Here is a 57,671-nt window from a genome sequence, read left to right as displayed (position 1 = left end):
TATTTGGCTCATTAATGAATGCAACATCGATACTTTGTTTTGCTAACCATTTTTGCATTGCCGTTAGTTGTTTGTTCATCATCATCCCATCTTTCGTTGAAAGTAATAAAGTAATTGTATCACTAAATGAATGAAATTTCTTAAGCTAGACTAAAATAGATAAAAGCTCTACATTATAAAATGAAAGAAATTATGAAATTTTCATGAAAACGTAATTGAAACGCTTGCATTACGTTCAAAATTTTGCTAAATTGGTACTATGAAATAAGTAAACGAATCTATCTACTCGAAGGAGATTAATTATGGAAAAGCAAACTATTACTATTTATGATGTTGCAAGAGAAGCGAACGTTTCTATGGCAACTGTCTCCCGTGTTGTAAACGGCAATCCAAATGTAAAACCAACTACTCGTAAAAAAGTTCTGGAAGTCATTGACCGTTTGGATTACCGCCCTAATGCTGTTGCGCGTGGATTGGCAAGTAAAAAAACAACAACTGTAGGAGTTATTATTCCTGATGTTACAAATTTATATTTTTCATCTTTAGCTAGAGGTATTGATGATATTGCAACAATGTATAAATACAATATTATTTTAGCAAACTCTGATCAAAATGATCAAAAAGAAGTTCAAGTGTTGAATACACTTTTAGCAAAACAAGTAGATGGAATTATCTACATGGGACACAAAATATCAGATGAATTAAGAGCAGAGTTTTCTCGTTCAAAAACCCCTGTTGTTTTGGCAGGAACAGTTGATCCTGATGAACAAATGGGTAGTGTAAATATTGATTATGAAGCTGCTACGGAACAAACGATTGCACAATTGATTTCAAATGGACATGAACGTATCGCTTTTGTCTCAGGTTCAATTTCACAAGAGCCAATTAACGGTATTTATCGTTTGAAAGGGTATAAAACAGCTTTACAAAATGCAGGGATCGAATACGATGAAAGTTTAGTTTTTGAAACAGCTTATTCATTTACTGCTGGAGAAGAAGTATACTCTAAATTAGCTGAAGCTGGAGCGACTGCTGTATTTGCTGGAGATGATGAAATTGCTGTAGGTATCATGAACGGAGCTTTAGATCATTTTGTTAAAATACCAGAAGAATTTGAAGTAGTTACAGCAAATAATTCAAAATTATCTGAAATGGTTAGACCAAAATTAAGTACGATCACTCAACCATTGTATGATATTGGTGCTGTAGCTATGCGTTTGTTAACTAAGTTAATGAATAAAGAAGATGTAGACGAAAAAACAATCATTTTACCTCATAATATTGCTAATAGAGGAACAACTAAAGAAGTTTAAAAGAAAAAAGGCATCGATTTCGATGCCTTTTTTTTTATGATTGTTTTCCTTTAATATCTAAAGTAATTCTATAGTATGAGATTGTGACAAGTGAAACTCTCTTCTTGAAAATAGTTTGTAACTTTATTCCAACGGAGATTTTTGTCTATCTCTATTTTATTCGTTTATACAAAAATAGTGCTGGTGATTTTTACTCACCAACACTAAATAGTATAAACTCTTTTTATTCAGCTTTTTTATCTGCTTCGGCTTTCTTTTTCGCCTCATCTGCTTTTTTCTGAGCCTCTTCTTGTGCTTTTTTGTCTTTTTCTGCTTTGTCTTTAGCAGCTTTATCTTTAGCTTCCTCAGCTTTTTTAGTTTCGTCCTTTTTCTTATCAGTTTCAGCTTTCGCTTTTTTTGCAGCTTCATCACTTGCAGTTTTAGAAGTCTTCTCCCAATAATCTGCTAATTCTTTATCAGAAGCAGAAAAACCAAAATTATAAGTGGTCGTTTTAGGAAGGAATTTTTTATTGAAAAGCTCAGTTTTTGTAGCACCAGATGCCGTAACTTCTTTTCCATTAGCTAATTTTACTTTTCCAGGTTGCATACCGGTAGCGGCTAGAACTTTTGCTTCAACTATGCCGTCTGGTTGCTGGAAGGCTTGATCAGTGCCTAAGATAGTTGGATTTGCATTGTAAATAGCATTCATTAAACGAGCCCAATGTCTTTTGTTTCTTAAACTTGGACTTTCAGATCCTGAGTTAGATAAATCATTAACAGAAGTAGTAACAGCATTGTCATATCCAATCCAAGAGCTTAAGGTTACTTGAGGTGTATAGCCAATAAACCAAATATCTTTTTGACCGTCAGATGTTCCTGTCTTGCCTGCAATATCTGCTGTGAAGTTTAATTGCCCTTTTACATCCTTAGCAGTACCTGAGTCTAAGACATCACGTAAAATATCAGTTGTTAGATAAGCAGTTTCGGGAGTGAATACCTCAACCGGTTTAACTTCATGTTGATAGATGACCTCTCCATTATGATCCTCGATTTTTTCAATGATATAACCTTCAGTATAGTTTCCTTTATTGGCTAAAGTAGAAAAGCCGTCAGTTTGGTCTAAAACAGTCGTTCCTTTAGTTATACCACCGATAGGAAGGGCATAATAAACTCCTTGATATTCTTCTGTCGTAATGATATCAGATCCAAATCCCATCTTATGCATATAGGATTCAAGTTTTTCTTCCATATTATAGGTATCTTTCATTTGTTGATAAATTTTTGATGTAACGATATTACTTGATTGTGTTAGACCAGTCCGAACATCAGTCCATTTATTTGGAATCACGTTTCCAGCATTGGTTATTTCATGAACACCCAAAGAACCATTTTCCCAACTTGGTACTTTAGCAGAACTTTCAAAAAGCATCGTCGCTGGTGTAATAATTCCTTCTTCCAATGCCGGAGCAAAGGCTAGTAAAGGTTTAATAGTTGACCCAGGCGAACGAGGAGATTGATAAGCATGGTTGACTTGAGTCAATTCATAATCTACACCACCTATAAAAGAAATGATTCGTCCAGTGGCATTGTCTCTTAAAACTGCTCCATTTTGGACCGGTTCAACGAGTGTTTTTGTTTCGTTTGTTTCTTCATCAATATAATCAGCAACTTTTACATTTCCCAGATAACTTGTATTGTTTATGATTGGATTATTATTTTCATCATAAGAGATCTCTGGATTTGCATATTGTTCAACTACGTCATTCATAGCTTCATAAACGCCTTTATCAATGGTTGAATAGACAGTATAACCGTTCATTCTTAAGTCTTGGTCTGCTTGATTATAATACATATCACTCAGTTCTTGATCATTAGAAAGATCTTCAGCTGAATAACCATCAGCTGTATACAACTGTTCCATAATAATTTGTCGAGCTTGCTGCTCTACAAAGTTGTAAACATAATCAGTACTGTCTTTAACATCTGTTTCTTGAGGCAAAAAGTCTTGTGTCAAATCGTAAGCTACAGCAGTATCGTATTCTTCTTTAGTGATATAATTTTCGCGATACATCCTAAATAAAACTTCATCTTTACGGCTCATACCAGCAGCTAAATCTTCTTTAAGAGTACCTGTTTGGGTATAAGGGCTATAAACAATTGGATTTTGAGGCAATCCGGCTAGAAACGCCGCTTGTGGTAAAGTTAATTCATTAGCTTTTACGCCGAATATACCTATTGAAGCTTCATTCAAACCAGCAATATTTTGTCCTTTATTATTTCTTCCAAAAGGAGAGACGTTTAAATAATTTTCTAAAATTTCTTCTTTTGTAAAGTAATTTTCAACACGGAAAGCTAATAAAATCTCATTTGCTTTCCGTTTAAAGGAAACTTCGTTGGTTAAGATTTGTTGCTTAACCAATTGTTGGGTAAGTGTTGACCCTCCAGAAGTTGTACTTGCACCAGTGACTTCTTGAACTAATGCTCGAGCAACAGCTTTTGGAACAACTCCAGAATGTTTATAGAAGTACTCATCCTCAGTAGCAATAATAGCTTCTTGAACTAAAGGAGACATTTCACTTAAAGGAATTTCAGATCGTTTTAGATCAGTCTTTAAATCACTAATTTTTTCTCCAGTTGCATAGTACATAGCAGAAGTTGTTGAAACATTTTCAATGTCTGCTTTCATTTCTTCATAAGTTGGAATTTCTTCGCCAGATACTAGATAAGCAAAATATCCTATGCCTAATCCTCCTGCTAAAGCTGCCCCAATTAGCCCAATCACGACTATAGTAAGAATCAAATTTTTAATCACGCTGTAGCCAACATTAAAGCCAAAAAGAACTTTATCTAGTGCAGGTTTTTGTACGTTCTTACTTTGTGTTCTCTTTTGATCGTTATCTGATTGAGAATCAGATGTTGAGTTGATTTGAGATTGATCTTTACGTGAAAGTGATTCTTTTAAGATCACTGATTGCTTTAAGATTATTGTTTTGAAAGAAATCCATTTATTCTTTATGAACGGCAGCACTTTTTTTAACGACACTTTTAATTTTTTAAAAAAAGTGGGTTCATTATTGTTTTGTGGACTATTCAAAGTTAGTTCACCTCATAAATTATATTTTATTCCTCTAATTACTTGGCCTATTATAACAAAAAGAAAGGAGAAAGAGCAATTTTTGATGAAATATTGTAGAAAGTTATCATTTTGTGTGAAAAATAACGATAGTGAGATCGATATATATTCTTTATAAGTTTATGGTAATAAAAAAATGAGCTTATAGTGATAAGAATCTAATTTTATGGTTGACATTTATCATTTGTTTTTTTATACTAGTAAGAACAAATCGAAATTGTGAGGGATTAGTATGACAAACCATTTAATCAACCAACCACAATTAAATACTTATTACTTTAGCTATTTTAGAAGCTGTTTGTAGTCATAATTCATTATGGATACAAACAGGAAACAGAAATGTTTGTATCTATGATGGCTAAAGCAATTTGATTTGCTGATGATTTGCCACATAGAAATTATCTAGGTGGTAGATTAATAAAGCTTGTCGTTTATTTTGATATAAAATAAACACCCACTTAGATGATGTTTTCTCTAAGTGGGTGTTTTTGTTTTACCAGAAAAGTAAGATCAAAATAGGGGGATGAAGAGATGAGAACAAATGGAATGAAGAAAAAAATGCTTTTAGGATTGGCTACAGTTGCAACCGGATTGGTATTAGGAGCATGTGGCAATACAGAAGAAACAGGAACTACTGAAACAATAAATGTAGGTATATTGCAGTATATGGAACATGATTCTTTGTCTCAAGCACGCAAAGGATTTATTAGCGAGCTAGAGGACGCAGGGTATCTTGAGGGTGATAATTTAACCTTGAATTATCAAAATGCACAAGGAGATCAAGCAAATTTACAAAGTATGAGTGAAAGTTTAGTGGGAGAAAATGATGTGATTTTATCTATTGCAACACCAGCTGCTCAATCATTAGCAACTGTCACACAAGAAGACCCAATTTTATTTACAGCTGTTACAGATCCAGTAGATGCCGGATTAGTTACGGATAATGAAGTTCCAGGCGGAAACGTAACAGGAACAAGCGATATGGTTCCGATTGAAGAACAAATTGCTTTGCTGTTGTCTCTGGCAAAAGATGCTAAAACCATTGGTATAATTTACAATTCCAGTGAACCTAATTCAAAAATCCAAGCAGATCTAGCACAAGAAGCCATTGAAGCTGAAGGCTTGGAAGTAAAATCGTTGACTGTTACAACTACGAATGATGTACAACAAGTAATGACTACGTTGGCTCAAGAAGTTGATGCTGTATATATTCCAACAGATAATACATTAGCAAGCACAATGCCGACAGTTGGTGAAATTGCTGAAAAATATCAATTGCCAGTAGTTCCAGGTTCTGCAGAAATGGTTGAAGCAGGAGGGCTAGCAACTTATGGTATTAACTATGAAGAACTAGGACGTCAAACAGCACAAATGGCCCTTCAAATCATTGAAGAAGGCGCAGATCCAGCAGAAATGCCAGTTGAAACATCTAACAAATTAGAACTAGTCATTAATGAAGAAGTGGCAAAATCATTAGGTATAGACCCTGAAAGTATTGTATTACCCGACTAACCGTAACGGATAAAGGAGAATTTAAAATGGATATTATTTTATCAAGTATTTCACAAGGCTTATTATGGTCTATCATGGCTATCGGCGTCTATCTTACCTTTAGAATTTTAGATATTGCAGATTTAACTGCTGAAGGAAGTTTCCCATTAGGGGCAGCGATATGTTCTGTTGCCATCGTGTCTGGAATATCTCCTTTGGTAGCGAGTTTAATGGCATTGGGTGGAGGAATGATTGCTGGAGTCGTTTCAGGTTTATTACACACCAAGCTTAAAATTCCTGCTCTATTAACAGGGATTTTAACCATGACGGCCTTATATTCTATCAATCTCAGAATCTTGGGAAAAGCAAACGTCACTCTTTTAGGACAAGATACATTGATGCGGACTCTGCAGTCATACGGTTTAGAAAATCGTTTAGCCGTATTGATTGTTGGCGGGGTAGCAGTTGCACTGGTTATTCTAGTGTTGTATTTATTCTTTAGTACAGAAATAGGATTGGCCATACGTTCTACTGGAGATAATGAAGCGATGAGTGAAGCCAATGGTATTCATACAAATACTATGAAAATTCTAGGATACATGTTGTCTAATGGTTTGATCTCTTTGTCCGGTGCACTTATTGCCCAAAATAATGGATATGCGGATATTAGCATGGGTATTGGAACAATTGTAATTGGGTTAGCTTCAGTCATTATTGGAGAAGTTATTTTCCATCGCTTATCTTTTGCAAAACGCTTATTAACAATTGCTATTGGGTCAGTTGTTTACCGTTTAATCATTGATTTAGTACTACAGTTAAACGTAGAACCTCAAGATATCAAGTTATTCTCAGCTATCATATTAGCCATAGCTCTTTCTACTCCATTAATTAAAAAGAAATCAAAAAGAGTTAGCACGAAAGGAGCAAAAGTACGATGACAGCTATCCTAGAATTGAAAAATATTCATAAAAGTTTTGAAGTAGGAACGGTTAATGAAAATCATGTATTAAAAGGAATAGATTTGACGATAAAAAAAGAAGAATTTATTACAATTATCGGAGGAAATGGAGCTGGAAAATCAACTTTATTAAATAGTGTAGCTGGAACGTATATGGTAGATGAAGGTGCGGTCATTATAAATGGTAAGGATTCTACTTATAAGAGGACTAATGAAAGAGCAAAAGATATTGGACGAGTATTTCAAGATACTAAGATGGGAACTGCAACACGTCTGACGATTGAAGAAAATTTAGCAGTCGCAGTCAATCGAGGAAAAAAAAGAGGGCTAACGTTAGGTGTAAAAGAGAAACAACGGGAATTGTTCAAAGAACAATTAAAATTCTTGGAATTAGGGTTAGAGAACCGGTTGAAAATGGAGGTGGGATTACTGTCGGGAGGACAAAGGCAAGCTTTAACATTGCTGATGGCGACCATAGTCCCACCAAAATTACTTTTATTAGATGAACATACAGCAGCGTTAGATCCAAAAACTAGTCAAATGGTATTAAAGTTAACGGATAAAATTGTTCGTGAAAAAAGATTAACTGCAATGATGATTACGCATAATATGGAAGATGCAATTGCTCATGGAACGAGACTAGTCATGCTTCATAATGGAAAGATAGTAGTAGATGTTTCTGGGGAAGAGAAGAAGAGTCTAACTGTACCAGATTTACTAGCTTTGTTTCAAAAGAACAGTGGCGACACTGTTACAGAAGATGCATTGATACTAGGGTGATTTTATTACAATTTTTTATTTGATAGTACTAAAAATGATTGGTTTTACTTAAATAAAAAAAAAAAAACATCAAAAGATGTTTTTTTTTATTTGCTGAGGCAATTAGTTTAGAGGACTTGAAATATATTAATTTGTGTTCCATTAAAGTTAAAGAAATCTGTCATTTTTTCAAAACAGCAATAAATATATCAGTCATCTTTTCTTTTAACCTAGCATTAATTTTTAAACTGATGCTGGAAGTTTTTCTCCAATTACAGCTAAACGTTCGGCAACATCTTCTTCGCTTAAGCTGTTACGTTTTACGTATAAGTTTGCTGGCGCTACGCGGCATTCATGACAGCATCCACGCATATATTTATGTTCATTTTCTTCTGAAGATAAGATTTGACGGTTACAAGCTGGATTTGCACAGTTTACATAGCGTTCGCAAGGGGTGCCATCGAACCAGTCACGACCAACAATCACATGTTCTTTATGGTTGACAGGAACACTGATGCGTTCATCAAATACGTACATTTGACCATCCCATAAATCGCCTTGAACTTCTGGATCTTTTCCATAAGTAGCTATTCCTCCATGTAATTGCCCAACGTCTTTAAAGCCTTCTTTAACTAACCAACCAGAAAATTTCTCGCAACGAATTCCACCTGTACAGTAAGTTACGACTCTTTTATCCATAAATTGTTCTTTATTATCACGGATCCATTGAGGCAGTTCTCTAAAGGTTCTGATTTCTGGACGAACAGCTCCTCTGAAGTGACCCAAATCGTATTCATAGTCATTGCGGGCATCGATGACTATTGTATTTTCATCTAAGATAGCTTCACGGAATTTCTTAGGGTCTAGGTACTCACCCGTTACTTCATTAGGATCAATGTCATCTTCTAAGTTTAGAGATACAAGTTCAGGACGTAAGCGCACAAACATTTTTTTGAAAGGAGCACGTTCTTCTTCATCTACTTTGAATACTAGATCTGAAAAACGAGGATCGGCATGCATTTCATCCATGTATTGTTGAGTGATTTCATAAGTACCTGCAATAGTACCATTTATACCTTCTTCAGCAACTAGGATTCTTCCTTTTAAACCAACTTCTTTACAGAAGGCCAAATGTTTTGCAGTATATTCTTCTGGATTTTCGATATGAACATATTTATAGTAGAGTAAAACACGGTAATCTTTAGACATAGTAAATCCTCCTAATTTGTTTCATAACACTAGGTAGGTGAACTACCTTAAGTTAATCTATACTAACAATACATTATACACTAAAAAAATAAAAGAAAGCAAGGTCTCAAAAATAAAAGGAAGTTAAATAAAAAATAAGGGATGTGCAACTATGGAAAGATGTACTTGGGCAACCACAGAGTTAATGAAGAAATACCACGATGAAGAATGGGGCAAACCCTTACACGATGATCAATCTTTATTTGAATTGTTGATTCTTGAAACGATGCAAGCAGGATTAAGTTGGGCTACGATTTTAGCTAAAAGAGAAAATTATCGCAAAGCATTGGATGGTTTCAATCCTGCTAAAATTGTTCTCTACAATCAAGAAAAATTAGAAGAGTTAAATTCAAATCCTGGCATCATCCGAAATAAATTAAAAAATGCATCTATTATAAAAAACGCAAAAGCCTTTTTTAAAGTCAAACAAGAGTATGAGACATTTGATCGGTATATTTGGTCATTTGTAGATGGACAACCGATTATCAATCATTTTAACAGTATGGAATCATTACCAGCAAAAACAGAATTATCCCTAAAGATGTCTAAAGATATGAAGAAAAGAGGGTTTTCATTTGTCGGACCAGTAACATGTTATGCGTTCATGGAAGCTGCTGGATTGGTAAATGACCATATTGAGGGATGTAAGTTTAAATAAATTTGTGTTTCAATTGAAATATAGTTGTAATATAAAAGATACGAGTTTATCACATACTCTATGCTATACTAAAGACCGCTAAGAGATCTAGGAAAGAACTAGATTTTTGAAACAAATTGTAACATGGAGGGGTAAAACACGTGAATAAAAAATTATTAACTATTGCGATCCTAGGAACCTTGTCATTTAGTTCTCTTATTTTACCAACTGCCGCTAGCGCTGAAACTTATGAAGATAAAGTGAATAAATCTGAACAACAAGTAAATCAAACTCAAGAAGACATTGATGCTGCTCAACAAAAAGTTGATGGATTAAAAGCTCAATCAAGTCAAACTGAAACTGAATTAGCAACTATCACAAATACAATCAATGCAAATAAAGATAAAACAACCTCATTATTAGCTGAAATTGAAGCTTCTCAAAAAGAAAAAGAGACATTAGAATCTGAAATCAAATCTCTTGAAGAAAAAATTGCACAACGCAGTGAACAACTTGAAGACCAAGCTCGTACAGTGCAAGTAAACGGAGATACAAAAAACTACATAGAATTTATCGTTGAAGCTGAATCTATGTCTGATGTTCTTGGACGCGTTGATGTCGTTACTGATTTAGTAAAAGCTAACAAAGATCTTGTTCAAGCTCAAGCAGATGATAAAGAAGCTGTTGTTGGAAAGAAAGAACAAACTGAACAATCAATCGTACAACAAAATGCTCTTGCAGCTCAACTGGAAAATGCAAAAGCTGAAATGGAAAAACAATTATTAGAAAAAGAAGTAGTGGTTTCTCAATTAGCTATCGAAACATCTAGTGCTGAAACAGACAAAGAAAAATATATAGCTCAAAAAGCTGAAGCTGAAAGTCAAGTTGCCGAGTATACAGCAGCACAAGAAGCAGCTGAAATGGCAGTTTTAGCAAGTTTTGAAGAAGAAACTGAAGAAGCTGTTGTAGTAGAATCTTCAGAAACAACTGAAGTTGTAGAAGAAACACAAGAATCTCAAAAATCAGTTGAAGAAACTAAAGTTGTAGCTTCTACACCAACAGAAACTACTAAGAAAACTGAAAAAGCAACTAATTCTACTTCAACAAAAACGCCAGTTAAAACAGAAACACCAGCTAAAACAGAAACAAAGACACCTGAAACTCCAAAACCTACAACGCCGGCACCATCTACAACAGGTGGTACGTCTTGGTCAGCATTACAATCACATGCAACTAGCGTGATGGGTACACCTTATTTATATGGTGGAACAACTACAAATGGTTTTGATTGTTCTGGTTTTACTTCTTATGTCTTTGCAAAAGTAGGTATCTCTTTACCACGTACAGCGGCAGGACAATATGCATCTTCTACTAAAGTTACAAATCCACAACCAGGTGATTTAGTATTCTTTAAGGATGGCGGTTCAATTACTCACGTTGGGATCTATGTTGGAAATGGCCAATTTATTGGATCACAAAGTAGTACAGGTGTGGCATATACTTCAGTTAACTCATCTTATTGGGGACCAAAACTTGTTGGATATGGACGTTACTAAAATTTATGAAAAAGGTCATCATTGCTTAGCAATGATGACCTTTTTTTGTCTATTCATACTCATTCAATGAGTTGTTTTCTAAAAACAACGGCACCAAATGGAGCTAACTGTAAATGCGTACCTTTTAAATGATTTCCTTGATTTTCAAGAATAACAGCCCATTCTTTTTGTAAATCTTCACTCACTTCTAGATTTTCAGCTTTATTAGAAAAATTACAGTAGATGAGTGCTTTTTCTGCTCCTAAAGTTCTTTCATAAATATATAAAGTTTCTTTAGTTGGTTTTAATTCAAAAGTCCCTTCTACAAATAAAAAATCTTTTTTAAGAGAAAGTAACTTTCGGTAATAATTTAAGATGCTACCGGGATCTGAATCTTGAGATTGAACATTATATTTTTCTTCTGTATTCCATTCGATCCATGGTTTAACCGTAGAAAAACCTGCAAATTCTGTATCATCCCATTGCATAACTCCTCGGCTGATATTTTTTGCACGGGCTTTGAGCTGTCTTTTGATTGTATTTACTGAATAGCCTTTTTGTTTAGCTTCCTCAACAACTTTCTCTTTTCCGGGGACTTCAAAGCCTGAAAGATCATCGATTGGACTATTTTTCATTCCAATTTCTTCTCCATAATAAATGATTGGAACACCTTTTTGAAGATACATTAAGGTAGCTAATAGTTTACTGCTGTTGTCTCTATAATCCTCTGTATCACCAAATCTAGAAACGGCTCTAGGCATATCATGATTATTCCAATACAGAATAGGACCGCCACGATCTGCCATTTTAATTTGCCAAGCATTCATTTCATTTTTAAATTTTCCTTTATCTAAGGGACCAATTTGGATATCATAAGGGAGTTCTGAATCTTTGTCATCGTCTATCTCGGGAAAATAAGTAAATGAAATAACATTATCTATCATATCATTTTCAGATCCTATATAGTCTAAAGCTAAATCAGCCCCAGCAGTGGGAGCTTCACCGATGACTAAAAGATCTTCATTGTATTTTCTTAATTCTTCGTTGAACTCTTCAAGGTATTTTCTAATATTTGGTCCATGTTCGTTCACTAATTTACCAGAACCTTCTCCGTCTTCAGGTGCATCGGGATCATCAGGTAATCCCTCTTTTTTATCTATATATAGAACAGCATCTAAACGAAAACCGTCAATCCCATTTTGAATCCAGAATTTTCCAATATCTAGCAGTTCTTTTCGTACACTAGGATTAGCCCAATTTAAATCAGCCATACTATCTTTGTAAAGATGCAGATAGAATTGATTTCCATTCGGCTCTTTTGTCCAAGATGGTTCTTTATCATCAGAATACCAATTATTTGGATAGTCTCTGCCAACAGGAGCGTCTGCCCATATATAATAATCACGATAAGGGTTATCTGGACCTTTAATGGCCTCTTTAAACCAATAATGCTCAGTAGAAGTATGATTTAAGGGGAAGTCATAAATAAGCTTCATTCCACGATCATGGACTTCTTTAACGAATTTTTCAGATTGCTCTTTTGTACCGAACAAAGGATCAATCGCATAGTAGTCTGATACATCATAACCATTATCTTCTTGAGGAGACAGCATATTCGGATTTACCCATAGCGTATTTACTCCTAAGGATTGGATATAATCAAGATGTTTTAAAGCTCCTTTTATGTCGCCAATCCCATCTCCATTAGAATCTTGGAAACTTCTTGGGTAAATTTGGTAGATAATTGCTTTTTGCCACCATTTCATTTTAGTCATGCATACGTCCTCCAATAGTGAACAGGGTTAAATTTAATAAGATAATTTAATTTTAGCGAAAGAACATGGAATAATCTATTAACATGCTTGTGAAGAGAAAAAAGCTGTAAATAATAAAATGAGTGCATTATATTCGATTAGAAGATAAATTATTGTTAAACTAAATATGGATAAAATTTTATTAAGGATGGTGAGCGTCAATGACTGAAAGAGAAAAAGATATCATCGAAACTCAAGCTCCAAAAGAAGATTATCGACAAGAAGATGCAAATAAAGAAATGAGTCCGGTTCCAAAAAATGAGTCGCCAGATTACAAACCTGCTGGTAAATTGGAAGGAAAAGTAGCTATTGTAACAGGAGCAGACAGCGGGATTGGAGCAGCTGTTGCCATTGCATTTGCCAAAGAAGGGGCAGATGTTGTTGTAACCGATTACGAAAATAAAGAAGATGCTGAAAATTTAAGAAAACGAATTGAAGACATCCGTGGTAAAGTTCTTTGGTTCACCGGTGATGTTGGGGATGAATCATTTGCACAAGAAGTAATTGAAAAAACGGTAGCGGAATATGGTAGTGTAGATATTTTAGTGAATAATGCTGCCGAACAACATACGCGTAAATCGATTACTGAAATTACTGCTGCACAATTGGACCGTACTTTCCGAACGAATATTTTTTCAATGTTTTATTTTGTGAAAGCAGCATTGCCTCATATGAATGAAAATGGAAAAATCATTAATACGACTTCTGTAACGGCTTATCAAGGTTCACCTGGTTTATTAGATTATTCATCTACTAAAGGAGCTATAGTAGCCTTTACTCGTTCGCTTTCACAAAATCAAGAAATCATTGATAAGAAAGTTCGTGTCAACGCAGTAGCTCCAGGGCCGATTTGGACTCCTTTAATTCCCGCAACTACATCAAATGATGATAAAGAAGAATTTGGTGCATCTGTTCCAATGAAACGAGCAGGAGAAGCTTATGAACTAGCACCGGCTTATGTTTATTTAGCCAGTGAAGATTCTAGTTATGTTAGTGGACAAGTTCTTCACGTAAACGGCGGAACCGTAATTAATGGGTAATGCTGATAGAAGCATTACTAATGAATTAAATAATGAATTAAATAAAGAATAAGTAAACAAATAAGCAGCAGTAAAGTAAGGTATTAAAGGACCTTGCTTTACTGCTTATTTTTTTGCCGAATTGCTTATTTGTAGATATAATACGGCGATTAAGTTAAACTAAAATTAATAAAAACAACAGGTTTTAATGACATTAGAAAGGCTGATGACCAATGACAAAAGCTGTATTGATCGTAAATCCTTCCTCTGGAGGAGAAAAAGGAAAAGAATATACTGTCCTTGCTCAAGAGACGTTAGAATCGATGTATGATAGTGTTAGTGTGAAGGAAACAACAAAAGGCGGAGATGCTGAGCAATTCGCCAAAGCAGCCGCTAGAGAAAGAGTAGAAGCCGTTTTTGTTATGGGCGGGGACGGAACAGTTAATGAGGGTATCTGCGGACTGGCAGAAGAGGAATATCGTCCTAAATTTGGCATTATCCCGTTAGGTACAGTCAATGATGTTGGACGCGCCTTAGGGATCCCTTTGAATCCTGAAGCAGCTATTCGTATGTTGCCAAAAGCTATTACAAAAGAATTAGATATTGGAAAAGTAAATGATAGTTATTTCATTGATGTGATTGCTATAGGGAAAATTCCAGAAGCAGTTAAAAATGTAGGAATCGAGCAAAAAACACGCTTAGGAGCGTTAGCTTATTTTATTGAAGGTGCCAAAGCATTTAATGTTAGTCAGAGCTATCCATTTAAATTAACGTTAGATGATGAGGTCATTGAACAGGAATCTATTTTACTGCTCATTGCATTAACGAATTCTGTAGGTGGCTTTGAAAATATGCTCCCACAGGCAAAAATAGATGATGGGTATTTGCACTTAATTGTTTTAAAAGGGAGTACTTTAATGAACAAAGTTAAATTGATTCCTAAAGTGATTCAAGGAAATACGGCGGAAGCAAATGAGACACTTTATCGGAAATTCAAATCCGGAAAAATAACCGTTACAGATGAAGACATAGAAGTTACAAGCAATATTGATGGAGATGAAGGAGACAAGTTGCCACTTGCACTTCAGATTTTGCCTCGTCATATTACTATTTTTGTTCCAGAAAGCAAATCATCAGTAAAGTAAGGTATAAAAAAAGTAAGGTGATTTTCAATACGAAAAATCACCTTACTTTTTGCTTGTTAGTTAATAAATTCTTGAGTCAATTCCATAAAAGTATCCACATCGTTTTTCATGATCGCAATACCATCTTCCCAAAAGTCGGGTTTAGTTAAGTCAACATTTAAGTGTTTCATCGCTAGATCTTCTGTAGACATAGAGGCAGTATCTCTCAGCAAAGCAATGTAGTCATCTTCAAAGCTAGAACCTTCCTCCAATGAACGAGCATAGATACCTAGACTAAACAAGTACCCAAAAGTATATGGGAAATTGTAAAAAGGAACATCAGCAATAAAGAAATGAAGTTTACTTGCCCAAAAATGAGGATGGTAGTTGCTTAATGAGTCTTGATAAGCTTCTTTTTGAGCTTCTTCCATCAACTCACCAAGACGTTCATCTGTTACAATACCATTTTGACGTTCAGCATAAAAGCGAGTTTCAAATAAGAAACGAGCATGGATATTTAAAAACATAGCTAAAGCATTTTGGATTTTCGTATCTAATAAAGTGATTTTTTCTTCTTTTGAAGCAGCTTCTTTAACTGTTGCATCAGCTATAATAAGTTCCGCAAAAGTACTGGCTGTTTCAGCAACATTCATAGCATATTGTTGATTAAGCGTTGGAAGATCCGTCATGACATGACTATGAAAAGCATGACCTAATTCGTGAGCTAATGTCGATACTTCGCTTGGAGATTGGGCATAAGTCATGAAAATCCGTGATTCTTTACTTTCTGGCAATTCTGAACAATAACCGCCAGGCCTTTTTCCACCGCGATCTTCGGCTTCAATCCAACTGTGATCAAAAGCATATTGAGCAAAATCAGCCATTTTCTCACTGAATTTACGGAAATTTTCTACAATGAAATCAGCACCTTCATCATAAGGATACACTTTAGCTTCAGCATCTCCAATCATTACAGGTGCTTCAGTATCTTGCCAAGATAATTTGTCTTTTCCAAGCAATTGAGCTTTGCGCTTTAAGTAATCCACAAATGGTTGTTTATGGTCACTAACGGCTTTCCACATAGCATCTAGTGTTTCTTGTTTCATCCGGTTGTATTCTAATGGACGTTTCAAGTAATCTTTCACACCATGAGCTTTATAATCAGCCAAACGGAAACCTGCTAAATGATTTAGCGTATCACTGAATAAAGGAGCCATGTTGCCCCAAGTTTCTTCCCATTTTTCGAATAATTGTTCACGGACTTTTGCGTCTGGATCAGTATTCATTTTGTTGTAGGCTTGTCCAGCAGATAGACGTTGAATATGTCCTTCACTGTCTTCAAAAGGAATCTCGATAGTAGCTACAAGTGAATCGTAGTGATCGCTCCATCCTTGGAAACCATCAATAGAAAGTGCGTTGATCAGAGCTTCTTCTGCTTCACTTAACAATTCCTTTCCTTGTGTGCGAGTTTCATTTAAACTGAACTCAATTTCTTTAAAAGCAGGAAGTTCAATTATTTTATTCCAAATGTCATCTGGTATGGCAACCATTTTTTTAGTAAGAATTGTTTGAAGAGTACTAAAAGCGCTGCTTAATTCAAATACTTGACCAAAAACTGCTCCAGCTTGTTTATCTGCAACATCTGCAGATTGAACAGCTTCTACAAAGGTAAAGACTTGAGAAAGGCCTTTCGTCAATTTTTCTTGAACGAGTAAAATAGACTCAAGATTTTTAAATGCTGGACTGTCTTTTTCTGTGTCCCACTTTTTAATGAGTGCAGACAACTCATCTAGTTGTTCACGAATAAGTGCTAATTTTTCTTTTAATTGGGGCGAACTGCTTCCACCAGGGAAAACGGAATCAAGATCCCATTTCATACTGTATTTCATATAATAACTTCCTTTCTAGGTTTGAATAAATTCATTATACTCTAGTTTGCCGCAGTTTTAAAACGTGTTATTAAACAAATAATAATAAACCGTAAGTAGGAGTTGAAAATAAATACCAAAAGTAATTTAAGATAGGTTAAAATAGAACCAATCGATCTAGCTAAGCATTGAGTAAAGTTAGATAAAATAGTCGTGAAAGAAGGAAAGTACAGATGCGCTCAACAGTAAAAGACAATTTATTTATTGCACTTGCTATTGTAATTATGATGGTGTTATTTTATAGTTCTTCACAACCTTACACCGACCAATCATTGACAGGTGTATTAGATGAAATTCTAGCTAAGGAACCTTTGAAAAATGTATTAAGTCTGATCCACTTTAATTATGCCGGCAGTGAAGTAAGTATTGCAGCACAAGGGTATAGTTCTTTTGTGGAATTTTTCATTCGAAAATTAGCTCATTTTGGAACTTATTTTTTATTAGGGCTGTGTTGGTTTTTAGGATTGAAAAATAAAATGACGAGTATGGGGCTAGCCGCTTTTGTCTCTTGGTTGCTAGCATCTGGATATGCTGCTTTTGATGAGTTTCATCAAAGTATTACGCCAGATCGGACTCCATTAATGGAAGATGTGATCTTAGATGCAACAGGGGCTTTAACAAGCATTCTGTTAGCTTTGATTTTTTTCCTATTCTTTTATAAAAAGAAGAAAATCAACCCTTCATTTAAAAGGGTAACACGGTAACTAATACTGGCGAATAGTTGCTCTATATCAGGTTTTTTGATAAAATAAGTAGGGCTATTTATTCTAGCTAATTACACTTATACTATGAAATGGGGAGTTTGGAGTGTCAGGACATTCAAAATGGAGCAATATTCAAGGGCGTAAAAATGCACAAGATGCAAAACGCGGAAAAGTATTCCAAAAAATATCAAGAGAAATCTACATGGCTGTGAAAAGTGGTGGACCTGATCCGAGCATAAATCCTTCGTTGCGTATGGTTATGGACAAAGCTAAATCGAATAATATGCCAAATGATAATGTTGAACGTGCTATAAAAAAAGGCAGTGCAACTGGTGAAAATGAAAATTATGATGAAGTGATCTATGAAGGTTATGGTCCAAAAGGAACGGCTGTTTTGGTGCACACTTTGACTGACAACTTAAATCGTACAGGAACGAATGTCCGTGTCGCTTTTAATAAAAATGGTGGTTCATTAGGTGAAAAAGGTTCTGTTAGCTACATGTTTGACCGTAAAGGCTACATTGCCATTGAACGTGAAGGTTTAGATGTAGATGAAGACACGATGTTGATGAGTGTTTTAGAAGCTGGCGGAGATGAAATGGAAACATCAGATGAAGTATTTGAAATTTATACTGATCCTTCTGATTTACCAGATGTGCGTGATGCTTTAGAAAAAGAAGGCTATACACTAGCACAAGCAGAGGTAACCATGATTCCACAAACAACCGTTGAATTACCAGAAGATAAAAAAGCTTTATTCAATCAAATGATTGATAAACTTGAAGAAGACGATGATGTGTCAGAAGTCTTCCACAACGCTGAATTATAAACGTTAAAATCTTATTATAAACTGAAAAGACAGCAGTGCCATATCCAATTGGATAGCACTGCTGTCTTTTTAATTTTTGAAAAAATAATTATCCTTTTGAGGAAGAATGCAATAGAAACTAGCAATGATTCATTTTGAAAAAACATTACAAAGTTCAATAGAGTAAAAAGATAAAAGAATAACGAAATACAGGGTTAATTGCACATAGTTTAAATAAGAACACTAACAAGAGCTATCTGGGAAGGAGAAGAAAATTGGAAATTGAAGAATTTACACAATATGTCATCTCAAAAGCCCAAGAAGTAGGAACTAGCGATATACATATTTTGCCTGAAGAGAAGCAATACCATTTTTATTTTCGAATTGGAGGGAAATTGTGTTTTTGGAATGCAATACCAGATGAAGAAGGCAGACGATTTATATCTTATTTTAAATATTTATCAAATATGGACGTTGGAGAGAGGAGAAAGCCGCAAAGTGGAGCAGCACAATTAATGGTTCAAGGAAAAAAATATAGCACTTCGTTTTTCAACTATAACCAATTTTAGAACGCAAGAATCTATGGTCATAAGAATATTAAATCAAACCGTAAACTTATCTTTATCAAAGACAGCTTATTTTAAAAAAGAAGTCAAGTTAATAGAGAGCTTGGCTCAGTTTAATAGTGGGCTGCTTATTTTTTCAGGACCTGTAGGATCAGGGAAAACTACAACCATGTATCAGCTTGTTCGTGAAAGTTATCATAAAAACAAACAACAAGTAATTACCGTTGAAGATCCTGTGGAAATTGATGAACCAATGTTTTTACAGACGCAAGTAAATGAAAAAGCGGGAATTACGTATGAAACATTATTAAAATCTAGTTTAAGACATCATCCAGATACAATTATTATTGGTGAAATTAGAGATGATGAGACGGCAAAAATGGTGATAAGAGGAGCTTTGACCGGTCATTTAATTATTGCTAGTGTACATGCAAAGAATACTGTAGGGGTCATTTCTCGCTTATTGGAATTGGGAGTAACACAAGAACAATTAAAACAAACATTACTTGGAGTAATATTTCAAAAGTTGATTCCAAGGTATTGCTCTTTTTGTAACGGTGATTGTGTTCCCTCATGTGGACACATGCGTATATACGAAAAGAGAGCCGTTTTATATGAGGTTTTTTCGCGAAAAGAACTGAAACAATATCTCGCTCAGATAAAAACGGAAGAAGAAATTCAAAGAAAACAAACTAGGTCTTTTAATTTGTTGTTAAGAAAGGCGTATGCATATGGCTACATTACTGAACAAAACTTTATTCACTTTCAGATTCCGTAAAAAAAAATCATCAGCTGTTCAAGCATCTTTTTTAATAAAATTATCTTCCTTGATGGCAGAAGGCTTTTCGTTAAGAGAGTCTTTACTATTTTTACAAATGATCTTACCAAAAGAAAAACACTGGATTCAGGCTGTTTTAGAAGAATTGGAAGAAGGGGAACGTTTCGATAGTAGCATAAAAAAGCAAGGTTTTCCTGATCGAGTTTCTGCTCAAATTTATTTATCTTTTATTCATGGCAATTTGACAGAAGCTCTAGCGGCAAGTGGAAGCTACTTGGAAGAAAAAGCAAAGCAACAAGGTCAGTTAACAAAATTATTGCAGTACCCGTTATTTTTATTGGTTTTTATGATTGGTATTTTAATGGCTATTCGAGTTATGATATTGCCTAACTTTGAACAAATGAATGCAACAAATGGATCTAGTATCAATAATATTGCGATTGGTTTTATCTATCACTTCCCTACATTATTAGGAATAATTTCTCTAGTAGTGTGTTTAAGCACTCTGATTATCAAAAATCAATTAGGAAAACGTACTGCCATTCAACGTACTGCTTTTTTTATGAAGATTCCTCTTCTTTCTGCAATGCTAAGACTGTATTATACAAATTTATTTAGTTATGAATGGAGCCAGTTGTTAAAAAGTGGACTACAAATGAATAAAATTATTGAATTAATGCAAACAAAAGAAACCACTCAGCTTATGCAAGAGGTTGCGAATGAAATTGAAAAAGAATTGAGAAAAGGACTTAATTTTAAAGAATCAATGAGCAAGTTCACCTTTTTTAATAGTGAACTTGGATTTATTATTATGCATGGTGAAGCAACTAGTCGTTTAGGAATAGAATTAGCAGTATATGCAAAAGATTGTCAATTAAGATTAATGGATAAGATACAGAAAATCTTTAGTTGGATTCAACCGATTATTTTTTTAGTGATTGCTTTTTTTATTATGTGTGTTTATTTAGCGTTATTATTACCGACGTTTACGATGATGGAGGAGATTCTATGAGATGTAAAGAGAAATTGAATCAAAAAGGTTTTACACTAATTGAAATGGTTATGGTTCTTTTTATCATTTCAGTATTGATGCTGCTTATTGTTCCAAACGTAGTAAAACAAAAAAATCAAATTGACACTCAAGGTACAGAAGCCTTAGTGACAGTCATTCAAACTCAAGTTGAACTATATGAATTGGACGGTCATACAGAAGCCGCTACCTTTTCTGCTTTGGAAAGTCAGGGTTATTTATCTGCTAAACAAGTTAAACAAGCAACAGCTAAATCGATTAGTATCACAAATGGTATTGTGAGTTCGAGTAAATAATAATGAGAGAGTTAGATGAAAAAGGGATGTTGCTGGTTGAGTTGGTCCTTGTTCTATTCATTGCAGCTGCATTACTATTCATTCCAACAATATATACTAAGCAAACTAAAATTCATTTAGAAAATCAATTATTTGTTGAAGAATTACAAAGCCAACTAACAGCTATTCAAAACTATGCTGTTTTGTCTGGAGAAGTAACCGCAATGATTGTGTCATCTCAACACAAGTCGATTCAATTTAGAGTTATTGATGATGAACAGAATGAACTGAATGGAGTGATTTACTTACCTGAGACAGTCACCACTCCTACATATAAAGTTTATCATTTTAATGCGTATAGTGGGAATTTACGTAATTTTGATACATTAGTTTTTTTTATAAATAATGAAAGACACACTATGACATTTCAGTTAGGAAGTGGCCGTTATAAATGGCAATAAAAAAAATAAACCAAAAAGGATATTTGTTGATTGAAAGTTTAGTAGCATTTTCTATTTTAAGTATATGCATTGTTATTTATCTTCCATTTGTAGTAGGTATGTTAAAAAAAGTTGATGCTGAAAAAACAGCTGTTGAAATGTACCGTATCCAGTATGAACAACTACAAAAAATCGAACAGCAACAACCGATTGATAAAATATGGGAGACCGGAGGAAAAGTATTTACGATTGAACAAGCAACCACTACTACTCAAAAGGGAGTAAGGATAAAATATGGAGAAGAAGAAATTTTTACTGAAATCCTTTCTTTTCAAAAATCCAATCCTTAATCAAAAAGGTTTTACGCTATTAGAAGCTTTAGCAGCTTTATTTATTTTAATGCTATGTATTTCTCTTTTAAGCTTTGTAACGACACAATACCATTCCATACGCAAGCAAACTTTTGAAGATCGACAGCTTGAGTGGCATATGTTTTTGAATCAACTGGACTATAGTTTTGAAGGTTTAATTTTTGTGAAAGCAAAATCTAATGAGCTTCAGTTTAAAGTGCTAGATGAAAAAGGAGAACTCAAAGAAACGATTTATTATGAACGGTACTATGAAATGGTCAGACGTCGAACTGGATCTGGGGGGTACCATCCTATGTTGATGAAAGTCAAATCCATTGATTTTAGCCAAAACGATTCATTTGTAGAAATAACCGTAACCTTTTTGAACCAAGAAACCTATCATGCACAAATATCTATCGAGAATAACTTAGAAGGTGTTCAAAATGAATGAAAAAGGAGCTGTACTGCCGTCAGTAATGATTTTTGTATTGCTTATGAGTGTTGCCCTTTTAGGAACTAATCAAATTTTCAAGAATCAAATGAACCAATTAAGAATGACAAAACACTATTATGAAGTTGAGAGTATGCTGATCCTTTCAAAAATGGAACTCAATAGCCAACTTGATTTAAATAAAAATTTAGAAAAAGGGACCGTATTATTTACTGATGGAACGGTAACTATTCAAAAAAAAGGAGATAATACATTCAATTTGGAAGGGAAACTTAAAAATATTTTTTCAAAACAGCTAACAGTTCAACTGGAAAAAAAGTCTACTGAAAGTATAGAAAATACAGATGAATAGATGGAAATATACTGGATTGCCCACATCTGTAATCTATTTAGTAAAATAAATAAGGAATAACTTCACGGCGTCTTAAGTGGGGTTATTTCTTTTTATGGTTCTATTTGATATAATAATTGAAACAGTAGCAGCTAAATAACTAGTGCGCAGGTACATATAAGAGAAGGGGCGAAGAATAGTGACTAAACTAAGTAAGTTACGCGAAGGCATGAAAAAAAGAGGGATAGATGCATTATTAGTGACTAGCCCTTATAATTTACGTTATATATCCAATTTTACGGGAACAACTGGTTTGAGTGTGATTACGCTAGATAAAGCATACTTTGTAACGGATTTTAGATACACTGAACAAGTGGCAACTCAAGCAGTAGGATTTGAAATTGTTACAAATGCAGGACCTATTTTCGATGAAGTAGCTAAAATAGTAGATGGAAATAGTATTGAAGCATTAGGTTTTGAACAAGATTTTGTAACTTTTAGTACTTATGAATTATTGGAACAAATTATTTCTAGTGAATTGATTCCAATAAGAGGACTGATGGAAGAGCTTAGAGAAGTTAAAACGGAAGCAGAAATCAAAATAATCAAAAAAGCTTGTTCTATTTCTGATGCAGCATTCAATTTTATCTTAGGTGAAATAAAACCTGGAATGACAGAAATCGAAGTAGCTAACTTATTAGATTTTCATATGCGTGGCTTAGGAGCAACCGGTGTTTCTTTTGAAACAATTGTAGCTAGTGGAGTCCGTTCAGCAATGCCTCATGGAGTTGCTAGTCCTAAAAAAATTGAAACTGGAGACTTTGTAACGATTGATTTCGGTTGCTATTATGAAGGCTATGTTTCTGATATGACTAGAACAATTGCTGTAGGGGAACCAAGTGAAAAGTTGAAAGAAATCTATGCTATTACACTTGAAGCACAATTAAAAGTGATTGACGCAGCTAAACCAGGAATGTCAGGTGTTCAATTAGATGCTATTGCACGGGATCATATTGCAAGTTATGGTTATGGAGAAGCTTTTGGACATTCAACTGGTCACGGAATTGGATTAGAAATCCATGAAGGACCAAATGTTTCTAGACTAGCAGAAAAATTATTTGTGCCAGGGAATGTGATTACGAATGAACCAGGAATTTACCTTCCAGGATTTGGTGGAGTAAGAATCGAAGACGATTTGATTATCACTGAAACAGGGAACGAAGTGATTACTCATTCTCCAAAAGAACTTATCATTTTATAACAGTATTTAAATCTATAATTTATTAGGCAGAATCATGAAAAAATGATACACTTATACAGAAAATAGGAACGGACTCATAGGAGGAAATGAAATGATTTCAGTAAATGATTTTAAAACAGGATTAACAATCGAATTTGACGGCTCAATTTGGCGTGTTGTGGACTTTCAACATGTAAAACCAGGTAAAGGTGCTGCCTTTGTGCGTTCAAAACTTAAAAACTTGCGTTCTGGTGCAGTACAAGAAAAAACTTTCCGTGCAGGCGAAAAAGTAGCTAAGGCTCAAATCAATAATAATAAAATGCAATATTTATATGAAAGTGCCGGTTCTTATGTATTCATGGATAATGAAACGTATGAACAAATTGAATTACCAGGAGATTCAATTGTTGAAGAATTGAAATATTTAAAAGAAAATATGGAAGTTCATATTTTAATGTATGATACAGAAGTATTAGGTGTTGAATTACCAAATACAGTTAAATTACGTGTTGCTGAAACTGAACCAGGTATTCGCGGAGATACTTCTTCAGGCGGAACAAAACCAGCAACCTTAGAAACTGGAGCAACCGTTAACGTTCCTTTCTTTGTAAATGTAGATGATGAATTGATCATCAATACTCAAGATGGATCATATGTATCACGTGCATAATCATTTGATTTCTTTTAGTTAAATGAAATTTAGTTAATAGAGGAGGTTTGCCTTATGGCTGAAGAATCAACAGTTGCAATTAATGAGACTAAAGGTACACTTGGAGAAATTGAAGTAGCTCCTGAGGTAATTGAAGTTATTTCCGGTATTGCTGCGAATAAAGTAGAAGGCGTCTACGCAATGCAAGGAAAACTTTCTTCTGGTGTTTCAGAGTTGTTTGGACGTGTAGACCACAAAAAAGGTGTGCATTTAACAGCTGATGAAGATGGTTTAAAAGTAGACATTTATTGTTACTTTATTTACGGCGTTTCAGTACCAAAAGTTGCTTTAGAGATCCAAGAGAAAGTAAGAGAACAATTACTTCAAATGACAGATATAACATTAGCTGAAGTAAATGTTCATATTGTTGGAATTGTTCCAGAAAAAACAGAATTACAAGAATTATTAGATCTTGATGATGAAGAAGATGGTGACGAATAGTGAGTTTAACACGACGCGATATTAGAGAAAAAGCTTTACAGTCTCTTTTCCAACTTTCAGCTAATGATGAATTGTCTAAGGAAGATGCAATGCAACAAGCCTTAACCAGTGAAGATGAATTAGTTGATGAAGTGGAAACCGTTCAAGTACCAAGCTATTTGGACCTGCTTGTAACAGGTGTACTGGAAAAACAAGATGAAATAGATGAAAAAATCAAAGCTCATTTAGAGAATTGGTCATTAAATCGACTTGCTAAAACTGATTTAATTATCATTCGAGTAGCAATCTTTGAAATGATGTACGTTTCAGATGTACCGGACAGAGTTGCACTAAATGAAGCTCTCGAAATTACTAAAAAGTATAGTGATGAAAAATCTAGAAAATTTGTTAATGGTGTTTTAGCGAACATTGTAAACGAAAACAGTAAAAATGAAGCTGAATAAGCTTTGTTTTTACTGTTTTTTTGTAATTAAGACGAGCTTTACTAAAAACAAAAGTGATCAAGATTTGAGGGTATATCTGTTGGTTTTCTTATGATAAGATAGATAAGGTAAAATCAACTAGCCTTAATTGAGAAGAAAAGGACGGGATTCTTTATGAGCGCAATAATCATGAGTGGCAAAACATTAGCCGATGAAATGACGATTCAGATGCAAGAGGACGTCAACAAACTAAAAGAACAAGGGCTAACTCCAGGTTTAGTTGTACTATTAGTTGGTGAAGATCCTGCAAGTCAAACTTATGTAAGAAATAAAGAAAAGCGTGCAAAAGCGTTGGGCTTTCATTCGCTTATTAAACGTTATCCATCAACTATAACAGAAGAAGAATTGTTAAATGAAGTTCAACGGTATAATGAAGATGCTTCGTTTCATGGAATACTGGTTCAATTGCCCTTACCAAAACAAATTGATTCAGATAAAATAGTAAATGCGATTGACTCAATGAAAGATGTCGATGGTTTTCATCCAATAAATATGGGCAAATTACTGATAGGACAACCAGATAAAATACCATGTACACCTTATGGAATCATAAAAATGCTAGATCGTTATCAAGTTGAGATTGAAGGAAAAAGAGCAGTAGTTATAGGACGTAGCAATATCGTTGGAAAACCCATGGCGCAGCTTTTAATGATGAGAAATGCAACAGTGACGATTGCTCATTCTAGAACGAAAGATTTGCCTGAATTAGCTCGTACAGCTGATATTTTAGTCGTAGCCATGGGTAAAGGACACTTTGTTACGAAAGACTTTATTAAACCAGGTGCTGCCGTTATTGATGTAGGAATGAATCGTGATAAAAATGGAAAGCTGATTGGCGATGTAAAAAGCGATGAAGTAGCTGAAGTTGCTGGCTACTTAACACCAGTGCCAAAAGGTGTAGGTCCTATGACCATTACGATGCTATTGTATCAAACGATTGAAAGTGCAAAAAAGTTCGCTGCATTGTCAACAGAGAAACTGTAGAATAAAGGAAAAGAGAACTGGTATAGTAAAAGACATTAATAAAGATGCAATGTTGCTAAGAGGAGTGAATAAAGTGTCAAATGATTACTTGACGGTCACCGCATTGACTAGATACATTAAACGAAAATTTGAACGTGATCCATATTTGGAAAGAATCTATTTGACAGGAGAAATTTCTAACTTTAGAAATAGACCAAATGCACATCAATATTTTAGTTTAAAAGATGATCATGCAAAAATTTCTGCTATCATGTTTAAGCCTGCTTTTCAAAAATTAAAGTTTACTCCTGAAGAAGGAATGAAAGTACTAGTCATTGGACGAATTTCGTTATACGAAGCAAGTGGGAATTATCAAATAACGATTGAACATATGGAGCCTGATGGAGTTGGTGCTCTGTATCAAGCTTTAGAAGAAATGAAGAAAAAGTTAAAAGCTGAAGGTCTTTTCGATACTCCAAAGCAATTGATTCCAACTTTTCCTAAAAGAATTGCAGTTGTAACGAGTCCAAGTGGTGCTGTTGTAAGAGATATTATGACTACAATTAAAAGACGCTTTCCTATTGTACAATTGGTGGTATATCCAACCCTTGTTCAAGGAAATAAAGCTGCAGATGCAATTGTATCGAGTATCCGGATGGTGGAAGAAAAAGGAGACTTTGATACTGTAATTATTGCGCGTGGTGGAGGTTCGATTGAAGACCTGTGGCCATTCAACGAGGAAAAAGTTGCACGAGCTATATTCGAAGCTCAAACACCGATCATTTCTTCTGTGGGCCATGAAACGGATACAACTATTGCTGACTTAGTAGCAGATGTGCGTGCAGCAACTCCTACTGCAGCAGCTGAACTTTCTGTACCATTATTGTCCGATGAGTTGATAAAAATTGATCAATTAAAGTTGCGACTTGTTCAAAGTTATGCTCGAAAAGTCGAAATATTGAATCAACGTTTAAGTAGCCAATTAAATTCTTATATATTCAATCAGCCACAAAGACTGTATGAAGGATATGCCCAAAAATTGGATCTTTTAACTGAAAGACTCGTTCGAGCAATGGAAGAAAAAAATCAGCAATTAAAAAATGATCTTAACGTACACATGCTGCAGTTAAATGCACAAAACCCAACACAACTGGTCAAACAAAAATACAACGACTTAAATGGATTGAGCCGACAATTAACGACACAAATGGAATGGTATATGGAAAATCAAAACAAACGATTTCACTACGCTGTCCAGTCGCTGGATTATTTAAGTCCGTTAAAAATCATGAACCGGGGCTACAGTTATGCAACAAAAGATGGAAAAGTTATCAAAAACAGCAATCAAGTTGTAGTAGAAGACAAGATACACATCCACTTACACAAAGGAAATTTTGAAGCAAAAGTGATAAAGAAAGATGAGGAATCCAAATGAGTACAGAGAAAAAATTGAAATTTGAAGAAGCTATGCAACAATTAGAAGAGATCGTAACCAATTTAGAACGTGGAGATGTTCCATTAGAAGAGGCTTTAGATCAATTCCAAAAAGGGGTAAGTTTAAGCAAATTTTGTAAAGAAACTTTACAAAATGCTGAGCAAACACTAACTAAGATCGTAGACGAAAATGGAAATGAAAAATTATTTGAAGAAAATAGTGAGTTGGATTAAGAAAGAAGGTCAATGATGGATTTGCAGTCATTTAGAGAAAAAGAAATCCCTTCATTTGAAAAAGAAATGTTGGATTACATTGGAAAAGATTTAACTAAAAAAGAACAAATACATGAAGCTATGTCTTATTCTTTAGCTGCAGGTGGAAAAAGAATACGGCCGTTGCTTCTTTTAGCTACGATCCATTCACTGGGAGGCAATCAGAAAAAAGGGTATGCTGTTAGTGCTGCCTTAGAGTTCATTCATACGTATTCTTTGATCCATGACGATCTTCCAGCTATGGATGATGATGATTTACGTAGAGGAAAACCAACCAATCATATTGTTTATGGTGAAGATATCGCGATTTTAGCGGGAGATGCTTTGTTAACACAAGCTTTTGAAATTATTGCCGCTTCAGATGATGAACCAGAGAAAAAAGTGAAATTAATTTTAGCTTTAGCCAAATCAGCAGGTCCAGATGGTATGATTTTGGGACAAATGGCAGACATTCAAGGTGAGGAAAAAGAATTAAGTTTAGAAGAACTTCAATTCATTCATAAAAACAAAACGGGTGAATTGTTAAAATTTCCTATTTACGCAGCATGCGTCATTGCTGAAGCATTACCTGAAATAGAAGAACAATTGATGGAGTATGCTGAACATCTAGGATTGGCTTATCAAATTCGTGACGATATTTTAGATGTTGTTGGACATGTAGAAGAATTAGGTAAAAATACTGGTATGGATGAAGAGCATAATAAAAGTACTTACCCTGGTTTATTGACACTTGAAGGAGCTAAAGCTGCTTTAAATCATGAATTGGCAGCTGCAAAAGATAAGTTGAAAAATGTAGAGCAAATCAGCAAAAATTCAGATAAGCCAGTTCAAATTAACTTATTAGTAGAAATGATTGATCTTTTGGTAATCGATTAAGAAGATAGGAGCCGTTACATGAAAAAAGAGCGAGTAGATACTCTCTTAGTCAAACAAGGCCTTGCAGAGTCTGTTGAGAAAGCAAGAAGCATGATTATGGCTGGCCAAGTGTACAACACAAAAGAGGAACGAATTGATACAGCAGGAGAAAAAATAGCATTTGACACGCAATTACAATTAAAAGGAAAACATTCTCGTTATGTAAGTCGTGGAGGATTCAAATTAGAAAAAGCAATGGAAGTTTTTGATGTAGTTATAACAGATAAAATTATGTTAGATATTGGTTCTTCTACTGGCGGATTTACAGATGCAGCATTGCAGCATGGTGCCAAACTAAGTTATGCTTTGGATGTCGGTACGAATCAATTGGCTTGGAAACTTCGCCAAGATCCAAGAGTAGTTGTAATGGAACAGACGAATTTCAGGTATTGCAAACCAGAAGATTTTTCAAAAGGTAGACCTAATTTATCCTCAATTGATGTGTCGTTTATCTCGTTACGAGTGATTCTGCCAGTTTTAAAAAACATTATTGCTTCAGATGGAGATATTTTGGCTTTAATCAAACCTCAGTTTGAAGCACATCGCGATGACGTAGGCGAAAAAGGAATCGTGAGCGATAAGTCGGTTCATGAACAAGTGCTGACCGATATGCTTTCTTTTGCTACAAGTATTGGTTACGATGTTTTGAATTTGACTTTTTCTCCTATAACAGGTGGAGAAGGGAATATCGAGTTCCTAGCCCATTTAAAATGGAACGATAAAACGACTGGTGATTTGTCTAAAGCCGTAGACATACAAATGGTTTTAACCGAAGCTTATGCAACATTAAAAACCGAAAAAAAATAACATCAACGAATGTACCTGTTAAATAGGGTGCATTCGTATTTTTTTAAATTTCTAGTGTTTTTTTTGTTCTAAATTCTTTTACTTTTTTCTTTTCTATCTGAAATAAGTACGCTATGATAAGAGTATTAAATGAATAATAGTGGTTATGAAAATGAGGTGGAAACATGAAAAAGAGAGAACGTCACCATTTACTACAAGAGTTGATTAAAGAAAATGTTATTGAAAAACAAGAAGATTTTGTACGTATATTAGAAGAAAGAGGTATAGAGGTAACCCAAGCAACGATTTCACGGGACATCAAAGAACTTCAATTGGTTAAAGTTCCTTCACAATCAGGAGGCTACCAATATAGTTTGCCCCCTGATATACAGTACGATACATCTAAAAAGTTGGAACGTTTATTTAAAGATGCCTTTGTTTCAATGGACACGCAAGATTGTTTTCTGCTCATTCGAACCATTCCTGGAAATGCTTTTGCACTTGGAAGTTTGATAGACACATCTAATTTTGATAGTGTCTTTGGAGCTATATCAGGAGATGATACAGTGCTTATTATTTGTCGCTCACATGAAGAAGCTCTACAGTTGAAAAATCATTTTATACAATTAATTTAAGGTATGAAGAAAGAAGTATTGGAGGTGAAAAACAGTGCTTCAAGAATTAACCATTAAGGATTTTGCTATCATCCAGGATTTAAATCTTAGTTTTAACCGTGGTATGACTGTTTTAACTGGTGAAACAGGAGCAGGAAAATCGATTATTATTGATGCTGTTGGATTACTTGCTGGAGGAAGAGGATCTAGTGAATTTATCCGCCATGGTGCAACTAAATGTGTATTAGAAGCCTTATTTTCATTAGATGGAAATCCCGGAACATATGAATTGCTAAAAACTTATGGCATCGACAGCGATGAAGATACGGTAATTATCCAACGAGATATCCATCGCAGTGGAAAAAGTGTTTGTCGCATTAATGGTCGTCTAGTAACAATAGCCATTTTGCGTTTGATTGGAGAATCGATTATTGATATTCATGGTCAAAATGAGCACCAAGAATTAATGAATCCAGAACGCCATTTGAGTATGTTAGATCAATTTGGCGATAAAGAACTATTCTTGCTAAAGAAAAGTTATCAGGAAACCTATACGCGCTATAGACAGGTAAAAAAAGCTTATGATAAGTGGCAAAATGGAGAACAAGAATTAGCTCAACGGTTAGATATGCTGCAATATCAAACAAATGAAATTGAAATGGCTGAACTTCTCGATGGAGAAGAAGAAGAATTACTTGAAGAAAAGAACTTGTTATTAAATTACCAAAAAATTATGTCAGCGTTGTCTATCAGTTATGACGTATTGCAAGGTGATGACGTAAATGGAATCGATTTGATTGGAAATGCTATGACTGAAATGAGTTCTTTGGAAGACATAGATGATAAATTTAAAAACTTATCAGAAGCCATATCAAGCAGCTATTTTCAACTTCAAGAAGCAGCTAGCGATATTTTAAGAGAACTCGATCAAATGGCTTATGATGAAGATCGGTTAAATGAAATTGAAAAAAGATTAGAGATCATTAAACAATTGAAACGAAAATATGGTGATTCCATCGGAGAAATTAAAAGTTATTATGAAAAAATCGCGGCAGAACTAGAACAAATCTTGAATCGGGAAAACCATTTGACGAATATGACGGATGAGTTAGCTCGTTTATCGGAAGAATTGGTCAAACGAGGCAGTCAACTCTCTAAAAAGCGTCGAAAAGTAGCTAAAGACATAGAACAATCCATTCATGAACAGCTTAAAGAATTGTATATGGAAAAAGTTGTATTTGAAGTTCAGTTTTTCAAAACAGTAGCAACTTTTTCGAGTGAAGGAGCACATGAATCTGGTTTTGATGAAGTAGAATTTTATATTGCTACAAATATGGGTGAACCGTTAAAACCATTAGCTAAAGTGGCATCTGGAGGAGAATTGTCTCGAATGATGCTAGCCATGAAGACTATTTTTTCAAAATCACAAGGCATTACCAGCATTATATTTGATGAAGTGGATACAGGGGTTAGTGGACGAGTTGCACAAGCTATTGCAAACAAGATCTATATGGTTGCAGTCCATTCACAAGTTCTATGTATTACACACTTGCCTCAAGTGGCAGCGATGGCAGATAATCATTTATACATTTCTAAAAGCATTGAAAATGATCGAACAAAAACGCATGTAAATGCTTTGGAAACTGCAGAAAAGATAGAAGAAATTGCGCGAATGTTAGCTGGAACTGAAATTACAAAACTGACTTTAGAGCATGCGAAGGAATTAACCGTGTTAGCTAAAACAGAAAGACAAAAACAGAAACAAATTAGTTGAAAATAAATGATCCTGCAATCGATTGGACTTTTAGTCTGATCGATTGCAGGATCATTTTTATGTGAGATCTATCCATAATTAGTCTTACCACCGAATGGTATGAAGCAAGTCCTTTAAAATGTACTTTTCATTTTCATTTAATCCCCAAAAGTCCAATTCTTTTTTGATATCTGCTAATAGACCGTATTCTCGAACAAAACCATTTAGACGTGCAGCAATAGTAGAATCAATATAATCAGTATACGTTGGAAAAAGAGCAGATACTGCTTCGAGAGCTTTAGGGTAACGTTTCAAAAAATATTTTTGGTGACGATCTTCGGCTCGATAAAAATGAGTATATGGAAGAATTTCGGTTTGTATTTTTTTACTGTGATTCTTTTCCCAGTCTTCTCTGACTTGATTAGCAACCTTTTGTTGTTCAGTGTCATGATAGAAAAGCAAAGAAAGATACTGTCGTCCTTTATAATTGCGATCTTTAGCAGCGTCATGACTATCCCAAAACAAAGTCAAAATATCTGAGTAATGAATAACCTCAGGATCAAAATCAATTTCTAAAGTTTCGGTATGGTCTCCCATGGATTTATAGATAGGGTCAGGCGTGGTTCCACCTGCATATCCCACACGAGTTCGTATCACTCCTGGTAATTGACCAAATCGACTATCTGGCCCCCAAAAACAGCCCATACTAAATGTAGCAGTTTGAATAGTGTTTGATTGTCTATTAAAATTTGTCATAACAGTAAACCTCCAAATTTAAAAATAAAAACCACATTAAACGATTTGCATACTCGTTTAATGTGGTGAACTTTAATTCATAGTAACTAATGTATAGAGGACAGTTATAAATCCAGAGCCTAACATTGCTATTAGCATGATCCAAACAAAAACTTTTGTAAAGCGTTGTGTTTTAGAAACTGATTTTTTATTTTTTGAAGCCACGATGTGATCCCCCACTTTCGTACGCATATTTCTTACATTTTACACCAAATAATACAAAAGAATCAATAGGGGATTAAAAATAGTCTTTTTTTCGTAACATCCATACCGTTACTAAGCAGATAATAAGGCTAATCAAACAAAGTATCCAAAAAGCTCCCGGTGTATCTTCAAATGGTAAAGAAACATTCATCCCCCAAAGTGCTCCAATAATATTGGGAATCGTTAAAACAATTGTGATTGAAGTTAAAACTTTCATAATGTTGTTTAAGTTATTAGAAATCACAGAAGAGAAAATAGCACTGATTTGTTCAAGCATTTGATTGGATTGTTTAATCATAGCTTCGGCTTGTTGATTTTCTACAACTACATCGTGTAAAAAAGAAAGACTTTTTTTATTTTGATTGAAACGCTCAATATTTTTTAGCCGTTTAAAGATTGGATGATTGCTTTCAATCGCAGTATCAAAATAAACTAAACTTTTTTGTAGAGCCATTAAAGAAAAAAGTTGTCGATTATTTGTTGTTTTTGTTAAAGTATCTTCTAATTTTTCGATTTTATAATTGATTTCTTTTAAATAAGAAATGTAATCAGAAGAAATATGCCAAGCTATATCTAGTAAAAAGCGTTCTTGGTTAGTACTATCACTTGGATAGTTAGGTTTATTTGTAATCATATTTGAAATGAAATCGGGTGTTTGGACAGTTGCTGTAATAATAGTATTAGCTGTTAAGATTACAGCTAAAGGCCTCGTAATGTATTCGCTGTCGCTTAAGCCATCATCTACCTTTAATGGATAAAGAAACATGGCTAACGAAGAACTTTCACTTTCTTTCATTTCTAAATTTTCGTATCTTGAAACTTCATCTGGATCTAGCACACTTGAAAGATAATCTTTTGGAAAACCGAAATGTTTAACAACTCCATCAATTTCATCATCTGTTGGATCAGAAAGGTGTAACCATTCCGCATGAGTAAAATCGATGTCATGAGTAATTTTACCTTGTTTTGTAGTGTAATAGGACTGAATCATAGCAAACGCTCCTTAAAATAAAATTAATAGAAAATACAACTAAGAAGTAAAGACCACCTTATTACCTAGTGTACACTAATTTGGAATGAAAAAGATAAAAAGAGAGGTTAATTAAAGGGAAAGTGATGTAGTTTAGTTAAACAGTATATAAAATATTTTTTTAAGTAGGTATATTAAAGGAAACAACTTTTAATTTCTTCCTTTTTTTGCTAGGATAGTAAAGAAAGAAGAAATACTATTTAAATAAAATCAGTTTTAATTGAAGGGAGTTTAAATAAATATGAGTAAGCAACAAATTGGTGTAGTTGGAATGGCTGTTATGGGGAAAAACTTGGCTTTAAACATTGAAAGCAGAGGTTATACTGTATCTGTTTATAATCGAACTACTTCTAAAACAGAAGCCGTTATTGCAGAAAACCCAGGTAAAAAATTAGTATTGACTCGTACAGTTGAAGAGTTTGTAGATTCTCTTGAAAAACCAAGACGTATTTTATTAATGGTACAAGCAGGTAAAGGAACGGATGCAACCATCCAATCTTTATTGCCGCATCTTGATAAGGGCGATGTATTGATTGACGGAGGAAATACCTTCTTTAAAGATACGATTCGTCGTAGTGAAGAATTGGCTGAATCAGGTGTGAACTTTATTGGAACAGGAGTTTCCGGTGGAGAAGAAGGCGCATTAAAAGGACCAGCTATTATGCCTGGGGGACAAAAGGAAGCATATGACTTAGTTGCACCTATCCTTGAACAAATTGCTGCTGTAGCTGAAGACGGTGAAGCTTGTGTTACTTATATCGGACCAAATGGAGCAGGTCATTACGTTAAAATGGTCCACAATGGTATCGAATATGGCGATATGCAATTGATTGCTGAATCTTATCACTTGTTACGTAATGTTGCAGGTTTATCAGTTGAAGAAATAGCTGAAGTATTTGCTGAATGGAACAAAGGCGAATTAGATAGTTTCTTAATTGAAATCACAGCAACAGCTTTAACTAAAAAAGATCCTGAAACTGGAAAACCAATGGTCGACATCATTTTAGATCGTGCTGGAAATAAAGGTACAGGTAAATGGACATCACAAAGTGCATTAGATTTAGGTGTACCACTACCATTGATTACAGAATCTGTTTTTGCACGTTATATCTCAGCATTAAAAGAAGAACGTGTTGAAGCAAGCAAGGTTTTACCGAAACCAGCTAGTTATTCATTTGATGGAGATAAAGCTGAATTGGTTGAAAAAATCAGACAAGCTTTATACTTTAGTAAAATCATGAGTTATGCTCAAGGGTTCGCCCAAATGCGCACAGCTAGTGAAGAATATGACTGGAATTTACAATATGGGGAAATCGCAAAAATTTTCCGCGCCGGATGTATTATTCGTGCTCGTTTCTTACAAAAAATTACAGATGCTTACGATCGCAATGCAGATCTTAAAAACTTAATGTTAGATGAGTACTTTATGGATATCACAAAAAATTACCAAGACTCTGTTCGTGATATTATTGGTATCGCTGTCAAATCAGGTGTGCCTATCCCGACGTTCTCTTCTGCAATAGCTTATTATGATTCATATCGTACAGCTGATTTGCCTGCAAATATCATTCAAGCTCAACGTGATTATTTCGGAGCACACACTTATGAAAGAACAGATAAAGCTGGAACGTTCCACTTTGACTGGTACGGTAACGAAGGAGAAGAACAACTTTAATCGGTTATTCTTTTAAATAAAAATAGAGGTTGAGACGATTGTTGTCCAGCCTTTATTTTTTTTTGGATCAAAGGAAAAAAATAGTAACGTAATAAAGATAATAGACAACTGTTTATTTGCTTAAGAAATTCTAAAATCCAAGTTTCAAAGTTCTCATTTAATTCTAATTTATGGTAAAATGATAACGGACACATTAAAAATTGATTGTGAAAAACCTTTTATCATGGTATCTTAACAAGAGCGAAAAAGATAAAAATAGCGATTTTAGAGGAGCAGGTGTACAATATAATGAATAAAATTTTAATTATTGAAGATGAAAAAAATCTGGCTCGTTTTGTAGAACTTGAATTAAAACATGAAGGATATGAAACAGAAGTTCGTTACAATGGGCGTACAGGATTAGAAGCAGCAGTTGCAGAAGATGCACATTGGGATGTAGTTTTATTAGATTTAATGTTACCGGAATTAAATGGAATAGATGTTTGTCGTCGTATTAGACAAGTTAGCAATGTACCTATTATTATGATGACTGCGAGAGATTCAGTTATTGATCGGGTATCTGGTTTAGACCATGGTGCAGATGATTATATTGTTAAACCATTTGCCATTGAAGAATTATTAGCACGCTTGCGCGCTTTGTTCCGTCGGATAGAAATTGAAAGTGAACAAAACATTACAAAACAAACGACTGTAACGTATAGAGATTTAACAGTTGAAAAAGAAAACAGAGTTGTCCGTCGTGGTGATGAAGTTATTGAATTAACAAAACGTGAATACGAATTGTTATTAGAATTAATGGAAAACGTGAACGTTGTATTAGCACGTGATGTTTTATTGAATAAAGTATGGGGATATGAAACAGAAGTTGAAACAAACGTAGTAGATGTTTATATCCGTTACTTAAGAAATAAAATTGATGTTCCAAATGTTGACAGTTATATTCAAACTGTTCGCGGTACAGGATATGTGATGCGTTCGTGAAACTCTCATTTTATAACAGAAAAAAGGAAAGAAGAAAAAGAAGACGGCTTTCATTAAAATGGAAGTGGACAATTGGAGCCACTCTAGCCATTTTTTTAACATTTTCTATTTTTTCTGTTGCTATTTTTGTAGGTTTCAGACAAATTATGTTTACACAAGAAGAAGAAAATTTCAGAGAAATTTTATTTGGATCTTCCACCCGTTTGGCAGATGAGAATAAGATAACGGATAGTGATTCAACCTCATTATCAAAGTCAACGGTATATTCTGCTTTCCATCCTTCATACTTTCCGGATGCTATGGAATTAATAGGAGAATATGATCAACGAAATGCAACTTTTGAAGATTCTGGAAATTACGAAGATTCTTTGTACGCTAAAATGAATGAAGAAGATGTAATCGTACGAGTCTATACTCCGTCATCACGATTACTTTTTGAGTCAAAATTAGGGGATTTTCCTTTTGAAGTAAGCTCGGAACCAGTTATAAAAATGATAAATGTAAATGGTGAAGAAGGTTATTATGGAGTTACGCCTGTTATTTCCGATGAAACAAAACAAATCATTGGTTATGTCCAAGTGATTGACGGAATGGCTGATTACCATAATATGATTGAAGTTACCATTATTAGTTTGGTAGCTATGGGTTTTGCTGCGCTGATATTTAGTGGAATTTTAGGTTATTTATTGGCATTAAATTTTTTGAAACCAATAAAAAATATTACAAATACAATGAATGATCTTCGACAAGATACTTCATCCACCTCTCGAATTGAAGTTGATGAAGGCAACGATGAATTAGACCATCTTTCCATTGTATTTAACGATATGTTAGATAAAATGCAAAAATATATAGAACAGCAAAAACAATTTGTAGAAGATGTTTCACATGAATTAAGGACTCCTGTCGCAGTTATGGAAGGACACTTAAAGTTATTAGACCGATGGGGAAAAGATGATCCTGAGATATTAGATGAGTCTCTTTCTGCATCGCTACAAGAAATTACAAGAATGAAAAGTCTAGTTCAAGAGATGTTAGACTTGTCTAGAGCTGAACAAGTAGAAATTCATTATAAGAATGAAAAAACAGCTATTAAGCCGATTATTCAGCAAACCTACAACAATTTTAAAATGATTCATCCTGACTTTGTGTTCAATCTAGATGATGACATTTTTGAAGAGCTTTATGTATCGATTTATCGCAATCATCTTGAACAGATTTTAGTTATTTTATTGGATAATGCAGTAAAATATTCTACTGATCGTAAAGAAGTGCACATCTCAGTTGCAACTGATGATAGAGAAGTTCAAATTGCTATTCAAGATTTTGGTGAAGGGATGACTCCTGAAGATGCAGAGAAGATTTTTAATCGTTTCTATCGCATTGACAAAGCTCGTAGCCGACATAAAGGTGGAAATGGACTTGGTTTAGCAATTGCAAAAGAATTGTTAATTGGGTACAACGGAAGCATTACGGTAGAGAGTGTCCTAGATTATGGAACAATTTTCAGAATAACTTTGCCTATTTACAAAGATGAGGTGTAAAAAAAAGACCTGCTCGTTTGAGTAGGTCTTTTTAGTTAACGATTTTTTTGTTGTTTCCCAGCATTTCTGCCACGAGCATTTGTTTTAACTGAAGATCCTGTTAAAGCGGTAGATTGTTGGTTAACAGGTTCAGCTTGTTTAATTGTCCGTTTTGATTTTACCGGGCGTTTTTTAGCTTCTGCTTCAACTTGTGCTTTTATTCTTGGTTTAAAGATAAAGTTTGTAATAATTGTTTGGAAAACAGCGAAGATTCCTCCAACGAACCAGTACAATCCTAAACCAGCAGGAGATGTGAATGAGACCATTAAAATCATGATTGGACTGACATACATCATTGTACGCATTTGTTTCTTTTGTTCTTCTGGAAGACCAATCATAGAAACATATGATTGAACAAAGTAAACTGCACCAGCTGCAATAGCAAGAGCTATATTTTGATTACCCAAGCTAAAACCTAAGAAAGTACTGTTACTGATTTCTCCAGATAAATTGATTGCTTGGAACATAGCAGTAAAGATAGGCATTTGAATCAACAATGGCAAGCATCCAATGCCACCTAACATACTCATGTTATTGTCTTTATATAAGCTCATTAATTCTTGTTGTGCAGCAGCTTTTTCTTCAGGTGTAACAGCTGCTTTTTGTTTTTTCTGAACTTCTTCCATTTCTGGTTTGATTAAAGCCATTTTTTCTTGTTGAATAATTGATTTTTTAGATTGGTTTAGATTTAATGGTAAAATAATCAAACGAACGATCAATGTGATAGCAATAATAGCTAATCCATAACTACCATTAAACAAATTAGCAAGCTGTATGATGATCTGTTGAGTAGGAACCACTAAAAATTCATAAATCAAACCACTGGGGTTTCCATCTGAGTCATGTGCCATACACCCTGACAAAAATACCACAACGCTTAAAAGCGCTCCTGATAAAAATAATTTCTTTAAATTCTTCATTGTTCACAATCCTTCATTTTTATTAAATTAAGTAACGTTACCTACTATACAGGATTAGTGTAGGGTTTTCAATTGCTTATTGTAAACTTATCTCTATTCGGTATTGAAGTGAGCTCCTCAATAGTTATAGAATCAACTCTGCCGCTTGGTGAAGGCGAATTTCTTATTTTTTCTATAAATTGGTCGATTTTTTCTGGTTCACCATTAGCTTCTATATATACACTTCCATCTGATTCATTACGGACAATGCCATAAACGCCTATTTGATCAGCTGTCAATTTTGTCATATAGCGAAAGCCAACACCTTGTACAAGTCCGGTTACTTGTATAGAAACTTTTTTCATATCTATCCCTCCATTTTGGGTGTTATCATTTAACGGCTCTAATGAATTATTGATTGGAAAAAGAAACTTTTTGACTGTTGATAAGAACGAGTTCATACTATTCCTCCTCATTTCCAAATCATTATGCCTGTTTAGTTTATTTTAACGATTGCACTAAACTTGGTCAATCATTCTTTAGTCTGAATTTTATAAAAATAGGAGAACATACTTTTGGTTTTGTTGCATTGAGTATAGAGATAACTTACAATGATTGTACAGTATTTAGTAGGATAATAAGAAATTATAAGCTGTTTTAAGTAAAGAAAGGAATTACCATGAAGACATTAATTATCGCTGAAAAACCGAGTGTAGGTAAAGAGATTGCAAGGGTATTAGGTGCAACACAAAAAAGTAAAACATTTATTGAAGGAAAAGACGTCATTGTTACCTGGGCGTTAGGTCATCTATTAGGATTAAAAATGCCTGAAGAATATAAAAGTGAATGGGCAACATGGGATTTGAACACTTTGCCATTAGTTCCAGAAAAAATGCTGACTAAGCCTTTAAAAAATACAAGTGGTCAGTTAAAAGCAATCAAGCAGCTGGCTAATCGAAAAGATGTTGGGTCAGCAGTGATTGCTACGGATGCTGGACGCGAAGGGGAATTGGTTGCACGATGGATATTAGAGTATGTTCATTTTAATAAACCAGTAAAAAGACTTTGGATTTCTTCGCAAACTGATAAGGCCATTAAGGATGGTTTTAAGAACCTTCAACCTAGTGAAAAGTATACTAACTTATATGAATCCGCTGTTGCTCGTTCTGAAGCAGATTGGTTAATTGGTTTAAATGTCACGAGAGCATTGACAGTCAAGTATCAAGATAATTTATCGGCTGGAAGAGTTCAAACGCCAACATTGGCTATGGTAAGAAAGCAAGAAGCAAAAATTGCATCTTTTGTTCCAGAAACGTATTATACGGTCCAATTGATGATGGATGGAAAAAGAGCCTCATTAAAAAGCGGAGCTCCTCATAAATATACTAAACGCGAAGAAGCTGAAAATTTAGTAGCTTCGCTAAAAAACAAGCCGATAGTTGTAGTAGATGTAAAAGAAAAGCAATCCATACAGCAAGCGCCATTGCCATATGATTTAACTGAACTTCAACGTGAAGCCAACCAACGCTATCAGTTTTCAGCAAAGAAAACATTGAGCTTGATGCAAACTTTATACGAACGTCATAAAGTGCTGTCTTATCCAAGGACAGATTCTAAATACTTAACTCAAGATATGTTAGGAACAATGAAAGAAAGAGTAATGGCAATTCAAGGATTTGCTCCGGATGATGTAAAAAAAATTCTTAAAAATGGTGCTCAAGTAACTTTGAAAAGTGTTTTTAATACTTCAAAAGTGACAGATCATCACGGCATCATTCCAACTGAAGAACGTCCGCGACCAGAAAAAATGGAAGCAGATGAACTGAAAATATATCGGATGGTTGTTGAACGGTTTATTGGGTTGTTTTTACCAGCTTATAAAGTATCTAAGACAACCATTGTATTTTCAGCTGAAGATATTTTATTTCATTTGCAACAAGAAGTTGTGCTGGAAAAAGGATGGAAGAAAGACATTCAGAAACTAGAAGGAAATGATTATCAGTTAAATGAACAATTCAACAGTCCGGTTTATACCATCCAAAAACAACTCACAGAAGCCCCAGCTCGTCTTTCAGAAGGTGCTCTTCTACAAAATATGGAAAATAATGGATTAGGTACACCTGCTACTCGTGCAGAAATCATTGAAAAACTCATTAGTAGTGATTTAATGGAACGTACTCAAAATAAATTGAGTACAACTCCTAAAGGCCAGCAACTACTAACATTAGTCAATCCAGCATTAGTGACTCCAGAACTGACAAGTAAATGGGAAAAATCTTTAGAAGAAATTGCAAAAGGCAGCTTGAGAAAAGAAGAATTTTTAACACAAATAAAAAAAGAAACAGCTCGATTAGTAACTGAGATCAAAAACAGCACGCAAACCTATAAAGATCATTCTCTAACCAGTAAAATTTGCCCAGATTGTGGTGAATTATTGAAAGAACGTAATGGACGTGATGGGAAAGTGTTGGTTTGCAGTAGTTCTACTTGTTCTTACAGACGCAGAAAAGATCCAAAACTATCCAATCATCGATGTGCACAGTGCCACCGTAAAATGGAGATTCATGAAGGTAAAACTGGGAAATACTTCAAATGCAAATATTGTAATGTGACTGAAAAGATTGAAGGGAAAAACAGTAAGAAACCAAGTAAACATGAAACAAAAAAATTAATGAAAAAAATTAATCAGCAAGAGGAAGAAGCGGAAAGTCCTTTGGCTTTAGCTATGAAAGCAGCGTTGGAGAAAAAAGGATAACTAAAATATTCCATGTGAAAAAGGATGAGGGAAGGCAATAAAGAATGTCTGCCTCATCCTTTTACTGCATTTCGTTTACAGCTTATTTTGTGTATAATTAAAAGGAATTATAAGGAGGAAAGAAAACCGTGGCAAGTAAAAAAAAGAATACTACAGCTAAAAAGAACGCAAATTATCGTCATTCATTTGAAATTATTGGATTGATTTTTATTATTTTAAGTATTTTTTCAGTTTCGCAAACAGGTTTTGCGGGTATTTTTAGTGCGAATTTATTTCGTTTTTTTGTAGGGAATACATTTACTATTGCAGCAATCTTGATTGGAATCTATGGGCTTTACCTTATATTTAAAGGGAAAGAACCTCCTTTTAAAAATAAACGAATTGCAGGTTTTTTACTCATTTACAGCAGTTTGTTATTAGTCCAGCATGCTCGTTTATTTGCACCTATTATTCATGCGGATATGAACGTTATTTCTGCTACTTTCCGTTTCTTTATGATCGATATGGTGAATAATGAGATTACACAATCTCTTGGTGGAGGAATGATTGGAGCTGTTTTTTACGCAGCAAGTTATTTTTTATTTTCTCAATGGGGAACTTATTTTATAGCAGGGCTTAGTTGTTTTTTTGGAATCTTTTTATTATTTCAATTATCCTTTAAAACATTCCTAAAAAAAATAGGGAATGGACTTATGATTGGTTGGCAAAAAATCAAAATACACTTATCGGAATTGAAAACAATTATCTTGAAAAAACGAAGCGAGTCAAAAGAATCTACTAAAAATGAACCTCAAAAAAAGGTTAAGAAAGAAAAAATAAATACTGTTAAAGCTGTACCCAATGTTAAAGAAGAACAAACTACTCAAAAAGAGAAGAATGAGCAATTGCAATTGGAAATTGAGAATTACCAAAACCGTGTTAAGAAACCTGCTGTCGATGAAGCGAAAGCAATTAGTGCAGAGACAGATGACCATGATGGAGAACCTATTGATTTTGAGATAGGAGCTGAGAAAGAAAATAAGGATTATCAATTACCACCTTCTCATTTATTAAACGAAATCCCCCAAAATGACCAAACAAATGAATACGCGATTATCCAAAAAAATGTTAAGAAATTAGAAGATACTTTTCAAAGTTTTGGGGTAGATGCAAAAGTTATCAAAGCAAATTTAGGACCCGCCGTAACAAAATATGAAGTCCAACCAGCAATTGGGGTGAAAGTAAGTAAGATCGTTAGTCTCAGCGATGATATTGCATTGGCATTAGCGGCAAAAGATATTCGGATAGAAGCTCCGATACCCGGCAAGTCTTTTATTGGAATAGAAGTTCCAAATAGTGAAGTGAGTTTAGTTTCCTTTAGAGATGTTATCGAAGGTCAGGTCCATAATAAAGAAAAGCTGTTAGAAGTACCACTTGGAAGAGATATAACCGGCAGTATTGCTATGGCTGATTTAGCTAAAATGCCTCATTTACTTGTAGCGGGATCTACAGGAAGTGGAAAATCAGTTTGTATCAATGGAATCATTACTAGTTTGTTGATGAAAGCTAAACCGAACGAAGTAAAATTGATGATGATAGACCCTAAGATGGTGGAATTAAATGTCTATAATGGAATTCCACATCTACTAACACCTGTCGTGACTAATCCCAAAAAAGCAGCACAAGCTTTGCAAAAAGTCGTTGCGGAAATGGAAAGAAGATACGAACTATTTGCTGCTAGCGGGATGCGAAATATTACTGGATACAATCAATACTTACAAACACATAATCAAGAAAATGGCGAAAATTATCCAACATTACCATTTATCGTGGTGATTGTTGATGAGCTAGCTGACTTAATGATGGTAGCTAGTAACGAAGTCGAAGATGCGATCATTCGTTTAGCGCAAATGGCTCGGGCTGCTGGAATTCATATGATCTTAGCAACTCAAAGGCCAAGTGTAGACGTTATCACGGGCATTATTAAAGCAAATGTTCCTTCACGGATTGCTTTTGCAGTTTCCAGCGGTGTTGATTCGAGAACGATAATTGACGGCAGTGGAGCAGAAAAATTATTAGGTAGAGGGGACATGTTATTCTTGCCAATGGGCGAAAATAAACCGGTTCGTGTACAGGGTGCATTTATTTCTGATGAAGAGGTTGAACATATTGTGACATTTGTAACTGATCAACAAGGCGCAAATTATGTTGAAGAGATGATGCCTACAGAGGAAACTAAAGCTGCAGAAAGTGATGTCGAAGATGAAGTATATGAGGACGCAGTGGCTTTGATCGTTGAAATGCAGACGGCAAGCATCTCTTTATTGCAACGACGTTTTAGAATCGGCTATAATCGAGCAGCTCGTCTGATCGATGAAATGGAGATGCGAGGCATAGTTGGCCCTTCAGAAGGCAGTAAGCCTCGTAAGGTGAATATCACTCACGTTCCTGGCGACGAGCAGTTAAATGAATCAGAAATAGAACAATATTAATAAAGAACATCTGTTAATGAGCTACTCATTTAGCAGATGTTTTTTTTGGCATAGGTACTTTTTGTCAGTAATTAGACCTAAAGACATACGAAAATAGTTTTAATACATTAGAAATCAATTAAAAACTGAACATTTTTTAGCTAAAACGTTTTCAACAATCATTTTTGTTGTTTATTTTTTAAAATAAAGATGGTACTATAAATGCGAGGATGAATTAATGAGAATTTGATTCATACTAAAAAATTATTGGGGGTTTTTTGAGTGAAGAGTAGAAATTTTAAGAGTCTATTGACTCTGGGTCTATTATCAAGTTTAACATTGGCTGCATGTGGAGCTGATGAAGGAAGTGATAATGCTTCATCTTCAGGTTCAGGAGAAGATTATTCAATTGTTATGGTTACCGACGTAGGTGGAGTAGATGATAAATCATTTAACCAATCTGCTTGGGAAGGTATGGAAGCTTGGGGAGAAGAGCACAAACTTGAAAAAGGACCTGATGGATACAACTACATTCAATCAGATGAAGATTCTCAATTTGTTACAAATTTAAATACTGCTGTAAATAATAATTTTGATTTGATTTTTGGGATTGGATTTAAATTAAAACCAGCAATGATAGACGTTGCTGAACAAAATCCAGATCAAAACTTTGTTATTATTGATGAAACAATTGAAGCTGACAACGTTTCTTCTGTATTGTTTAAAGACCATGAAGCTGCATTTTTAGCTGGGGTTGCTGCCGCTGAAACAACTGAAACAGACCATGTTGGGTTCATCGGTGGACAACAAAGTGCTGTTATTGACCGTTTTGAAGCTGGTTTTGTAGCTGGTGTACAAGCTGTTAATCCAGATATTAAAATTGATGTTGAGTATGCTGGATCATTCGGAGATGCTGCTCTTGGAAAACAATTAGCAGCTGCAATGTATAGTTCAGGAGCAGATATTATTTATCATGCATCTGGAGATACAGGTAATGGTGTGTTCTCAGAAGCTATCGACCGCATGAATTCTAATCCAGATCAAAAACTTTGGGTAATCGGAGTTGACCGTGATCAAACTGCTGAAGGTGAATACGATGGCGGAAACTTAACACTTACTTCAACACTTAAAGGTGTAGGACAAGCTGTTCAAGATATCGCAAATGCATCAATGGAAGGCAACTTCCCAGGTGGAGAAATCAGTAACTTTGGTTTAGCTGAAGATAGCGTAGGCATTACTGAAGGGGCATTATCTGAAGACGTAATCAAAACAGTTGAAGATTACAAACAACAAATTATTGATGGAACAATTACAGTTCCAGAAGCACCATAATTTAATTTATACCAAACAACTAGTTTAAGGAATGAATAAAGATCAAAAGACCGGATACTTATATTCCGGTCTTTTCCTCTCTTTTGAGTTATCAAGATCAGTATGATCAAAACTATATTTTCTATTAAAATTAAAAAAGAAAATTTGATAACTACTTGTCTGTAAAACAACTATAATGGATAATAGATTGAGCAAGAGAAAAGGAGTGAAACCATCGTGTCAGAATCAGTAAATGTCATTGAAATGAAGGGTATTACGAAACAGTTTGGTACTTTCAAAGCGAATGACAATATTAATTTGCAGCTTAAAAAGGGAGAAATTCATGCTCTTTTAGGAGAAAATGGTGCAGGTAAATCCACTTTAATGAATATTCTTTCAGGGTTATTAGAACCTACTTCTGGAGAAATTCTGGTAAATGGACAGGTGGTAAATATAAGTTCACCTAGTGCAGCAAACAAATTAGGTATTGGAATGGTTCACCAACATTTTATGTTAGTGAAAAAGTTTACCGTTACTGAAAATATTATTTTGGGAATGGAAAAAACTAAAAATGGTTTTTTAGATAGACATTCGGCTAAAAACGAAATAAAAGAATTGTCTGAAAAATACGGTTTATTAGTTGATCCTAGTGCAAAAGTTGAATCTATTTCAGTAGGAATGGAGCAAAGGGTAGAGATTTTAAAAACTCTTTATCGCGGAGCAGATATCTTAATATTTGATGAACCGACTGCAGTGTTGACTCCTCAAGAAATCGATGAATTGATAAATATTATGAGAGCCCTAACAAAAGAAGGCAAGTCGATCATCTTAATTACACATAAACTTGATGAAATTAAAGCTGTTGCTGACCGTTGTACGGTTATCCGTCGTGGACAAAGTATTGATACGGTGGATGTTTCAACTACTTCTCCTCAAGAATTAGCAGATATGATGGTTGGACGTTCAGTTTCCTTCAAAACACAAAAAAAGGCTTCGCAACCAAAAGAAACTGTTTTGTCTATCGAAAATCTTACAGTCAAAGAAAACCGTGGATTAGATGCAGTTAAAGGATTAAGTTTAGAAGTTCGAGCTGGAGAAGTTGTGGGAATAGCCGGAATCGATGGAAATGGACAAAGTGAATTGATTCATGCAATTACCGGATTAACAAAGACTGAAAGTGGGAAAATCACGCTAAACGGTGAAGAAATCCAAAATAAAACACCACGTAAAATTACAGAATTAGGGTTAGGACATATCCCTGAAGACCGTCATAAATATGGCTTAGTGTTGCCGATGTCATTAGAAGAAAATATAGCATTACAAACGTATTATAAAAAACCTTTAAGTAATCATGGTATTTTAAATCAAAAAGAAATAAAGAACTTTGCAATAAAATTAATCGAAGAATTTGACGTGCGCACACAAAATGAAACAACACCTGCTGGATCATTATCAGGTGGGAACCAACAAAAAGCTATTATTGCTAGAGAAATTAATCGTAACCCATCATTATTGATAGCTGCACAACCGACACGAGGACTTGATGTAGGAGCGATTGAATACATTCATTCACGTTTGATTGAGCAACGAGATAATGGAAAAGCCGTCTTGCTAATGAGTTTTGAACTAGATGAGATTTTAAATGTTTCTGATCGAATCGCTGTTATGTATGAAGGCAATATCGTTGCAATTGTGGATCCTAAAGAAACAACTGAACAAGAGCTTGGTTTGTTAATGGCAGGGACTTCTCTCGAAAAAGCTCGTTCTCTGATCAAACAAGGAAATGGAAAGGAGGGTGTTCAAAGTGAATCATAAAAAAGATACATTGAACAATTTACTTGTGCCATTACTTTCTGTATTAATGGGATTTGTTCTGGGTGCAATTATTATGGTTATTTTTGGGTACGATCCAATTACTGGATATACAGCAATGATTAATGGTGCTTTTGGTTCATCCTTTTATATTGGTGAAACATTAAGACAAGCTACACCGCTTATTCTAACAGCATTAGGTTTTTCTGTAGCTTACAATGCAGGATTCTTTAACATTGGGGTTGCTGGACAGGCTTTGCTTGGTTGGTTATGTTCTGTATGGGTAGCTACTTCTTTTGCAAGCTTACCGGGTATCATTTTACTTCCCTTAAGCATTCTTGGTGGTGCTTTGGCTGGAGCTATTTGGGCTGGAATTGCTGGATTTTTAAGAGCTTACTTTAACACTAGTGAAGTTATTGTTACGATCATGTTGAACTATACTGCTCTTTATACAACAAATTATTTGATTCGTAATGTTTTAACAGAATCAGCAGATGCAACAGCACGTATTCCAGAAGGAGCGAGTTTACGAGCTGGATGGATAACTGAATTAACAAGTAATTCTACTCTTCATACGGGTATATTTATTTCTTTAATTATGGCTGTAGTCGTTTGGTTCTTAATGAAAAAGACAACTACTGGATTTGAAATTAGAACTGTAGGGCTAAATCCTAGTGCTTCTGAATATGCTGGTATGAGTTCTAAACGTAATATCATTATTTCAATGTTAATCAGTGGTGGTTTGGCTGGTTTAGGTGGAGTAATGGAAGGTCTAGGAAACTTCCAAAATATCTTTACCCAAGGAGCAATGCCAACTATAGGATTTGATGGTATGGCAGTAGCTTTGTTAGGGTTAAGCAACCCCGTAGGTATTATTTTCTCAGCTATTCTGTTTGGAGCATTGAAAATTGGTGGAAACAGCATGCCGATGATTTCAGGTGTCCCAACCGAAGTTGTAGATATTGTAATAGCTTCTATTATTTTCTTCGTAGGGGCTAACTACTTGATTCGCTATTTTATCGATAAACGAGCTAGAGTAAATAAAGGAGGAGTGAAATAAGATGGATATCGTACAATTGCTTCAACTCATTGTTTCATCATCACTTGTGTATTCAGCTCCTCTTGTATTAACAGCCCTAGGTGGAACATTTTCTGAACGTAGTGGTATTGTTAACGTAGGTCTAGAAGGAATAATGGTTATGGGAGCCTTTAGTTCAATTGTATTTAATTTAACTTTTGCAAGTACTTTTGGCGACATGACTCCTTGGATATCCGCTTTAGTTGGTGGATTGATTGGTGTGGTTTTTTCACTGATCCACGCAGTAGCTACAGTCAATCTAAGAGCAGACCACATTATTTCTGGTACTGTTATCAACTTAATGGCTCCAGCATTAGCAATCTTCTTTACTCGTGTATTGTATAATGGAGCTGGACAAACGGATCGTATCACTGAAAGTTTTGGTAAAGTAACTATTCCATTACTGAACCGTATTCCAATTATCGGCGATATTTTCTTTAAAGGAACTTCAGCACCCGCTTTTGCAGGTATTCTAATTGCTATCATTTGCTGGGTAGTACTCTTTAAGACAAGATTTGGTTTACGTTTAAGATCTGTTGGGGAACACCCTCAAGCAGCTGATACGTTAGGGATCAATGTTTACTTAATGAAATATGCTGGTGTAATGTTGTCTGGTTTACTCGGTGGTATGGGTGGCGCAATTCAAGCGCAATCTATTTCATTGAGTTTTCAAGCTTCAACAATTGCTGGGCAAGGATTTATTGCTATGGCAGCAATGATATTTGGTAAATGGAACCCTCTTGGTGCAATGGGTGCAGCTATATTCTTTGGTTTTGCTCAAAGTCTAGGTGTTATTGGAAATTACATTCCTATTATTCAAGACATCCCAAGTGTGTGGTTGCAAATCGCGCCATATGTTATCACTATTATTGTGTTGGTTGGTGTTATCGGTAAATCCGAAGGACCAGCAGCTGGTGGTAAAACATATATTAAATCAAAATAAGATACTTTTTAAGCAACAACGGACGTTCATGTCTGTTGTTGCTTTCTTTTTTTTAGTTTTTATTTTAAGATAGACAATGAACGCTTTTCCAAGTTAGAGGAGGAATAAAGATATGTCTATTCAGTTAAATGAAGGAGTTCATTTGCATGTACTCCCCACTAAAAAATATAAAACTATTCGTATTATGTTGAAATTTCGTGCACCATTAAATAAACATACGATTACCAAACGAGCTATGCTAGCAAATTTATTGGAGACAAACAGTAAAAAATACCCTACACAAACAGCATTAAGAAGTGCTCTTTCAACTATGTATGGAGCTAGTTTTGGAACCGCTGTAACTAAAAAAGGGAATACTCATGTATTGACTTTTAGTTTGAATTTAGTGAATGAGAAATACTTATCAAAAGGAGATAACGTATTACAAGAAGGCATTGATTTTCTAAAAGAAGTTATTTTCTCTCCAAATGTTGAGCAAGGTCAATTTCATGAAAAGACTTTTAAAAGAGAAAAAGAAAATTTAGAAGATTATTATGATTCGTTATTTGATGATAAACAAACTTATGCGAGTCTATCTTTACAAGAGCTCTTTTTTGAAGATGATAATCAAAAAACACCAAGTGTTGGTTCAAAAGAAGATTTGAAAGAAATAACTTCTAGCTCTTTGTATGAGTATTATCAAGAAATTTTAAATCGAGATAAGGTAGACATTTACGTAATGGGTGATGTGAGTACAGGTGAGATTCAGTCAGCATTTGAGCAGTTCAACTTTGCTCCTCGACAATTAGAAGAAACAAATAGTTTCTATAAAGAACCAGCAGCTAAGAAAATAAAAAGTAAAACTGAATACCAAGATGTTATACAAGCGAAGTTTAACCTCGGTTATACAACGTCTGTTTTTTATCATGATCCGTCTTATTATGCAGCACAAGTATTCAATGGTTTATTCGGCGGATTCCCGCATTCTAAATTGTTTATGAATGTTCGTGAGAAGGAAAGTTTAGCTTATTATGCTTCTAGTTCAATGGATACGTTTAGAGGGATGATGACTGTTCAAACTGGTATTGATGGTCAAAAGGTAGAACAAGTTAGAGAAATCATCGCATTACAGTTAAAAGAGATGCAATCAGGCAATTTTACTCAAGAAGCTGTTTCTCAAACGAAAGAAATGTTGAAAAATCAACTTTTTCAATCTGAAGATAACTCAGGATCTGTTATTGAGCGTATTTATGCTATGCAATTAGCTAGAGGTAATGGGAATGAACTTTCAATTGATGAGTGGGTACGTAGAATTGAAAAGGTTACTAAAGAGGACATCATTGAAGTGGCCAACCAAGTGAAATTAAATGCAACATTCTTTTTGACAGCGGAGGCGAAATAATGGAAAAAAAAGTCTATGAACAATTACAAGAAATAATATATACAGAGACACTAGATAATGGGCTACAAGTGATCTTATTGCCTAAAAATGATTTTCATAAAACTTATGGCTTATTTTCAACTAATTTTGGTTCTATTGATAATCAATTTGTCCCTCGTGGGAAAACAGAAGCAACTACTGTACCAGATGGCATTGCTCACTTTTTAGAACATAAATTATTTGAAAAAGAAGATGGAGATGTTTTCAATACATTTGGGCGCTTAGGTGCTTCTGCAAATGCTTTTACAAGTTTTACTCGTACAGCGTATCTTTTTTCCAGTACGAGCAATGTTCCAGAGAGTTTGACTACACTTCTGGATTTTGTTCAAGAACCTTATTTTACTGAATCAACGGTAAATAAAGAAAAAGGGATCATTGCTCAAGAGATTCAAATGTATGAAGATGAACCGGACTGGCGTTTGTTTTTTGGTATCTTAGGTAATATGTATCCTAAACATCCCTTGCACATCGATATTGCTGGAACGGTAGATAGTATTATGGACATTACTCCTGAATTACTATATGAGAATCATGAGACTTTTTATCACCCGAGTAATATGAATCTATTTATTGTTGGGAAATTAGATCCAAAAGAAACCATGCAGTTGATTCGAGACAATCAAGCAAAAAAAGACTTCGTACCTGCTGAAACAATTCAACGTATTTTTCCAGAAGAAACCATTCATGATATCAAACCTTACGATTTTATCAAGATGTCTGTTAACCGACCAAAAAGTATTGTCGGAGTAAAAGGTTTAAACGAGGTCCCAACTGGCATAAAGGCTCTAGAGTATAAAACAACAATGGATTTACTGCTAACGTTGTTATTTGGTCCTACATCGGCAAATTATTTAAATTTATATGACAAAGGAATCATAGATGATAGTTTCTCTTATGAGTTTAATTTGGACCGTACGTTCCATTTTGTAGATGTCAGTGGAGACACAAAAGATTCAGCTGCTTTTAGTGAAGAAATTAAAAAACTGTTGCTTAGTGCAAAAGATAGCTTAGAATTAACAGAAGAAAATTTAACAACGGTTAAGAAACGAATGATTGGCCAAGAATTGCAAGCATTAAACTCGTTAGAATATATAGCTAATCAATTTAGCCAACCTATTTATGGAGAAGCAACGTTATTTGATATCGTTCCTATTATTGAAAACATTACATTAGCAGAGATAAAAGATGCTGCTGCAGAATTTATGATTGAAGATCATATGACGACATTCCATATTTTACCAAAAGGAGCGAATGAAGCGTGAAATTTGCTTTAATAATGGGAGCTAGCGGTGATATTGGAAAAGAAATCGCGCAAGAATTAGCAGAAAAAGGATGGTCATTGTACTTGCACGCTCACTCAAATCCAAAGAGCGTTGACAATCAACTGCGAAGTTTTCAAGTCCTTTATCCAAAACAAGATTTTTACGCTTTAACTTTAGATATGACGAAAGAAGAGGATATTCCTCTTTTTCTTCGTTCTATCTACCAGTTGGATGCGGTTATTTTTGCTAGTGGGTTTACGACTTATCAGTTGCTAACTGAAGTTACTTCTATCGACATGGATCACATGTGGTCAGTGCATGTTAAGACACCCATTTTATTGATCCAACACTTACAAGATAAATTAGCTCGTTCTAGACAGGGAAGAATTATTTTTATTAGTTCTATTTATGGAGAAATGGGTAGTGCAATGGAAGTATTTTATAGTACTTCAAAAGGCGCCCAGCTAGCTTTTATTAAAGCTTATAGTAAAGAAGTAGCTAGTCTGGGGATAACTGTAAACGCAATTTCTCCAGGTGCAATTGCTACTAAAATGAATCAAGATTTTACAGCAGCAGAACTGAAAGAGTTGGAAAGTGAGATTCCGGTAGGGCGTTTAGGAAGTGTGTCAGAAGTTAGTTTTTGGGTTGCTCAATTATTGGAAAAACGCAGCGCGTATATGACTGGTCAATCTATTGTGATTAGCGGTGGCTGGTTAAAATAGAAAAGCATCATCACTTTATAGTATAAAGAAAAATTAATGTTTCTAGAGTAGTAGTTATGTTATAATGCAAATGATATGAGATTTTCTCTCTAAACAAGAGAATAGGTAGGTGAGACAGTTGAATGAAATTGGTGAAAAATTAAAAGAAGCAAGAAAAGCAAAAGGATATACACTAGATGATTTGCAACAAATGACTAAAATTCAAAAAAGATATTTAATTGCTATTGAAGAAGGCAATTATGATGTTATGCCAGGGAAGTTTTATGCACGTGCTTTTATCAAACAATATGCAGATACTGTAGGCTTGAATGGAGATCAGTTATTAGAAGAATACACTGATGCAGTCCCTCATACCCATGATGAAGAATACGTTGAAAAAGTCTCTACAGATCAAACTCGGTCTGGAAAAAACCCGGAAAATATCTTTTTGACAAAAGCCCAAGATTATTTACCTACAATTCTAATCGGCATCTTAGCAGTAGCTATTGTAGCAGCTATCTATTTTGCTGTAATAAAAACAAACAATCAAGGCGATGAAGATATGATTACAAAGGAATCAGAAGAGATTTCTGTCTCAAGCGCTGAATCAATTTCAAGTGAAGAGTCAGTAGCAGAATCTTCAGAATCGCAAGAAAGTGAAGAAGAGACTCAAGGAATTGAGATGCAATCTTCTACTGGTTCAACAACGACTTATTCTGTTACCGGGGTTTCAGAAGGCAGCAGTTTAACATTGACTGCTTCAGGTGGAGATTCATGGATTAGTGTTGAGGCTGATGGAACAACCATTGATGCTCAGTTGATTACAGACGGCTCTAATTTAGAGTCAGAAGTTCCAGAGGGTACGTCATCTTTAGTGGTCATTATTGGGAATGCTCCTGCTACGAAAGTAAATCTTAATGGTGAGGATATTCCGTATGCTCCAGAAGCAGAAAATTCTGTTCGTCAAGAAATTGAATTTCAATTCGAATAGATAGTGAGAGGAAAGACTTGTAATACTTTTTTTATTGAAGTCTTCTTAAAATTAGTAGATGTATCTTGATAAAGAGAGGAAGCACAAAATTGAACTTACCAAATAAACTTACTGTATTGAGAATTTTTATGATTCCAATATTTGTTATTATCGTATTAGCACCTTTTGATTGGGGTGTAGTTCATCTTTTAGGATCTACAGTGGAAGTGACACAATTGGTAGGAGCTGGTTTATTTGCTTTAGCAAGTTTCACAGACTGGTTAGATGGAAAAATCGCACGTAACCAAGGATTAGTAACGAATTTTGGTAAATTTGCGGATCCTTTAGCTGATAAGATGTTAGTTATGACAGCTCTAATTGTTTTAGTTGGGCAAAACTTAGCTCCTTCATGGGTCGTTTCTATTATTGTATGTAGGGAATTAGCTGTTACAGGACTAAGATTACTATTAGTAGAACAAGGTGGCACAGTCTTAGCAGCTGCATGGCCTGGAAAAATAAAAACAGCTACTCAAATGGTTGCTATTATCTTATTGCTTATTGATAATTTACCTTTTGAAGGAATCGGATTGCCTATGGCATCTATTATGTTGTATATTTGTTTATTCTTTACAATTTATTCTGGGGTAGACTACTTTGTAAAAAACAGCTCCGTATTCAACGGTCCTAAATAAGAACAGAATACTATCAAGAAGAGAAGATCATTTGAAATGAGTATTTCAATGGTCTTCTTTTTTGTCACCTAGAAAAGTATGGTAAAATAAGAACATTAAAGAATGGAAGCCTTTTATCTTAAGAGTTTAAGAAGGGCCAAATTAAAGTTGTATCATAGTGTTCGCGTATTATAGAAGTAGGAGTGAGTAGAAATGAATGCAGAAATCATAGCAATTGGTACCGAGTTATTGATGGGGCAAGTAGTAAATACAAATGCTTCTTTTTTGTCTCGCGAGTTGTCATCATTAGGAATAAATGTCTATCATCAAATCGTTGTGGGAGATAATCCCACAAGAATGGCGGAAGTGATAGAAGCTGCTGAACAACGAAGTGATTTAATCATACTATCAGGAGGTTTGGGTCCAACAAAAGATGATATTACAAAGCAAGTATTAGCTGAGCATTTAAACAAAAAATTAATTTTGGATAAAAGTACGATGGAAAAAATTACTATGTATCACGAAAGTAGAAAACGATTAATGACAGAAAATAATCGCTTGCAAGCTATGGTTATTGAAGAATCAACTATCTTGAAAAATGAAACGGGTCTTGCTGCTGGTATGTTTTTAACCCAAAATAATCAATTCTATGTGTTGTTGCCTGGCCCTCCTAGTGAGTTAGAACCCATGTTTATAAAAGAAGTAAAACCTTTATTGATGAAAAAAAATCAGAATGAAACGTATATCGTATCAAGAGTGATGCGCTTTTTTGATATAGGAGAATCCCAGTTAGCTGCTGAACTGGATGATTTGATTGAACACCAGGAAAATCCAACTCTTGCTACATATGCTGGGAAACACGAAGTAACTTTGCGTTTAACAGCCAATGGAAGCTCTGAGGAAGCTTGTTATTTATTATTGGATAATATGGAAGTGAGTATCCAAAAACGTATAGGAAGCTATTTTTACGGGTATGGAGAGGACAATAGGCTAGAAAATGTAGTGGCTGATTTGCTGAAAGAAAGAAAATTGACATTGACAGCTGCAGAAAGTTTAACGGGTGGAGCCTTTCAAAGTCAACTAACCAGTATTTCAGGTGCTAGCCAATATTTTAAAGGTGGAATCGTAACCTATAGTAATGAAAGCAAAAAAGAAATCTTGGGTGTGTCTAAAGAAACCATTAAAAACGAAGGAGCAGTTAGCGCTCAATGTGCCATCGAGATGGCACAAAACGCAAGAGAGATGTTTAATGTAGACTTAGGGTTATCCTTTACTGGTGTTGCAGGCCCAGATAAGTTAGAAAACCAAGAAGTGGGTACAGTGTGGATTGGCCTTTCTGTTAAGGGACAACCAACATTCGCTAAGGAATACCATTTAGGTAAAGGGCGTGAGAACAATAGGGATAGATCAGTAATGTCTGGGTTAGAGTTGATTCGGAGAACTTTATTGAATTTACCTATTCATCAAAAGGTTTTTTCTGGAAAAAAAGTCGAATGAATTAAATAATGGACACCGAATGTTTGTTCGCTTTTTTCTTGCTTTGTTTATAAAAAAAAGGTATAATAATGGATGTAGCAGATGAAAATATGAATGAATAACGAATAGATAAAAGAAGATTTGAGGAGGATTTATTTAATGGCAGACGATCGTAAACAAGCATTAGACGCAGCGTTAAAAAAGATTGAAAAGAATTTTGGAAAAGGTTCTGTTATGAAACTAGGCGAAAAAGTTGATACACGTATTTCAACTGTTCCTAGTGGTTCACTAGCATTAGACGTAGCTTTAGGTGTAGGTGGTTTTCCGCGTGGAAGAATCATCGAAGTATATGGTCCTGAAAGTTCAGGTAAAACTACAGTAGCTTTACATGCTGTTGCTGAAGTTCAAAAACAAGGCGGAATTGCTGCTTTTATTGATGCAGAAAATGCATTAGATCCAAAATATGCAGCTGCTTTAGGTGTAGACATAGATGAATTACTTTTATCTCAACCAGATACAGGTGAACAAGGATTAGAAATTGCAGATGCTTTAGTTTCCAGTGGAGCAGTAGATATTGTAGTTATTGACTCAGTTGCTGCTTTAGTACCACGTGCAGAAATCGAAGGAGAAATGGGAGACTCTCATGTAGGTCTACAAGCCCGTTTGATGTCTCAAGCTTTGCGTAAATTATCTGGATCAATTAATAAGACAAAAACAATCGCTCTATTTATCAACCAAATTCGTGAAAAAGTCGGCGTGATGTTTGGTAATCCAGAAATTACCCCGGGTGGTCGTGCACTGAAATTCTACGCTACGATCCGATTAGAAGTTAGAAGAGCTGAACAAATCAAACAAGGTACAGATATTATGGGTAACCGTACAAAAATCAAAGTTGTAAAAAACAAAGTTGCTCCTCCTTTTAGAGTAGCTGAAGTAGATATCATGTATGGAGAAGGTATATCTCAAGTTGGAGAACTGGTAGATATGGGTTCTGACAAAGATATTATTGATAAATCTGGAGCGTGGTACTCTTATAATGGCGAACGAATTGGTCAAGGCCGAGAAAACGTCAAAAAATTCTTTAAGGAAAATCCTGAATTAAGAGCTGAAGTAGAACAAAAAGTTCGTGCAGCTTATGGATTTGGTGAACCTGGCACTGAAGAAGCAACAGCAGACTCTTCTGAAATTGATTTATTAGAAAAATAAGATCATAAGAAAACCAATAAGTATTAGTCTTATTGGTTTTTTTTATAAACTGTTTTTAATCGAATACTACAATTAATGAAGGAAAAAGGAACCTTATATAGGTATACTTAATGTTATGAAAGTTTATGAAAGGGTTACAAAACCATTATTTAAGTTGACATGTCTCTT

The 57,671-nt window shown here is 34.7% G+C and carries 55 protein-coding genes (1 of these 55 running past the window's edge); 45 read left to right on the top strand and 10 right to left on the bottom strand.

Features of this window, described 5'->3' with window-relative positions:
• Positions 1-79, bottom strand: partial view of a M24 family metallopeptidase gene (locus NST49_RS11560; RefSeq protein WP_341048804.1) — the 5' end (the start) only. 1,016 nt of this gene lie to the left of the window's left edge; only the first 79 of its 1,095 coding nucleotides appear in the window; it begins with the start codon at positions 77-79; the stop codon falls past the left edge of the window.
• A 223-nt stretch (positions 80-302) separates the two neighbouring features.
• Between NST49_RS11560 and ccpA the strand changes: the two genes are divergently transcribed.
• A complete protein-coding gene (ccpA, locus tag NST49_RS11555; RefSeq protein WP_034538439.1) occupies positions 303-1,313 on the top strand; it encodes a catabolite control protein A in 1,011 nt (336 codons plus the stop codon).
• A 223-nt stretch (positions 1,314-1,536) separates the two neighbouring features.
• On the opposite strand, the gene NST49_RS11550 is transcribed toward ccpA, so the two are convergent.
• Positions 1,537-4,386 carry a transglycosylase domain-containing protein gene (locus NST49_RS11550; RefSeq protein WP_187948692.1) on the bottom strand — a complete coding sequence of 950 codons (2,850 nt, stop codon included), beginning with the start codon at positions 4,384-4,386 and terminating at the stop codon, positions 1,537-1,539.
• Between the two features lie 570 nt (positions 4,387-4,956).
• On the opposite strand from NST49_RS11550, the gene NST49_RS11545 reads away from it, so the two are divergent.
• From NST49_RS11545 to NST49_RS11535, 3 genes are read left to right on the top strand one after another with little or no spacing between them, the layout of a single operon-like run.
• Positions 4,957-5,937, top strand: a complete 981-nt coding sequence (locus tag NST49_RS11545; protein WP_341048800.1) for an ABC transporter substrate-binding protein — start codon at positions 4,957-4,959, stop codon at positions 5,935-5,937.
• Positions 5,938-5,963: 26 nt separating this feature from the next.
• Positions 5,964-6,854, top strand: a complete 891-nt coding sequence (locus NST49_RS11540; protein ID WP_341048797.1) for an ABC transporter permease — start codon at positions 5,964-5,966, stop codon at positions 6,852-6,854.
• Complete coding sequence (locus NST49_RS11535) at positions 6,851-7,654, top strand: ABC transporter ATP-binding protein (RefSeq protein ID WP_023177141.1); 804 nt, start codon at positions 6,851-6,853, stop codon at positions 7,652-7,654. The genes NST49_RS11540 and NST49_RS11535 overlap by 4 nt, the downstream gene beginning before the upstream one ends.
• Positions 7,655-7,876: 222 nt before the next feature.
• On the opposite strand, the gene trhO is transcribed toward NST49_RS11535, so the two are convergent.
• The gene (trhO, locus tag NST49_RS11530; protein WP_023177142.1) at positions 7,877-8,842 is read right to left on the bottom strand and encodes an oxygen-dependent tRNA uridine(34) hydroxylase TrhO; all 966 of its coding nucleotides are present in this window, start codon (positions 8,840-8,842) and stop codon (positions 7,877-7,879) included.
• Between the two features lie 151 nt (positions 8,843-8,993).
• On the opposite strand from trhO, the gene NST49_RS11525 reads away from it, so the two are divergent.
• Both NST49_RS11525 and NST49_RS11520 read left to right on the top strand, forming a co-directional pair.
• Entirely contained in the window at positions 8,994-9,539 is a 546-nt protein-coding gene (locus NST49_RS11525) for a DNA-3-methyladenine glycosylase I (RefSeq protein WP_341048792.1), read from the top strand.
• A gap of 140 nt (positions 9,540-9,679) precedes the next feature.
• Positions 9,680-11,074, top strand: a complete 1,395-nt coding sequence (locus NST49_RS11520; protein ID WP_341048789.1) for a C40 family peptidase — start codon at positions 9,680-9,682, stop codon at positions 11,072-11,074.
• A 59-nt stretch (positions 11,075-11,133) separates the two neighbouring features.
• Here the strand turns inward: NST49_RS11520 and NST49_RS11515 are convergent, their stop codons facing one another.
• A complete protein-coding gene (locus NST49_RS11515; protein ID WP_341048786.1) occupies positions 11,134-12,828 on the bottom strand; it encodes a glycoside hydrolase family 13 protein in 1,695 nt (564 codons plus the stop codon).
• 200 nt (positions 12,829-13,028) lie between these two features.
• Between NST49_RS11515 and NST49_RS11510 the strand changes: the two genes are divergently transcribed.
• Both NST49_RS11510 and NST49_RS11505 read left to right on the top strand, forming a co-directional pair.
• Complete coding sequence (locus NST49_RS11510) at positions 13,029-13,907, top strand: glucose 1-dehydrogenase (protein ID WP_251166196.1); 879 nt, start codon at positions 13,029-13,031, stop codon at positions 13,905-13,907.
• Between the two features lie 212 nt (positions 13,908-14,119).
• Positions 14,120-15,031, top strand: coding sequence for a diacylglycerol/lipid kinase family protein (locus NST49_RS11505; protein WP_341048784.1), 912 nt, complete (start codon positions 14,120-14,122; stop codon positions 15,029-15,031).
• Positions 15,032-15,087: 56 nt separating this feature from the next.
• Here the strand turns inward: NST49_RS11505 and NST49_RS11500 are convergent, their stop codons facing one another.
• Entirely contained in the window at positions 15,088-16,899 is a 1,812-nt protein-coding gene (locus NST49_RS11500; RefSeq protein WP_341048783.1) for a M3 family oligoendopeptidase, read from the bottom strand.
• Between the two features lie 212 nt (positions 16,900-17,111).
• On the opposite strand from NST49_RS11500, the gene NST49_RS11495 reads away from it, so the two are divergent.
• The 21 genes from NST49_RS11495 (at position 17,112) to recN (ending at position 32,302) form a co-directional block, all read left to right on the top strand.
• Positions 17,112-17,642 (top strand): VanZ family protein, encoded by a 531-nt coding sequence (locus NST49_RS11495; protein ID WP_023177154.1) that lies wholly within the window; start codon positions 17,112-17,114, stop codon positions 17,640-17,642.
• 103 nt (positions 17,643-17,745) lie between these two features.
• Positions 17,746-18,471 (top strand): YebC/PmpR family DNA-binding transcriptional regulator, encoded by a 726-nt coding sequence (locus NST49_RS11490; RefSeq protein WP_023177155.1) that lies wholly within the window; start codon positions 17,746-17,748, stop codon positions 18,469-18,471.
• Between the two features lie 254 nt (positions 18,472-18,725).
• A complete protein-coding gene (locus NST49_RS11485; RefSeq protein ID WP_341048779.1) occupies positions 18,726-19,019 on the top strand; it encodes an ATPase, T2SS/T4P/T4SS family in 294 nt (97 codons plus the stop codon).
• A gap of 13 nt (positions 19,020-19,032) precedes the next feature.
• Entirely contained in the window at positions 19,033-19,794 is a 762-nt protein-coding gene (locus NST49_RS11480; protein WP_341048777.1) for an ATPase, T2SS/T4P/T4SS family, read from the top strand.
• Positions 19,748-20,806: a competence type IV pilus assembly protein ComGB gene (gene comGB, locus NST49_RS11475; protein ID WP_023177158.1), complete on the top strand. Its 1,059-nt coding sequence runs from the start codon at positions 19,748-19,750 to the stop codon at positions 20,804-20,806. Before NST49_RS11480 ends, comGB begins: the two co-directional genes overlap by 47 nt.
• Entirely contained in the window at positions 20,803-21,120 is a 318-nt protein-coding gene (gene comGC, locus NST49_RS11470; RefSeq protein WP_023177160.1) for a competence type IV pilus major pilin ComGC, read from the top strand. Before comGB ends, comGC begins: the two co-directional genes overlap by 4 nt.
• A 2-nt stretch (positions 21,121-21,122) precedes the next feature.
• Complete coding sequence (gene comGD, locus NST49_RS11465; RefSeq protein WP_023177161.1) at positions 21,123-21,560, top strand: competence type IV pilus minor pilin ComGD; 438 nt, start codon at positions 21,123-21,125, stop codon at positions 21,558-21,560.
• Positions 21,551-21,889 (top strand): type II secretion system protein, encoded by a 339-nt coding sequence (locus NST49_RS11460; RefSeq protein ID WP_023177162.1) that lies wholly within the window; start codon positions 21,551-21,553, stop codon positions 21,887-21,889. Before comGD ends, NST49_RS11460 begins: the two co-directional genes overlap by 10 nt.
• Positions 21,834-22,340, top strand: coding sequence for a competence type IV pilus minor pilin ComGF (gene comGF / locus NST49_RS11455; protein ID WP_341048773.1), 507 nt, complete (start codon positions 21,834-21,836; stop codon positions 22,338-22,340). Before NST49_RS11460 ends, comGF begins: the two co-directional genes overlap by 56 nt.
• A complete protein-coding gene (locus NST49_RS11450) occupies positions 22,333-22,692 on the top strand; it encodes a hypothetical protein (RefSeq protein WP_023177164.1) in 360 nt (119 codons plus the stop codon). The genes comGF and NST49_RS11450 overlap by 8 nt, the downstream gene beginning before the upstream one ends.
• A gap of 175 nt (positions 22,693-22,867) precedes the next feature.
• Positions 22,868-23,932, top strand: coding sequence for a M24 family metallopeptidase (locus tag NST49_RS11445; RefSeq protein WP_187948708.1), 1,065 nt, complete (start codon positions 22,868-22,870; stop codon positions 23,930-23,932).
• 91 nt (positions 23,933-24,023) lie between these two features.
• Positions 24,024-24,581, top strand: a complete 558-nt coding sequence (gene efp / locus NST49_RS11440) for an elongation factor P (RefSeq protein WP_023177166.1) — start codon at positions 24,024-24,026, stop codon at positions 24,579-24,581.
• Between the two features lie 54 nt (positions 24,582-24,635).
• Positions 24,636-25,061, top strand: coding sequence for an Asp23/Gls24 family envelope stress response protein (locus tag NST49_RS11435; RefSeq protein WP_023177167.1), 426 nt, complete (start codon positions 24,636-24,638; stop codon positions 25,059-25,061).
• Entirely contained in the window at positions 25,061-25,504 is a 444-nt protein-coding gene (nusB, locus tag NST49_RS11430; RefSeq protein WP_023177168.1) for a transcription antitermination factor NusB, read from the top strand. Before NST49_RS11435 ends, nusB begins: the two co-directional genes overlap by 1 nt.
• Before the next feature lie 153 nt (positions 25,505-25,657).
• Positions 25,658-26,527 (top strand): bifunctional methylenetetrahydrofolate dehydrogenase/methenyltetrahydrofolate cyclohydrolase, encoded by an 870-nt coding sequence (locus NST49_RS11425; protein WP_023177169.1) that lies wholly within the window; start codon positions 25,658-25,660, stop codon positions 26,525-26,527.
• Between the two features lie 73 nt (positions 26,528-26,600).
• Positions 26,601-27,941 (top strand): exodeoxyribonuclease VII large subunit, encoded by a 1,341-nt coding sequence (xseA, locus tag NST49_RS11420; protein WP_043945166.1) that lies wholly within the window; start codon positions 26,601-26,603, stop codon positions 27,939-27,941.
• Positions 27,938-28,174 carry an exodeoxyribonuclease VII small subunit gene (locus tag NST49_RS11415; protein ID WP_023177171.1) on the top strand — a complete coding sequence of 79 codons (237 nt, stop codon included), beginning with the start codon at positions 27,938-27,940 and terminating at the stop codon, positions 28,172-28,174. The genes xseA and NST49_RS11415 overlap by 4 nt, the downstream gene beginning before the upstream one ends.
• A 15-nt stretch (positions 28,175-28,189) precedes the next feature.
• The gene (locus tag NST49_RS11410; RefSeq protein ID WP_023177172.1) at positions 28,190-29,089 is read left to right on the top strand and encodes a polyprenyl synthetase family protein; all 900 of its coding nucleotides are present in this window, start codon (positions 28,190-28,192) and stop codon (positions 29,087-29,089) included.
• Positions 29,090-29,107: 18 nt separating this feature from the next.
• Complete coding sequence (locus tag NST49_RS11405; RefSeq protein WP_023177173.1) at positions 29,108-29,935, top strand: TlyA family RNA methyltransferase; 828 nt, start codon at positions 29,108-29,110, stop codon at positions 29,933-29,935.
• A 164-nt stretch (positions 29,936-30,099) separates the two neighbouring features.
• Entirely contained in the window at positions 30,100-30,549 is a 450-nt protein-coding gene (gene argR, locus NST49_RS11400; protein WP_023177174.1) for an arginine repressor, read from the top strand.
• A gap of 34 nt (positions 30,550-30,583) precedes the next feature.
• On the top strand, positions 30,584-32,302 hold the full coding sequence (recN, locus tag NST49_RS11395; protein WP_023177176.1) for a DNA repair protein RecN: 1,719 nt from the start codon (positions 30,584-30,586) through the stop codon (positions 32,300-32,302).
• 84 nt (positions 32,303-32,386) lie between these two features.
• Here the strand turns inward: recN and msrA are convergent, their stop codons facing one another.
• From msrA to NST49_RS11380, 3 genes are all read right to left on the bottom strand, one after another.
• A complete protein-coding gene (gene msrA / locus NST49_RS11390; RefSeq protein WP_023177178.1) occupies positions 32,387-33,037 on the bottom strand; it encodes a peptide-methionine (S)-S-oxide reductase MsrA in 651 nt (216 codons plus the stop codon).
• A 72-nt stretch (positions 33,038-33,109) separates the two neighbouring features.
• Positions 33,110-33,268, bottom strand: coding sequence for a DUF4044 domain-containing protein (locus tag NST49_RS11385; RefSeq protein ID WP_144080629.1), 159 nt, complete (start codon positions 33,266-33,268; stop codon positions 33,110-33,112).
• A gap of 46 nt (positions 33,269-33,314) precedes the next feature.
• Positions 33,315-34,271 (bottom strand): magnesium transporter CorA family protein, encoded by a 957-nt coding sequence (locus NST49_RS11380; protein WP_187948683.1) that lies wholly within the window; start codon positions 34,269-34,271, stop codon positions 33,315-33,317.
• A gap of 280 nt (positions 34,272-34,551) precedes the next feature.
• Here NST49_RS11380 and gndA point away from each other — a divergent pair, with 280 nt between their 5' ends.
• The 3 genes from gndA to NST49_RS11365 all read left to right on the top strand — a co-directional run bounded on the left by gndA (position 34,552) and on the right by NST49_RS11365 (position 38,510).
• A complete protein-coding gene (gndA, locus tag NST49_RS11375; protein ID WP_023177183.1) occupies positions 34,552-35,985 on the top strand; it encodes an NADP-dependent phosphogluconate dehydrogenase in 1,434 nt (477 codons plus the stop codon).
• Positions 35,986-36,273: 288 nt separating this feature from the next.
• Positions 36,274-36,966 carry a response regulator transcription factor gene (locus tag NST49_RS11370; RefSeq protein ID WP_023177185.1) on the top strand — a complete coding sequence of 231 codons (693 nt, stop codon included), beginning with the start codon at positions 36,274-36,276 and terminating at the stop codon, positions 36,964-36,966.
• A gap of 146 nt (positions 36,967-37,112) precedes the next feature.
• Positions 37,113-38,510 carry a sensor histidine kinase gene (locus NST49_RS11365; RefSeq protein ID WP_341048763.1) on the top strand — a complete coding sequence of 466 codons (1,398 nt, stop codon included), beginning with the start codon at positions 37,113-37,115 and terminating at the stop codon, positions 38,508-38,510.
• Positions 38,511-38,545: 35 nt separating this feature from the next.
• Here the strand turns inward: NST49_RS11365 and yidC are convergent, their stop codons facing one another.
• Complete coding sequence (gene yidC / locus NST49_RS11360) at positions 38,546-39,469, bottom strand: membrane protein insertase YidC (protein WP_341048762.1); 924 nt, start codon at positions 39,467-39,469, stop codon at positions 38,546-38,548.
• A 68-nt stretch (positions 39,470-39,537) separates the two neighbouring features.
• Positions 39,538-39,909, bottom strand: coding sequence for an acylphosphatase (locus NST49_RS11355; RefSeq protein WP_023177190.1), 372 nt, complete (start codon positions 39,907-39,909; stop codon positions 39,538-39,540).
• 218 nt (positions 39,910-40,127) lie between these two features.
• On the opposite strand from NST49_RS11355, the gene NST49_RS11350 reads away from it, so the two are divergent.
• The 13 genes from NST49_RS11350 to recA all read left to right on the top strand — a co-directional run bounded on the left by NST49_RS11350 (position 40,128) and on the right by recA (position 57,503).
• Positions 40,128-42,203 carry a DNA topoisomerase 3 gene (locus NST49_RS11350; RefSeq protein WP_251166185.1) on the top strand — a complete coding sequence of 692 codons (2,076 nt, stop codon included), beginning with the start codon at positions 40,128-40,130 and terminating at the stop codon, positions 42,201-42,203.
• Positions 42,204-42,331: 128 nt separating this feature from the next.
• The gene (locus NST49_RS11345) at positions 42,332-44,674 is read left to right on the top strand and encodes an FtsK/SpoIIIE family DNA translocase (RefSeq protein WP_023177192.1); all 2,343 of its coding nucleotides are present in this window, start codon (positions 42,332-42,334) and stop codon (positions 44,672-44,674) included.
• Positions 44,675-44,935: 261 nt separating this feature from the next.
• Positions 44,936-45,985, top strand: coding sequence for a BMP family lipoprotein (locus tag NST49_RS11340; protein WP_023177193.1), 1,050 nt, complete (start codon positions 44,936-44,938; stop codon positions 45,983-45,985).
• Between the two features lie 243 nt (positions 45,986-46,228).
• Positions 46,229-47,779 carry an ABC transporter ATP-binding protein gene (locus NST49_RS11335; protein ID WP_043945574.1) on the top strand — a complete coding sequence of 517 codons (1,551 nt, stop codon included), beginning with the start codon at positions 46,229-46,231 and terminating at the stop codon, positions 47,777-47,779.
• A complete protein-coding gene (locus tag NST49_RS11330) occupies positions 47,769-48,836 on the top strand; it encodes an ABC transporter permease (RefSeq protein ID WP_023177195.1) in 1,068 nt (355 codons plus the stop codon). The genes NST49_RS11335 and NST49_RS11330 overlap by 11 nt, the downstream gene beginning before the upstream one ends.
• A 1-nt stretch (position 48,837) precedes the next feature.
• Positions 48,838-49,797, top strand: coding sequence for an ABC transporter permease (locus NST49_RS11325; RefSeq protein WP_023177196.1), 960 nt, complete (start codon positions 48,838-48,840; stop codon positions 49,795-49,797).
• A 112-nt stretch (positions 49,798-49,909) separates the two neighbouring features.
• Complete coding sequence (gene yfmF / locus NST49_RS11320) at positions 49,910-51,178, top strand: EF-P 5-aminopentanol modification-associated protein YfmF (protein ID WP_341048759.1); 1,269 nt, start codon at positions 49,910-49,912, stop codon at positions 51,176-51,178.
• Complete coding sequence (yfmH, locus tag NST49_RS11315) at positions 51,178-52,479, top strand: EF-P 5-aminopentanol modification-associated protein YfmH (protein WP_023177198.1); 1,302 nt, start codon at positions 51,178-51,180, stop codon at positions 52,477-52,479. Before yfmF ends, yfmH begins: the two co-directional genes overlap by 1 nt.
• Positions 52,476-53,201 (top strand): elongation factor P 5-aminopentanone reductase, encoded by a 726-nt coding sequence (gene ymfI / locus NST49_RS11310; RefSeq protein WP_341048756.1) that lies wholly within the window; start codon positions 52,476-52,478, stop codon positions 53,199-53,201. The genes yfmH and ymfI overlap by 4 nt, the downstream gene beginning before the upstream one ends.
• Positions 53,202-53,310: 109 nt before the next feature.
• Positions 53,311-54,171: a helix-turn-helix domain-containing protein gene (locus NST49_RS11305; RefSeq protein ID WP_023177201.1), complete on the top strand. Its 861-nt coding sequence runs from the start codon at positions 53,311-53,313 to the stop codon at positions 54,169-54,171.
• A gap of 89 nt (positions 54,172-54,260) precedes the next feature.
• On the top strand, positions 54,261-54,842 hold the full coding sequence (pgsA, locus tag NST49_RS11300; RefSeq protein WP_023177203.1) for a CDP-diacylglycerol--glycerol-3-phosphate 3-phosphatidyltransferase: 582 nt from the start codon (positions 54,261-54,263) through the stop codon (positions 54,840-54,842).
• A gap of 192 nt (positions 54,843-55,034) precedes the next feature.
• The gene (locus NST49_RS11295; protein WP_034538471.1) at positions 55,035-56,318 is read left to right on the top strand and encodes a competence/damage-inducible protein A; all 1,284 of its coding nucleotides are present in this window, start codon (positions 55,035-55,037) and stop codon (positions 56,316-56,318) included.
• A 138-nt stretch (positions 56,319-56,456) separates the two neighbouring features.
• Positions 56,457-57,503, top strand: a complete 1,047-nt coding sequence (gene recA / locus NST49_RS11290) for a recombinase RecA (RefSeq protein WP_023177207.1) — start codon at positions 56,457-56,459, stop codon at positions 57,501-57,503.
• Positions 57,504-57,671 lie beyond the last annotated feature (168 nt).

The sequence above is a fragment of the Carnobacterium sp. FSL W8-0810 genome (assembly GCF_038007125.1).
GTDB classification, from domain to species: domain Bacteria; phylum Bacillota; class Bacilli; order Lactobacillales; family Carnobacteriaceae; genus Carnobacterium_B; species Carnobacterium_B inhibens.
The sequence above is the reverse complement of the archived record's forward strand: the minus strand, read 5'-3'. Positions and strand labels throughout refer to the sequence as shown.

Bases quoted from the DNA above. Each gene is read 5' to 3' on its own strand.
- ccpA (WP_034538439.1), top strand. From the start codon at position 303: ATGGAAAAGCAAACTATTACTATTTATGATGTTGCAAGAGAAGCGAAC.
- NST49_RS11545 (WP_341048800.1), top strand. From the start codon at position 4,957: ATGAGAACAAATGGAATGAAGAAAAAAATGCTTTTAGGATTGGCTACA.
- NST49_RS11540 (WP_341048797.1), top strand. From the start codon at position 5,964: ATGGATATTATTTTATCAAGTATTTCACAAGGCTTATTATGGTCTATC.
- NST49_RS11535 (WP_023177141.1), top strand. From the start codon at position 6,851: ATGACAGCTATCCTAGAATTGAAAAATATTCATAAAAGTTTTGAAGTA.
- trhO (WP_023177142.1), bottom strand. From the start codon at position 8,842: ATGTCTAAAGATTACCGTGTTTTACTCTACTATAAATATGTTCATATC.
- NST49_RS11525 (WP_341048792.1), top strand. From the start codon at position 8,994: ATGGAAAGATGTACTTGGGCAACCACAGAGTTAATGAAGAAATACCAC.
- NST49_RS11515 (WP_341048786.1), bottom strand. From the start codon at position 12,828: ATGACTAAAATGAAATGGTGGCAAAAAGCAATTATCTACCAAATTTAC.
- NST49_RS11510 (WP_251166196.1), top strand. From the start codon at position 13,029: ATGACTGAAAGAGAAAAAGATATCATCGAAACTCAAGCTCCAAAAGAA.
- NST49_RS11505 (WP_341048784.1), top strand. From the start codon at position 14,120: ATGACAAAAGCTGTATTGATCGTAAATCCTTCCTCTGGAGGAGAAAAA.
- NST49_RS11500 (WP_341048783.1), bottom strand. From the start codon at position 16,899: ATGAAATACAGTATGAAATGGGATCTTGATTCCGTTTTCCCTGGTGGA.
- NST49_RS11495 (WP_023177154.1), top strand. From the start codon at position 17,112: ATGCGCTCAACAGTAAAAGACAATTTATTTATTGCACTTGCTATTGTA.
- NST49_RS11480 (WP_341048777.1), top strand. From the start codon at position 19,033: ATGGTCATAAGAATATTAAATCAAACCGTAAACTTATCTTTATCAAAG.
- comGB (WP_023177158.1), top strand. From the start codon at position 19,748: ATGGCTACATTACTGAACAAAACTTTATTCACTTTCAGATTCCGTAAA.
- comGC (WP_023177160.1), top strand. From the start codon at position 20,803: ATGAGATGTAAAGAGAAATTGAATCAAAAAGGTTTTACACTAATTGAA.
- comGD (WP_023177161.1), top strand. From the start codon at position 21,123: ATGAGAGAGTTAGATGAAAAAGGGATGTTGCTGGTTGAGTTGGTCCTT.
- NST49_RS11460 (WP_023177162.1), top strand. From the start codon at position 21,551: ATGGCAATAAAAAAAATAAACCAAAAAGGATATTTGTTGATTGAAAGT.
- comGF (WP_341048773.1), top strand. From the start codon at position 21,834: ATGGAGAAGAAGAAATTTTTACTGAAATCCTTTCTTTTCAAAAATCCA.
- NST49_RS11450 (WP_023177164.1), top strand. From the start codon at position 22,333: ATGAATGAAAAAGGAGCTGTACTGCCGTCAGTAATGATTTTTGTATTG.
- efp (WP_023177166.1), top strand. From the start codon at position 24,024: ATGATTTCAGTAAATGATTTTAAAACAGGATTAACAATCGAATTTGAC.
- NST49_RS11435 (WP_023177167.1), top strand. From the start codon at position 24,636: ATGGCTGAAGAATCAACAGTTGCAATTAATGAGACTAAAGGTACACTT.
- NST49_RS11425 (WP_023177169.1), top strand. From the start codon at position 25,658: ATGAGCGCAATAATCATGAGTGGCAAAACATTAGCCGATGAAATGACG.
- NST49_RS11415 (WP_023177171.1), top strand. From the start codon at position 27,938: ATGAGTACAGAGAAAAAATTGAAATTTGAAGAAGCTATGCAACAATTA.
- NST49_RS11410 (WP_023177172.1), top strand. From the start codon at position 28,190: ATGGATTTGCAGTCATTTAGAGAAAAAGAAATCCCTTCATTTGAAAAA.
- NST49_RS11405 (WP_023177173.1), top strand. From the start codon at position 29,108: ATGAAAAAAGAGCGAGTAGATACTCTCTTAGTCAAACAAGGCCTTGCA.
- argR (WP_023177174.1), top strand. From the start codon at position 30,100: ATGAAAAAGAGAGAACGTCACCATTTACTACAAGAGTTGATTAAAGAA.
- msrA (WP_023177178.1), bottom strand. From the start codon at position 33,037: ATGACAAATTTTAATAGACAATCAAACACTATTCAAACTGCTACATTT.
- NST49_RS11385 (WP_144080629.1), bottom strand. From the start codon at position 33,268: ATGCGTACGAAAGTGGGGGATCACATCGTGGCTTCAAAAAATAAAAAA.
- NST49_RS11380 (WP_187948683.1), bottom strand. From the start codon at position 34,271: ATGATTCAGTCCTATTACACTACAAAACAAGGTAAAATTACTCATGAC.
- gndA (WP_023177183.1), top strand. From the start codon at position 34,552: ATGAGTAAGCAACAAATTGGTGTAGTTGGAATGGCTGTTATGGGGAAA.
- NST49_RS11370 (WP_023177185.1), top strand. From the start codon at position 36,274: ATGAATAAAATTTTAATTATTGAAGATGAAAAAAATCTGGCTCGTTTT.
- NST49_RS11365 (WP_341048763.1), top strand. From the start codon at position 37,113: ATGTTTACACAAGAAGAAGAAAATTTCAGAGAAATTTTATTTGGATCT.
- yidC (WP_341048762.1), bottom strand. From the start codon at position 39,469: ATGAAGAATTTAAAGAAATTATTTTTATCAGGAGCGCTTTTAAGCGTT.
- NST49_RS11355 (WP_023177190.1), bottom strand. From the start codon at position 39,909: ATGAACTCGTTCTTATCAACAGTCAAAAAGTTTCTTTTTCCAATCAAT.
- NST49_RS11350 (WP_251166185.1), top strand. From the start codon at position 40,128: ATGAAGACATTAATTATCGCTGAAAAACCGAGTGTAGGTAAAGAGATT.
- NST49_RS11335 (WP_043945574.1), top strand. From the start codon at position 46,229: ATGAAGGGTATTACGAAACAGTTTGGTACTTTCAAAGCGAATGACAAT.
- NST49_RS11325 (WP_023177196.1), top strand. From the start codon at position 48,838: ATGGATATCGTACAATTGCTTCAACTCATTGTTTCATCATCACTTGTG.
- yfmF (WP_341048759.1), top strand. From the start codon at position 49,910: ATGTCTATTCAGTTAAATGAAGGAGTTCATTTGCATGTACTCCCCACT.
- yfmH (WP_023177198.1), top strand. From the start codon at position 51,178: ATGGAAAAAAAAGTCTATGAACAATTACAAGAAATAATATATACAGAG.
- NST49_RS11295 (WP_034538471.1), top strand. From the start codon at position 55,035: ATGAATGCAGAAATCATAGCAATTGGTACCGAGTTATTGATGGGGCAA.
- recA (WP_023177207.1), top strand. From the start codon at position 56,457: ATGGCAGACGATCGTAAACAAGCATTAGACGCAGCGTTAAAAAAGATT.